General features: G+C 34.2%; 54 protein-coding genes, 3 tRNA genes and 1 pseudogene (2 of these 58 cut by a window edge). 42 read left to right on the plus strand and 16 right to left on the minus strand.

The genetic code is table 11. From position 1 onward, the window contains the following. The 14 genes from SCB73_RS07335 to SCB73_RS07400 all read left to right on the plus strand — a co-directional run. Positions 1–1163, plus strand: partial view of a SusC/RagA family TonB-linked outer membrane protein gene (locus tag SCB73_RS07335; RefSeq protein WP_320569419.1) — the 3' end only. The gene continues 1882 nt to the left of window position 1, outside the view; the window shows 1163 of its 3045 coding nt (coding positions 1883–3045); its start codon lies off the left edge, out of view; it ends in the stop codon at positions 1161–1163. A gap of 29 nt (positions 1164–1192) precedes the next feature. Next, complete coding sequence (locus SCB73_RS07340; RefSeq protein WP_320569420.1) at positions 1193–2755, plus strand: RagB/SusD family nutrient uptake outer membrane protein; 1563 nt, start codon at positions 1193–1195, stop codon at positions 2753–2755. Between the two features lie 187 nt (positions 2756–2942). Then, on the plus strand, positions 2943–3953 hold the full coding sequence (locus SCB73_RS07345) for an arabinan endo-1,5-alpha-L-arabinosidase (protein ID WP_320569421.1): 1011 nt from the start codon (positions 2943–2945) through the stop codon (positions 3951–3953). Between the two features lie 61 nt (positions 3954–4014). Further along, the gene (locus tag SCB73_RS07350) at positions 4015–5562 is read left to right on the plus strand and encodes an alpha-N-arabinofuranosidase (protein ID WP_320569422.1); all 1548 of its coding nucleotides are present in this window, start codon (positions 4015–4017) and stop codon (positions 5560–5562) included. Between the two features lie 12 nt (positions 5563–5574). Next, positions 5575–7200: an arabinan endo-1,5-alpha-L-arabinosidase gene (locus SCB73_RS07355; protein WP_320569423.1), complete on the plus strand. Its 1626-nt coding sequence runs from the start codon at positions 5575–5577 to the stop codon at positions 7198–7200. Between the two features lie 195 nt (positions 7201–7395). Next, the gene (locus tag SCB73_RS07360; RefSeq protein ID WP_320569424.1) at positions 7396–8340 is read left to right on the plus strand and encodes a glycoside hydrolase family 43 protein; all 945 of its coding nucleotides are present in this window, start codon (positions 7396–7398) and stop codon (positions 8338–8340) included. A 163-nt stretch (positions 8341–8503) separates the two neighbouring features. Next, the gene (locus SCB73_RS07365; protein ID WP_320569425.1) at positions 8504–10792 is read left to right on the plus strand and encodes a glycoside hydrolase family 127 protein; all 2289 of its coding nucleotides are present in this window, start codon (positions 8504–8506) and stop codon (positions 10790–10792) included. 9 nt (positions 10793–10801) lie between these two features. Then, the gene (locus SCB73_RS07370) at positions 10802–11785 is read left to right on the plus strand and encodes an arabinan endo-1,5-alpha-L-arabinosidase (RefSeq protein WP_320569426.1); all 984 of its coding nucleotides are present in this window, start codon (positions 10802–10804) and stop codon (positions 11783–11785) included. A 261-nt stretch (positions 11786–12046) separates the two neighbouring features. Further along, a complete protein-coding gene (locus SCB73_RS07375) occupies positions 12047–14032 on the plus strand; it encodes an alpha-L-arabinofuranosidase C-terminal domain-containing protein (RefSeq protein ID WP_320569427.1) in 1986 nt (661 codons plus the stop codon). A gap of 167 nt (positions 14033–14199) precedes the next feature. After that, positions 14200–15891 (plus strand): ribulokinase, encoded by a 1692-nt coding sequence (locus SCB73_RS07380; protein WP_320569428.1) that lies wholly within the window; start codon positions 14200–14202, stop codon positions 15889–15891. Next, complete coding sequence (locus SCB73_RS07385; protein WP_132988145.1) at positions 15875–16576, plus strand: L-ribulose-5-phosphate 4-epimerase; 702 nt, start codon at positions 15875–15877, stop codon at positions 16574–16576. The genes SCB73_RS07380 and SCB73_RS07385 overlap by 17 nt, the downstream gene beginning before the upstream one ends. Positions 16577–16655: 79 nt before the next feature. Then, the gene (gene araA, locus SCB73_RS07390; protein ID WP_320569429.1) at positions 16656–18164 is read left to right on the plus strand and encodes an L-arabinose isomerase; all 1509 of its coding nucleotides are present in this window, start codon (positions 16656–16658) and stop codon (positions 18162–18164) included. Positions 18165–18288: 124 nt separating this feature from the next. Beyond that, positions 18289–19473 (plus strand): aldose epimerase family protein, encoded by a 1185-nt coding sequence (locus tag SCB73_RS07395; RefSeq protein ID WP_320569430.1) that lies wholly within the window; start codon positions 18289–18291, stop codon positions 19471–19473. Between the two features lie 229 nt (positions 19474–19702). Further along, positions 19703–20161, plus strand: coding sequence for an OsmC family protein (locus SCB73_RS07400; RefSeq protein WP_320569431.1), 459 nt, complete (start codon positions 19703–19705; stop codon positions 20159–20161). 45 nt (positions 20162–20206) lie between these two features. On the opposite strand, the gene SCB73_RS07405 is transcribed toward SCB73_RS07400, so the two are convergent. From SCB73_RS07405 to SCB73_RS07430, 6 genes are all read right to left on the minus strand, one after another. Next, on the minus strand, positions 20207–21073 hold the full coding sequence (locus SCB73_RS07405) for an IS3 family transposase (protein ID WP_204251648.1): 867 nt from the start codon (positions 21071–21073) through the stop codon (positions 20207–20209). Then, a complete protein-coding gene (locus SCB73_RS07410; protein WP_204251647.1) occupies positions 21073–21507 on the minus strand; it encodes a hypothetical protein in 435 nt (144 codons plus the stop codon). The genes SCB73_RS07405 and SCB73_RS07410 overlap by 1 nt, the downstream gene beginning before the upstream one ends. 94 nt (positions 21508–21601) lie before the next feature. After that, entirely contained in the window at positions 21602–22021 is a 420-nt protein-coding gene (locus SCB73_RS07415; RefSeq protein WP_320569432.1) for an arsenate reductase ArsC, read from the minus strand. Between the two features lie 131 nt (positions 22022–22152). Next, positions 22153–22623, minus strand: a complete 471-nt coding sequence (locus SCB73_RS07420; RefSeq protein WP_320569433.1) for a DUF6428 family protein — start codon at positions 22621–22623, stop codon at positions 22153–22155. Between the two features lie 56 nt (positions 22624–22679). Further along, complete coding sequence (locus tag SCB73_RS07425) at positions 22680–23006, minus strand: ArsR/SmtB family transcription factor (RefSeq protein ID WP_320569434.1); 327 nt, start codon at positions 23004–23006, stop codon at positions 22680–22682. A gap of 154 nt (positions 23007–23160) precedes the next feature. Next, positions 23161–23240, minus strand: a tRNA-Leu gene (locus SCB73_RS07430). A 287-nt stretch (positions 23241–23527) separates the two neighbouring features. On the opposite strand from SCB73_RS07430, the gene SCB73_RS07435 reads away from it, so the two are divergent. From SCB73_RS07435 to SCB73_RS07450, 4 genes are all read left to right on the plus strand, one after another. Next, positions 23528–24469, plus strand: coding sequence for a ribose-phosphate pyrophosphokinase (locus tag SCB73_RS07435; protein WP_012023211.1), 942 nt, complete (start codon positions 23528–23530; stop codon positions 24467–24469). Between the two features lie 51 nt (positions 24470–24520). Next, entirely contained in the window at positions 24521–25132 is a 612-nt protein-coding gene (locus tag SCB73_RS07440; protein ID WP_026727205.1) for a 50S ribosomal protein L25/general stress protein Ctc, read from the plus strand. Between the two features lie 620 nt (positions 25133–25752). Beyond that, on the plus strand, positions 25753–26382 hold the full coding sequence (gene pth / locus SCB73_RS07445) for an aminoacyl-tRNA hydrolase (protein WP_320569435.1): 630 nt from the start codon (positions 25753–25755) through the stop codon (positions 26380–26382). Between the two features lie 139 nt (positions 26383–26521). After that, positions 26522–27133 carry a superoxide dismutase gene (locus SCB73_RS07450; protein ID WP_012023214.1) on the plus strand — a complete coding sequence of 204 codons (612 nt, stop codon included), beginning with the start codon at positions 26522–26524 and terminating at the stop codon, positions 27131–27133. Between the two features lie 778 nt (positions 27134–27911). Here SCB73_RS07450 and SCB73_RS07455 read toward each other — a convergent pair. The 5 genes from SCB73_RS07455 to SCB73_RS07475 all read right to left on the minus strand — a co-directional run bounded on the left by SCB73_RS07455 (position 27912) and on the right by SCB73_RS07475 (position 33027). Then, positions 27912–29810, minus strand: coding sequence for an amidophosphoribosyltransferase (locus tag SCB73_RS07455; RefSeq protein ID WP_320569436.1), 1899 nt, complete (start codon positions 29808–29810; stop codon positions 27912–27914). Between the two features lie 85 nt (positions 29811–29895). Next, the gene (locus SCB73_RS07460; RefSeq protein ID WP_026727201.1) at positions 29896–30819 is read right to left on the minus strand and encodes a PfkB family carbohydrate kinase; all 924 of its coding nucleotides are present in this window, start codon (positions 30817–30819) and stop codon (positions 29896–29898) included. 322 nt (positions 30820–31141) lie between these two features. Continuing rightward, positions 31142–31984: an alpha/beta hydrolase family protein gene (locus SCB73_RS07465; RefSeq protein ID WP_320569437.1), complete on the minus strand. Its 843-nt coding sequence runs from the start codon at positions 31982–31984 to the stop codon at positions 31142–31144. Positions 31985–32060: 76 nt separating this feature from the next. Beyond that, the gene (locus SCB73_RS07470) at positions 32061–32456 is read right to left on the minus strand and encodes a hypothetical protein (RefSeq protein WP_320569438.1); all 396 of its coding nucleotides are present in this window, start codon (positions 32454–32456) and stop codon (positions 32061–32063) included. Beyond that, entirely contained in the window at positions 32440–33027 is a 588-nt protein-coding gene (locus SCB73_RS07475) for an RNA polymerase sigma factor (protein WP_320569439.1), read from the minus strand. The genes SCB73_RS07470 and SCB73_RS07475 overlap by 17 nt, the downstream gene beginning before the upstream one ends. Positions 33028–33295: 268 nt before the next feature. On the opposite strand from SCB73_RS07475, the gene SCB73_RS07480 reads away from it, so the two are divergent. Continuing rightward, positions 33296–33643, plus strand: coding sequence for a DUF6249 domain-containing protein (locus SCB73_RS07480; protein WP_320569440.1), 348 nt, complete (start codon positions 33296–33298; stop codon positions 33641–33643). A 51-nt stretch (positions 33644–33694) separates the two neighbouring features. On the opposite strand, the gene rnhA is transcribed toward SCB73_RS07480, so the two are convergent. Further along, positions 33695–34171, minus strand: coding sequence for a ribonuclease HI (rnhA, locus tag SCB73_RS07485; protein ID WP_320569441.1), 477 nt, complete (start codon positions 34169–34171; stop codon positions 33695–33697). 75 nt (positions 34172–34246) lie between these two features. Then, positions 34247–34810 carry a phosphoribosylglycinamide formyltransferase gene (gene purN / locus SCB73_RS07490; protein ID WP_320569442.1) on the minus strand — a complete coding sequence of 188 codons (564 nt, stop codon included), beginning with the start codon at positions 34808–34810 and terminating at the stop codon, positions 34247–34249. Between the two features lie 175 nt (positions 34811–34985). Between purN and SCB73_RS07495 the strand changes: the two genes are divergently transcribed. The 15 genes from SCB73_RS07495 (at position 34986) to SCB73_RS07565 (ending at position 52031) form a co-directional block, all read left to right on the plus strand. Beyond that, positions 34986–35222, plus strand: coding sequence for an acyl carrier protein (locus tag SCB73_RS07495; protein WP_007137004.1), 237 nt, complete (start codon positions 34986–34988; stop codon positions 35220–35222). Between the two features lie 238 nt (positions 35223–35460). Then, entirely contained in the window at positions 35461–36714 is a 1254-nt protein-coding gene (gene fabF, locus SCB73_RS07500; protein ID WP_320569443.1) for a beta-ketoacyl-ACP synthase II, read from the plus strand. A 9-nt stretch (positions 36715–36723) separates the two neighbouring features. Further along, a complete protein-coding gene (rnc, locus tag SCB73_RS07505) occupies positions 36724–37464 on the plus strand; it encodes a ribonuclease III (RefSeq protein WP_320569444.1) in 741 nt (246 codons plus the stop codon). A 125-nt stretch (positions 37465–37589) separates the two neighbouring features. Then, a complete protein-coding gene (locus tag SCB73_RS07510) occupies positions 37590–38078 on the plus strand; it encodes an IPExxxVDY family protein (protein WP_026727192.1) in 489 nt (162 codons plus the stop codon). Between the two features lie 5 nt (positions 38079–38083). Next, entirely contained in the window at positions 38084–39517 is a 1434-nt protein-coding gene (gene pyk, locus SCB73_RS07515) for a pyruvate kinase (RefSeq protein WP_320569445.1), read from the plus strand. Between the two features lie 435 nt (positions 39518–39952). Next, the gene (locus SCB73_RS07520; protein WP_320569446.1) at positions 39953–41620 is read left to right on the plus strand and encodes an arylsulfatase; all 1668 of its coding nucleotides are present in this window, start codon (positions 39953–39955) and stop codon (positions 41618–41620) included. 65 nt (positions 41621–41685) lie between these two features. Continuing rightward, the gene (locus SCB73_RS07525; RefSeq protein WP_320569447.1) at positions 41686–42702 is read left to right on the plus strand and encodes an HAD family hydrolase; all 1017 of its coding nucleotides are present in this window, start codon (positions 41686–41688) and stop codon (positions 42700–42702) included. A 52-nt stretch (positions 42703–42754) separates the two neighbouring features. Beyond that, a complete protein-coding gene (locus SCB73_RS07530) occupies positions 42755–43576 on the plus strand; it encodes a hypothetical protein (RefSeq protein WP_320569448.1) in 822 nt (273 codons plus the stop codon). 168 nt (positions 43577–43744) lie between these two features. Next, positions 43745–45145 (plus strand): DUF2252 domain-containing protein, encoded by a 1401-nt coding sequence (locus SCB73_RS07535; RefSeq protein ID WP_320569449.1) that lies wholly within the window; start codon positions 43745–43747, stop codon positions 45143–45145. A gap of 276 nt (positions 45146–45421) precedes the next feature. Next, positions 45422–46003, plus strand: coding sequence for a DUF4136 domain-containing protein (locus SCB73_RS07540; RefSeq protein ID WP_320569450.1), 582 nt, complete (start codon positions 45422–45424; stop codon positions 46001–46003). Positions 46004–46145: 142 nt separating this feature from the next. Further along, entirely contained in the window at positions 46146–47330 is a 1185-nt protein-coding gene (locus SCB73_RS07545) for a helix-turn-helix domain-containing protein (protein WP_320569451.1), read from the plus strand. A gap of 72 nt (positions 47331–47402) precedes the next feature. Next, positions 47403–48380, plus strand: coding sequence for a SphA family protein (locus SCB73_RS07550; protein WP_320569452.1), 978 nt, complete (start codon positions 47403–47405; stop codon positions 48378–48380). Between the two features lie 35 nt (positions 48381–48415). After that, positions 48416–49618, plus strand: a complete 1203-nt coding sequence (locus tag SCB73_RS07555; protein ID WP_320569453.1) for a BamA/TamA family outer membrane protein — start codon at positions 48416–48418, stop codon at positions 49616–49618. A gap of 323 nt (positions 49619–49941) precedes the next feature. Then, positions 49942–51138, plus strand: coding sequence for a C1 family peptidase (locus SCB73_RS07560; protein ID WP_320569454.1), 1197 nt, complete (start codon positions 49942–49944; stop codon positions 51136–51138). A gap of 200 nt (positions 51139–51338) precedes the next feature. Beyond that, a complete protein-coding gene (locus SCB73_RS07565) occupies positions 51339–52031 on the plus strand; it encodes a hypothetical protein (RefSeq protein WP_320569455.1) in 693 nt (230 codons plus the stop codon). A 74-nt stretch (positions 52032–52105) separates the two neighbouring features. On the opposite strand, the gene SCB73_RS07570 is transcribed toward SCB73_RS07565, so the two are convergent. The 3 genes from SCB73_RS07570 to rseP form a co-directional block, all read right to left on the minus strand. Continuing rightward, positions 52106–52179 (minus strand) — tRNA-Asn (locus SCB73_RS07570). Positions 52180–52217: 38 nt separating this feature from the next. After that, a tRNA-Asn gene (locus tag SCB73_RS07575) sits at positions 52218–52291 on the minus strand. Positions 52292–52377: 86 nt separating this feature from the next. Continuing rightward, positions 52378–53718: an RIP metalloprotease RseP gene (rseP, locus tag SCB73_RS07580; protein ID WP_320569456.1), complete on the minus strand. Its 1341-nt coding sequence runs from the start codon at positions 53716–53718 to the stop codon at positions 52378–52380. 326 nt (positions 53719–54044) lie between these two features. Here rseP and SCB73_RS07585 point away from each other — a divergent pair, with 326 nt between their 5' ends. The 8 genes and pseudogenes from SCB73_RS07585 to SCB73_RS07615 form a co-directional block, all read left to right on the plus strand. After that, entirely contained in the window at positions 54045–54338 is a 294-nt protein-coding gene (locus tag SCB73_RS07585; protein ID WP_320569457.1) for a hypothetical protein, read from the plus strand. 66 nt (positions 54339–54404) lie between these two features. Continuing rightward, positions 54405–54533, plus strand: a complete 129-nt coding sequence (locus tag SCB73_RS07590) for a class IIb bacteriocin, lactobin A/cerein 7B family (protein ID WP_320569458.1) — start codon at positions 54405–54407, stop codon at positions 54531–54533. A gap of 10 nt (positions 54534–54543) precedes the next feature. Beyond that, positions 54544–54678, plus strand: a complete 135-nt coding sequence (locus tag SCB73_RS07595; RefSeq protein ID WP_320569459.1) for a hypothetical protein — start codon at positions 54544–54546, stop codon at positions 54676–54678. A gap of 150 nt (positions 54679–54828) precedes the next feature. After that, on the plus strand, positions 54829–56067 hold the full coding sequence (locus SCB73_RS07600) for a hypothetical protein (protein ID WP_320569460.1): 1239 nt from the start codon (positions 54829–54831) through the stop codon (positions 56065–56067). Positions 56068–56506: 439 nt separating this feature from the next. Next, on the plus strand, positions 56507–56629 hold the full coding sequence (locus tag SCB73_RS07605) for a hypothetical protein (RefSeq protein WP_320569461.1): 123 nt from the start codon (positions 56507–56509) through the stop codon (positions 56627–56629). A gap of 76 nt (positions 56630–56705) precedes the next feature. Further along, positions 56706–57296, plus strand: a complete 591-nt coding sequence (locus SCB73_RS07610; RefSeq protein WP_320569462.1) for a hypothetical protein — start codon at positions 56706–56708, stop codon at positions 57294–57296. A 27-nt stretch (positions 57297–57323) separates the two neighbouring features. Then, positions 57324–57404, plus strand: a pseudogene (locus SCB73_RS21230) (bacteriocin); the annotation flags it as partial. After that, positions 57404–57671: the 5' portion of a hypothetical protein gene (locus tag SCB73_RS07615; RefSeq protein WP_320569463.1), read on the plus strand. Its footprint extends 209 nt past the window's final position; 268 of the gene's 477 nt are visible here — the first part of the coding sequence; it begins with the start codon at positions 57404–57406; its stop codon lies off the right edge, out of view. The pseudogene SCB73_RS21230 and the gene SCB73_RS07615, both read left to right, overlap by 1 nt.

Here is a 57671-nt window from a genome sequence, read left to right on the forward strand (position 1 = left end):
ATTGGTTTAACACCATCAAATTAAGAGGAGGTTATGGAGAATTAGGAAACAACACACTTGGTGTTTATGCCTATTCACCAACAATCAATGCTTTTGCAGGATATGATTTTAACAACCAATTAGCACCAGGAACAACAGTTGTAAGCGCTATTGACCCGAATGTTCACTGGGAAAAAACAGCTACTTCAAACGTTGCGATTGAGCTTGGATTTTTAGATAACGATTTACAGATTACAGCTGAGTACTACCAGAAAAAATCAACAGATTTATTGATTGGCGTTCCATTGCCATATTCAACTGGAGCATTCCCAGCAAGTATTACCACAAATGCAGGAGCAGTTAAAAACAGTGGTTTTGAGTTTACAGCAACATACAACAACAATCACCACGAGTTTAAATACAACATTTCGGCAAACTTAGGAACCTTGAAAAATGAGGTTTTACAAATTGGTCTTGACGGAAATCCAATTTATGGAGCCGCTTCAAAAACAGAAGTTGGAAGATCTATCGGAGAACTTTATACCTATCAAGTTGCTGGAATTTTCCAAAGCGCGGCTGATTTAGCTTCTTCACCAACTCAAACAAATGCAGGTGTTGGAGATCTTAAATTCGCTGATTTAAATGGCGATGGACAGATTACAGATGCTGATAGAAAGTTCATGGGAGTTTCAATTCCGAAATACAGCTACGGAATCAACTTTGGTGCAAATTATAAAAATTGGGATTTCTCTATGTTCTGGCAAGGTTCAGGAGGAAACAAAGTATTCAACGGATTGTATCGTAATTTAATGACAGAGCAATATGGAAACCATAGTGTAGATGCATTGAATTACTGGACACCAACAAATACAAATACAAACGTTCCTCGTCCAATTATTGGAGATCCAAACGGAAACGCAAGAGATTCTGATAGATTTATTGAAAGTGGTGATTATATCAAATTGCAGACATTAGAAATTGGATATTCAATTCCGATGCCAAAAGATTTGTTTATTCAGAGAGCGAAAGTATATGTGAATGGTCAAAACTTATGGATCATCAGCAAATACAGAGGTTACGATCCAGATTTTAATTACAATGACGGATTATTTTCTAGAGGATATGATGCTGGATCATTCCCAAATCCAAGAACAATTTCTTTGGGTGTTGAAGTAACTTTTTAATCTATCCTAACCATTAAAAACGAATTAAAATGAAATATAAAGTATTTAATTATATAACGGTTTTCTTTTCATTGGCACTTGTAACCACAAGCTGCGTTGATAATGAAGACTTGAACCAAGTGGACCCTAACGTTGAAACTGCAGGTTCATTTTGGAAAACAGATCAAGACGCAATCGAAGGAGTAAATGCCGCTTACGGAAGTTTACTTACAGATGGAACTTATATGAGAAGCACGCCATTGCTTTTAGATTTAAAAGGTGATGATACACGCAGTAATAGCCCTTGGGGAGCGATGTACAATGTAGGCCGTTTCAACTCAAACCCAACAGACCCTGCAATTTACGGTTGGGCTTTTGAAACGTATTATCAAGGAATTTACCGTGCAAATCAAGTTTTGACAAATGTTCCAGAGATACAATTTGAAGATGCGGCGCTTAAAAACAGAATTTTAGGACAGGCTTATTTTTTAAGAGGTTTATATTTTTTCCACGCAGTAAACATGTTTAAAAATGTTCCGTTGCCAACAGAAATCAAACTTTACACGCCACAAAAAACAGAAGCAGAAGGATGGGCTCAAGTTATTGCTGATTTTAAAGCTGCTGCCGAATTATTACCAACATCATATGACGCAATTACAGGAATAGATAAAGGTCAAAAAGGACGTGCTACAAAAGGTGCCGCTCTTGGATATTTAGGAAAAGCATATTTGTTCACTAAAGATTTTGCAAACGCAAAAACAACGTTTAAACAAGTAATTGATTTGGGAGTTTACTCTTTAGTTTCAAACTATCGTGACAACTTTACTACAGCAAATGAAAACAATTCTGAGTCTCTTTTTGAAGTGCAATTCAGTAGAGATGCTGGAGGAGTTGATTTAGGATGGGGCGGTGCGCCAGCTTCAGGTTGGGGGAAAACATCTGCACGTGCAATTACATATGCGCCAAGAGCTTTTGGATGGACAGACGTTCAACCTTCATGGGCATTGTTTAATGAATATCAGCAAGAAAAAACAAAAACAGGAGCTGTTGATCCTCGTTTAGACGCTACTATTTTTTACAACAAACCAGGTGGCATGCAATTATATGGTAAAGATTTTGCTACTTTTTATGCAACGAGTCCAGCCGATTTAAATGATATCTTCTGCAGAAAATATCAAAATTCTGACGGTCAGTTTGCCGATGAATACGATTGGAGATCGGGAATCAACGAGCGTTTGTTAAGATATGCCGATATTCTTTTGATGTATGCAGAATGCTTAAACGAAACAGGAGATACTCCGGGTGCTTACACTTATATTCAAATGGTAAGAAACAGAGTCAATTTGCCTGATTTAGCAACCGCAAAACCAGGATTGACTCAGGCTCAAATGAGAGATCAAATTGGTCACGAAAGATTCTTGGAATTCCCTCTTGAAGGACACCGTTTTGATGATATCCGTCGTTGGGGCTGGCTTCAGGATGCTACAAAATTGGCTTGGTTGAAAACAAGAGATGCAGAATTCAATTCCTATGCGCCAGGAAGAGAATATTTCCCAATTCCACAATTGGAAATGGATAACAATCCGGGAACAAAACAAAATGATAGTTATTAAAAATAGTTTGCAGTTACAGTTTTCACTGAGACCGAGACTGAAAACTGCGACTAAATAATATTTTGAATTAGTTAGAATACCTAATATCATATGGCAGATTTATAAAGTTTGCCATGTGATATTATCTTTAAAAGAGAATGAGATTATAGAGAGATTAAATTATTAACATTTACTAAAATTATTACAAATGAAAACAATTACAAGTTTGGTTTTATTAGCATTATTATTAGGAAGTTGTCAAAATGAAGATACTATAATCCCTTCGAATGATGAGGCATCTGCAGTTGTAGAAACTCAAAATTCTCAGGTAAAAAATTTAACAGCAAAAACAGTTAGCGGAAATGTTCCTTCGCATGACCCTAGCACAATTGTAAAAAGCGGTGTCAATTATTATGTTTTTACAACAGGTGATAACATTCCGATGACATATTCAACAAATTTAACAAGTTGGACTTGGGGAACATCAGTTTTCTCTTCTACACCAAGTTGGATTTCAGGTTACGTACCAGGTTTCGGCAAAAATTTCTGGGCCCCAGATGTAGCATGGTTTAATAATCGATGGAACATGTATTATTCTTGTTCCTCTTTTGGATCAGCGACTTCAGCCATTGGATTGGTAACTACGCCTGCAATTTCTCAAAGCGCAGGAACAACCTGGACAGACAGAGGCGTTGTAGTTTCTTCTTCTTCAGCTTCAGATGTAAATGCAATCGATCCTTCCATTTTAGTTGACGGAAGCAATGTTTATATGGCTTATGGCTCTTGGCATGCCGGAATTGGAGTTGTTCCAATAAACGTTTCAACAGGAAAACCTAGTGCAACAAGAACAATAGTTGCGGGAGGAAACGGCGCATCATGGGAAGCGCCTTGTTTGATCAAAGAAGGAAGTTACTATTATATGTTTGTAAACAGAGGAACTTGCTGTAACGGTGTTAATAGCACTTATTACATTGTAGTTGGACGCTCAACAAATGTATATGGACCTTATTTGGATAAAAACGGAGTAGCTTTAACAAATGGCGGAGGCACAACTGTTTTAGCAACGCAAGGAAATTATATTGGCCCTGGACATTTGTCAAGAATTTCCGGAACCCAAAAAGGATCTGTTCATTATTATGACGGAGCTGACAGCGGAAATCCAAAACTAGAAATTGTATATTTTACATGGTCATCAGGGTGGCCTACACTTTCTTATTAATTTTAATATTTAGAGGAAAGTTTGTAAAAGCTTTCCTCTTTATAAACTTTAAAAAACCATTATGAAAAAAGCACTTTTAATCACCTTTCTTATTACTCTTTGTAATCAGGTTAGTTTTGCCCAAAATCAAACCACAGTTGTTACCATTAAAAATAATGCTGATGCTCCGGTAATCAACAAAAATATTTACGGGCATTTTGCCGAACATTTAGGACGCTGTATTTACGGCGGATTTTTTGTTGGAGACACTTCAAAAATACCAAACACAAATGGAGTAAGAAATGACATTATTACTGCTTTAAAAGAATTAAAAATTCCGAATTTAAGATGGCCTGGTGGCTGTTTTGCTGACACTTACCACTGGAAAGACGGAATTGGACCAAAAGAACAAAGACCAACTATTGTAAACAAATGGTGGGGTGGTGTAACAGAAGACAACAGTTTTGGAACTCATGATTTCCTAAATATGTGTGAACTTCTTGGAGCGGAACCTTACTTATCAGGAAATGTTGGAAGCGGAACCGTGCAGGAATTGGCGGATTGGGTTCAGTACACCAATTTTGGAGGCAAAAGCCCGATGAGCGATTTACGTGTAAAAAATGGAAGAAAAGAACCTTGGAAGGTTAAATTCTGGGGAATTGGAAATGAAGCTTGGGGATGCGGAGGAAATATGACAGCAGAATATTATGCTGGAGAATACCGAAAATTTGCAACATTCATGTCAGATTGGGAAAATACTGGTGGACTAACACGTATTGCATCAGGTTCAAACGGTGATGACTATAACTGGACAGAGGTCTTGATGAAAAACATTCCAACAAATATGTTAGGCGGACTTGGAGTACATCATTATGCTGTAATTGAATGGGCTAAAAAAGGCGATGACAGAGATTTTACTGAAGAAGGTTATTTCAAAACCATGAAATCGGCTTTAAAAATGGAAGAGTTGGTTACAAAGCATTCGGCTATAATGGACAAATACGATCCTCAGAAAAAAGTAGCCATGATGGTTGACGAATGGGGAGGCTGGTACGAAGTGGAGAAAGGAACAAATCCTGGTTTCTTATATCAGCAAAACACAATGCGTGATGCAGTTTTGGCTGGATCAACTTTGAATATTTTCAACAATCACGCTGACAGAGTTAAAATGGCAAACTTAGCACAATGTGTAAATGTTTTGCAGGCTGTAATCTTAACAGATAAAGCAAAAATGATCACAACGCCAACATATCATGTAATGAAAATGTACAGCGTTCATCAAGATGCAAAATTATTACCTGTAAGTTTCAATTCTCCAAACTATACTTTTAACGGAGAAACACTTCCTGCAGTTTCAGCTTCAGCTTCAAAAGACAAAAACGGTGCGGTTCATATTTCTTTGGTAAATGTGGATGCTAAAAACAAAAACAAAATAGAAATTGATGTAAATGAACTAGGTGTTAAAAACTTCACAGGAACAGTTTTAACATCGGCTAAATTACAAGATTACAATTCATTCGATACACCAAACAAAATTGTTCCGGCAGTTTTTAAAGGTTTCGAAAACAAAAAAGGAAAACTTGAAATCACAATTCCTCCTTTCTCAGTTGTGGTGTTAGAAGGAAAATAAAAAAATATAAAGATGAAAAAATCAAATTCCATTCTAAAAACAACACCGTATATCGGATTGTTTTTAGGTGTGTTATTGGTGTTTGGCTGTTCAAGTGACAGTCCTGACACTCCAGTAACTCCAGATCCGCCTGTGGTGGTTGACCCGCCAGTGGTTACGCCGGCTTTTCCCGGACCGACTTATGCAGATAATTATACTTCAATTTCGAGTTGGGGAAGCAGATCGCAATGGAATTTGGCCAATGTGCACGATCCATCGGTAGAAAAATCTGGAGAATATTATTATATGTACCAAACCGATGCTTCTTATGGAAATGCGCACGAAGGCAACGGGCATTTTTTTTACAGAAGATCAAAAGATTTAATCAATTGGGAATTCATGGGATCATCAATGACTCAGGCTCCGGCTTGGGTAAAAGATTCTTTGAACAATAAAAGAGCAAGAATGAATCCAGCTCTTCCTCCAATCACAAATCCGAGTTACGGATATTGGGCACCATGCGTTCGAAAAGTGGGGAATGTTTTCAGAATGTACTACAGCATTGTAGTTACGAATCCAATTACAGGAACAGATACCAATACATCTTGGTCAGAACGTGCTTTTATCGGTTTGGCTGAAACTACAGATTTGGCTTCAAATAATTGGGTTGATAAAGGAATGGTAGTTTGTTCAGAACCTGACGGCGTGAAAAGCTACGTTCGAAATGGAGCAAACGATTGGGATGCCTATTTTAAATTCAATGCGATCGATCCAAGTTTTATTCAGACTCCAGAAGGCGATCAATATTTAATTTACGGTTCATGGCATTCCGGAATTGCCGCTTTGAAATTAGATCCAGCAACAGGAAAACCAGCAAAATTAAAAACAATTGACGATTACGGAGTTCGAATTGCAGGACGTGGAAACGTAAGTACAAATCGTTGGCAAGCGCTCGAAGGGCCGGAAATTATCTACAATCCAGATACGCAATATTATTATTTGTTTTTGGCTTATGATGAATTATCGGTTGCGTATAACACGCGTGTGGCTCGTTCAAAAAACATTTTAGGACCATACTTGACCATCAGCGGAAGCAGTATTACAACTGGTGCTGAATGTTATCCAATGGTTACGCATCCGTACCAATTCAAAAATCATACGGGCTGGGTTGGATTTTCACATTGTGCGGTTTTCCAAAATCCAGATACGAAGCAATGGTATTATGCTTCTCAAGCGCGTTTGCCGGAAGGCGTTCCAGGAATTGCAGTTTCAAATGCTGTAATGATGGGCCATGTTCGCGCCATTCAATGGACAGAAGATGGCTGGCCAGTTGTCGAAGCAGAACGTTACGCAGGTGTTCCAGCAACAACAATTACAGAGGCAAATTTCATTGGAACTTGGGAACAAATTACAATGAACTATCAATACAAAACCATGCAAAAAGCAGGAACAATTTATTTGACTGCCGATAAAAAAGTGAGTGGAGATGCTACAGGAACTTGGTCATACGACAGCTCTAAAAAAGTTTTAACGGTAAATGGAGTAAAATGTAATGTATCTGATGCCTGGGATTGGGAATTGTCAACCAGAAAAGTAACCCTGAGTTATTCTGGATATACCGGCGCAGGATTGCCAGTTTGGGGTAAAAAGATTAATTAGAAAATTAGAAAATTAGAAAATTAGAAAATTAGAAAATTAGAAAATTAGAAAATTACAATTTTTAAAATTCTAAAATAAAAATCTGCTCAATCTGCCATCCCGATAACTATCGGGAGCGTGAGAAAAAATAAGCCACAGATTTAGAAAAAATCATTTTAATCATTTAATCTGTGGCTAAAAAAAAATAAAACGATAATGAAAAACCTATTTACAAGCCTTTCCATTTTGCTTTTATCGATCGCAGGAATTGCACAATCGGTAAAATTCAATAATCCAATTATTAAGGATCAATACACAGGCGATCCTGCAGCATTGGTTTACAAGGATAAAGTGTATTTGTATGCCGGTCATGATGAAGCACCAAACGATTTTAATTTTTATAAGATGAACGAATGGGTTGTGTATTCTTCTTCTGATATGAAAAAATGGGAATCGCATCTGGTGCCATTAAAAGTTACTGATTTTAAATGGGCCAAAAGCGATGCCTGGGCTTCGCAGGTAATTGAAAGAAATGGAAAATTTTATTGGTATGTAACAGTTGAACATGGCACAATTCCTGGAAAATCAATTGGTGTTGCGGTTTCAGATAGTCCAATCGGACCTTTTAAAGATGCTTTAGGGAAAGCTTTAATTACAAATGACATGACCAAATTTACCGATATAAGCTGGGACGACATCGATCCGACGGTTTACATTGATACTGATGGACAAGCTTATTTGTTTTGGGGAAATACAGCCTGTCATTATGCAAAATTAAAAGAGAACATGACCGAAATAGATGGAGAAATTCATCAAATAAAACTTCCAAATTATACTGAAGCACCATGGATTCACAAACATAAAGATTGGTATTATTTGTCGTACGCTTATGAATTCCCAGAGAAAATTGCCTACGCCATGAGCAAATCAATAAATGGTCCTTGGGAATTTAAAGGAATTTTAAATGAATTGGCAGGAAACAGCAATACAAATCATCAGGCGATTATTGATTTTAAAGGGCAATCGTATTTTATTTATCATAACGGAGCGTCAATTCCGCATGGAGGAAGTTTCAGAAGATCGGTTTGTGTAGATAAATTGTATTATAACAAAGACGGAACAATGAAAAGAGTTGTAATGACATCTGAGGGGATTCAATAATTTTCAGTCACAGTCACGGTTTTCAGTTTTTACAGCTTATATGATCTAATAAGTTTACGCTTAACCAAAACTTAAATTGACTTAAATCACTTACATGGTTTAAAAACGAAGTATTTTAACAATTATATTTTAACACATGGTTTTCTCATACATAAAAGAGCGTTTGAAAAAAACAACAACTAAATCATTTTGTTTAGTTGCCGCTCTTTTAATTACTTTCTCTTCAATTGCCCAAATGCAGGAATTTAAATTGCAAGAGATAAAACTAACTAGTGGTCCTTTCAAAAATGCTCAAAATGTTGATCTTAAATATTTATTAGACTTAAATCCAGACCGATTACTAGCACCTTATTTGATAGCTGCCGGCTTACCTACAAAAGCCGATAGATATGGCAACTGGGAGAACATAGGTCTTGATGGACATATAGGAGGTCATTATTTAGCGGGATTATCTATGATGTATGCTTCTACGGGAAATGAAGAAATTAAAAGCCGATTGGATTATATGATTTCTGAATTGGCTCGTTGTCAGGAAAAGGATGGTACGGGTTATGTTGGAGGTATTCCTGAAGGAAAAGTCTTTTGGGATAGAATTCACAAAGGAGATATAGACGGTAGTGGTTTTGGTTTAAATAATACCTGGGTTCCAATCTACAATATTCATAAACTTTTTGCAGGCTTAATTGATGCGTATAATTATACCGGTAATGAAAAGGCAAAAGAAATTGTAATAAAATTAGGCGATTGGTTTATCGAATTGATCCGACCTCTTTCTGATGAGCAAATTCAAAAAATTTTAAAAACAGAACATGGCGGTATAAATGAATCTTTTGCTGATTTATATACCATCACAAAAAACAAAAAATACCTTGAAACGGCTGAAAAACTTTCGCAAAAAGCCATTCTTGATCCATTAATTAAAAAGGAAGACAAACTAACGGGCTTACATGCTAATACGCAAATACCAAAAGTTATTGGTTTTGAGAAAATTGGAAAGCTATCAAATAATGAACAATGGTCTGATGCTGCGCAGTTTTTTTGGAAAAATGTCACCGAAAAAAGAACTGTCGCTTTTGGAGGAAATAGCGTTGCGGAACATTTCAATCCTATAGATGATTTTAGTGGTATGCTAAAATCAAATCAAGGTCCTGAAACTTGTAATTCCTATAATATGGAACGTTTAAGTAAAGCATTGTTTTTAGACAAAAATGATGTGAGTTACCTTGATTTTTATGAGCGTACACTTTACAATCACATTCTTTCCAGCCAAGAGCCTAATAAAGGTGGGTTTGTGTATTTTACTCCAATTCGACCAAATCATTATCGTGTATATTCCCAACCAGAAACCAGCATGTGGTGTTGCGTCGGCACGGGACTTGAAAATCATTCTAAATATGGAGAATTAATTTATAGCCATTCAGAGCATGATATTTTTGTAAATCTTTTTATTCCATCCACTTTAAATTGGAAGGAAAAAGGAATAGAATTAGAGCAAACCACAAAATTTCCTTATGAAAACAATACTGAGATTGTTCTAAAACTTAAAAATTCTAAATCTTTTGTTTTGAATATTCGTTATCCAAAATGGGCAACGAATTTCGAAATTTTAGTCAACGGAAAATTGCAAAAAACAGATACCAAACCAGCTAACTATGTAAGTCTGGCAAGAAAATGGAAATCAGGAGATAAAATAACTATTGCATTCCAGACTTCAACTCATTTGGAAAAGTTGCCTGATGGCTCTAATTGGGCCGCATTTGTAACTGGTCCTATTGTATTAGCTGCTAAAACCTCTACTGATAATTTAGATGGTTTGTTTGCCGATGATAGTCGAATGGGACATGTTGCTCAAGGAAAATATGTTTCGTTAGACAAAGCCTATGCACTAGTAGGAGAAGAGGGAAGTTTTGTTTCAAAACTTAAAGATTTAGGCAATATGCGCTTTAAGTTAGATTCATTAGAATTACAACCTTTTTTTGAAATACACGATGCCCGTTATCAGATGTATTTTCAAACCTATAAACCAGAAGAGTACAAAGAAAAACAAGCATTGTTAAAACAACAAGAAATCGAAGCTATGGCTATTGAAGCTAATACGGTCGATAAAATAAATTGTGGAGAACAACAGCCCGAAGTAGATCACCATTATAAAGGAGAAAAAAGTGAATCGGGCTATGAGGAAGATGGTTTTTGGAGAAATACCAGCTCTTATATTTCCTATCAAATGATAAATAAAAATCTAGAGGGAAAATATATTGAAATTAGTTTTTTAGGAGATTTTAAAACGGATAACCTTGATGTTTTTATTAATGAAAAACCTGCTGCAATTGTGGCAAAAAAAGACAAGATAATTCAATTCAAATTAGACAATACTCAAATTATTAATTTAAGTATTAAGTCTAAAGATGGCAAAAAAACGTCTAAAATTTCTCAAATAAGAATTGTTAAATAAAAAATAATCATGCAATTGTATACCAAAATAAAATCAGTATTCTCGATCCTATTTATTTTAACGGGATCTGCAGTAATAGCACAAGATATTGTTGTTCACGATCCGGTTGTGATCAAACAAAAAGACACTTATTATTTATATTGTACCGGAAATGGAATCAGCGTTTTTAGTTCAAAAGATTTAAAAAAATGGGACAAACAGCCACAGGTTTTCAAAGACAAACCCGTTTGGGCTGATGGTGTTGCAGCCGATTTCAAGAATCATATTTGGGCACCCGATATTTCATTCCATAATAATATCTATTATCTCTATTATTCGGTTTCGGCTTTCGCCAAAAATACTTCGGCGATTGGCGTTGCGACTAATACAACATTAGATCCATCTGATAAAAATTACAAATGGGTCGATCAAGGAATTGTCATTCAATCACAGCCTAATCGTGACATGTGGAATGCCATTGATCCGAATTTGGTTTTTGATGAAAACAATATACCTTGGCTTTCATTTGGCTCTTTTTGGGAAGGATTGAAAATGGTAAAATTAAATCCCGACCTAAAATCCATTGCCCAGCCTCAAGAATGGCATACGATCTCAAAACGAAAAAGAACTTTTGAACTAGCCGATTCAGATCCTGGCGATGGCGCACTTGAAGCTCCATTTATCTTTAAGAAAAACGGTTATTACTATCAATTTCTTTCTTGGGATTTGTGTTGCCGTGGCGAAAAAAGTACTTATAAAGTTGTGGTTGGAAGATCAAAAAATGCAACCGGACCTTATATCGATAAAGACGGAAAACCATTAAACGAAGGTGGAGGAAGTATTGTAGTTCAAGGTGACGAAAATTATTTTGGTGTTGGACACAACAGCGCTTATACATTTGATGGTAAAGATTACATTTTTTATCACGCTTATGAAAAGAAAACGAACGGAACACCAAGATTAGTAGTAAAAGAAATGAAATGGGATACTGATTTATGGCCTGTCTTAAAATAGAATATAGATTATAGAAAATAGAACAAAGAAGCAAGATTTTAGACTATTTAGATAAAAGATCAAAATAGATCTGCCTAATCTGCGAGAGAAAATTTAAACACAGAGCTATGTTAATTTTAAATAAATGAAAATGCCTTTTTTAAACAAAGCAAACTATGATTCTATGTGTTTAAATTAAAGCCACACTAAAAAAAAAATAAAATTAAAAACCCGTTTTATCCGCGTCATCCGCGTGCCATAGAACACATTAATTATAAAAAAATGAAGTCCAATTTAATTACAAAAATTACCCTTTGTGGTTTATTGCTGAACGGCATTTATGCATCGGCACAAAAAAATAATCTTCAGGTTGATGTTGCAAAAACAGTAACCAAAATCGAACCAACAATGTACGGTGTGTTTTTTGAAGACATCAATTTTGCTGCAGATGGCGGATTGTATGCCGAGATGATCAAAAACAGATCATTCGAATTTCAGTTTCCAATGATGGGATGGAATGAGCCAAACAGTGACCGTCATAAATTAAATACACAATCAGGAATTGCAAATGTGATTCAGTATTCTCAAAAAGGGACAAATCATAATTATTGCCGAGTAACAATTAACGATGCAAACGGTTATGAGTTGATTAATGAAGGCTTTAGAGGAATGGGGCTTAAAAAAGATTTGAAATACAATTTGTCTTTGAAAGCAGCAAAAATTTCTGGAAATATTTCAAAAATCAAATTTCAGTTTATTGACAAAAACAACAAAGTTTTGGGTGAAACTTCAATCGTTCCAAATTCTAAAGATTGGTCAAATTATACGGCTCAATTGACATCTTCTGCAACTGAAGCAAAAGGAAAATTGAAAATTACTTTTGAAGGAAATGGAGTTATCGATTTAGATAATATTTCGCTTTTCCCTGAAGATACCTGGAAAGGAAGAAAAAACGGAATGCGTGCTGATTTAGTACAATTATTATACGATTTAAAACCAGGATTTTTACGTTTCCCTGGCGGATGTATTGTTGAAGGAAGAACTTTGGCAGAACGCTACCAATGGAAAAAATCGGTTGGAAATGTTGAAGACAGAGAAACGGCGGTTAACCGTTGGAATATGGAATTCAAACACAGACCAGCACCAGATTATTTCCAAAGCTTTGGTTTAGGATTTTTTGAATATTTCCAGCTTGCGGAAGATATTGGAGCATCTCCGCTTCCAATTTTGAGCTGTGGAATGGCGTGCCAATTTAATACAGGAGAATTAGTTCCGATGGACCAAATCGATCCTTATGTGCAGGATGCTTTGGACTTGATCGAATTTGCAAATGGCGATGTTGCCACAGCTTGGGGTAAATTAAGATCAGATATGGGACACCCAAAACCATTCAATTTAAAACTTATTGGAGTTGGAAATGAGCAATGGGGACCAGATTATATTGAGCGTTTCAAAGTATTCCAAAAAGCAATAAAAGCAAAATATCCAAATATCACGATTGTGTCTGGAACAGGGCCTTTCCCTGATGGAGATTATTTTGATTATGGTATGAAAGAACTTAAAAGCTTGAATGCTGAAATTGTTGACGAACATTATTACAAAGATCCAGCTTGGTTCCGTAAAAATGTAACGCGTTATGATAATTACGACCGTAAAGGACCAAAAATCTTCGCAGGAGAATATGCAGCGCAAAGTGTGGCAATCGCAAGTCCGGAGAATAAAAACAACTGGGAATGTGCTTTTTCTGAAGCCGCTTTCATGACAGGAATGGAGCGAAATGCTGAAGTGGTTCATTTAACATCTTACGCGCCGTTATTGGCACATGTTGAGGGTTGGCAATGGACTCCAGATATGATTTGGTTCAACAATTTACAGTCGTATGGAACACCAAATTATTATGTACAAAAACTGTTTTCTAATAATAAAGGAACTGATTTAATCACTATTACAAAAGACGGAAAAGCAGTAATTGGACAAAATGATTTGTTTGCATCGGCGGTAAAAGATGTGAATACGAAAGAAGTAATCTTGAAAATTGTTAATGCTTCAAGTTCGGCTCAAAATGTTTCAATTGATTTAAAAGGAGCAAGATTAGACTCAAAAGGAACGGCAGTTACTTTGAAAGGCGATGGCATAAATGATGAAAATTCGTTTGAAGCTCCAACTAAAATTAGTCCAAAAGAAAGCGAATTTAAAGTGAGCGGAAGCAAAGTTCAGTATGATTTTGCACCATACTCAGTTACAGTTTTGAAAATTAAGATGAAATAATCGCAACATAATAAATGTAAATCATACGTTTATTGGTTTTTTAGATTCAAAATACTTGATTTTGATGCATTATTTGTAAAAATTAAGGAGCCTGTTTTTATTAAGTGTTTTTTATACACTTATAAATGAATTATATTTATATTTGTGAACAATAAAACAAATTTAGAATGAAAAATTACGTAATAGGATTGGACTACGGAACAGATTCTGTTCGAGCGGTGCTAATAGACACTGAAAATGGGCAAGAGCTGGCATCGAACGTTTCTCATTATAAAAGATGGAAAAACAAGCAATATTGTGACGCCTCTATAAATCAATTTCGCCAACATCCTTTGGATCATATCGAAGGATTAGAAATCACGATTCAAAATGTTGTAAAAGAAAGCAAAGTGGATCCATCATTGGTTCGCGGAATTTGTATTGATACAACGGGATCTTCTCCGGTTCCAGTTACAAAAGACGGAACGCCATTAGCATTGACAAAAGGTTTTGAAGAAAACCCAAATGCGATGATGGTTTTGTGGAAAGATCACACTTCTATAAACGAAGCCAATGAAATCAACGAACTTGCAGTTAGCTGGGGTGGAGAAGACGTTACAAAATACGTAGGAGGAATTTACTCTTCTGAATGGTTTTGGGCAAAAATTCTTCACATTGCAAGACAAGACGAAGCGGTTCGAAATGCTGCATATACTTGGATGGAGCACTGCGATTTAATGACGTATTTATTAATCGAAGATAAAGATCTAAAAACATTCAAAAGAAGCCGTTGCGCTGCAGGTCACAAAGCCATGTGGCACACAGACTGGAACGGATTGCCGCCAGTTGAATTCTTAGAAAAATTACATCCATATTTAGCGCAACTTCGAGGAAACTTATACGATGAAACTTATACATCCGATTTAGTTGCTGGAAAATTAAGCCAAGAATGGGCAGATCGCTTAGGACTTTCAACAGAAACAGTAATTGCTGTTGGAACTTTCGATGCGCATTCTGGAGCAGTTGGAGCTAAAATTGAAGAAAATACTTTGGTTCGTGTTATGGGAACTTCAACTTGTGATATTCTGGTTGGTTCTTATGATGAGGTTGGAACAAAAACCGTTCGCGGCATCTGCGGACAAGTTGATGGTTCTGTTATTCCAGGATTTATTGGTTTGGAAGCAGGACAATCTGCTTTTGGAGATTTATTGGCTTGGTACAAGGAATTATTGATGTGGCCAACAGAACATTTATTAGGTGCTTCATCTCTTTTAAATGATGCTCAAAAAGAACAACTAAGAGAAGAATTCAGCGATAAATTAATTGTAGAATTGACTAAAGAAGCAGAGAAAATTCCGGTTTCAGAAAGTCTTCCAATTGCATTAGATTGGATTAACGGGCGACGAACTCCAGATGCAAACCAAGAAGTAAAAAGCGCGATTTCAAATCTTTCATTAGGAACAAAGGCGCCACATATTTTTAAAGCTTTAGTAAACGCAATTTGCTTTGGAGCGAAGAAAATTGTAGATCGTTTTGAAGAAGAAGGTGTAAAAATCGACAGCGTTATCGGAATTGGTGGTGTTGCTCGTAAATCTCCTTTCATCATGCAGACTTTGGCGAATGTTTTAAACAAGCCCATTAAAATAGCAGCTTCAGACCAAACTCCGGCTTTAGGAGCAGCAATTTATGCAGCCGTTGCGGCCGGAATTTATCCAAATGTAATCGAAGCAAGCCAGAAAATCGGAAGTGATTTTGACGGAGAATTTTTCCCTCAATTAGATAAAGTAGTTGCTTATAATAAGTTGCTGATTGCTTACGAACAATTAAGTGCTTTTGCAGATCCAACAATTAAAATTTCTCAAAATGAGTTCTCAGTATAAAGATTTAAAACAAGAATGTTACGAAGCTAATATGCAGCTAAATGCATTGAATTTGGTGGTTTATACATTCGGAAATGTAAGCGCTGTTGACAGAAAAAATGGTGTTTTTGCCATTAAGCCAAGCGGTGTTCCTTATGAAGATTTAAAACCTGAAGATATTGTAATTGTCGATTTTGATAATAATGTTATTGAAGGAACGATGCGTCCGTCGTCAGACACCAAAACGCATGCTTATTTATATAAAAACTGGCCAAATATTGGAGGTGTTGCGCATACACACGCAACGTATTCGGTTGCTTGGGCACAGGCACAGCAGGATATTCCAATTTTCGGAACAACACATGCCGATCATTTAACAGCTGATATTCCGTGTGCGCCCCCGATGGCAGATCATTTAATTGAAGGAAACTACGAACACAATACCGGAATTCAGATTTTGGATTGTTTCAAAGAAAAAAATCTTTCGTACGAAGAAGTAGAAATGATTTTGATAGGAAATCACGGCCCATTCGCTTGGGGAAAAAATGCTGCAAAAGCGGTTTACAATAGCAAAGTTCTGGAAGTTGTAGCAGAAATGGCCTACCTGACTTTGCAAATAAATCCAAACGCACCAAGATTAAAAGATTCATTAATTAAGAAACATTACAACCGTAAACACGGAAAAGATTCGTATTACGGACAGTAATGATTTTAGATTTTAGAGTGCAGATTTTAGATTATCTGCAAAACGATTAAACAATTCAACAAATAAACGATTAAACAAAATGATAGATATATCTCAAAAAGAAGTATGGTTTGTAGTAGGAAGCCAAGAATTATACGGTGAAGAAACACTAAGAAAAGTAGCAGAACATTCGCAGATTATTGCAAAAGGATTAGACGCTTCATCTTCAATTCCGGTAAAAGTGGTTTATAAAGATGTGGTAAAATCGCCTTCACAGATTTTAGATGTTTGTTTGGCAGCAAACTCTGAGAAAAACTGTATCGGAATTATTGCTTGGATGCACACTTTTTCACCAGCAAAAATGTGGATTGGAGGTTTGAGTATTTTGAAAAAGCCATTATGCCACTTGCATACACAATACAATGCTGAAATTCCATGGGGAAGCATCGACATGGATTTCATGAACTTAAATCAATCGGCTCACGGAGATCGTGAATTCGGTTTCATTATGTCTCGATTACGCAAAAAACGTAAAGTAGTTGTAGGCCACTGGGAAGATCAGAGAGTTCAAAAACAATTAGGAATCTGGTCAAGAGTCGTTTTAGGTTGGGATGAACTTCAAAACTTAAAAGTAGCTCGTATTGGAGACAATATGCGTGAAGTTGCCGTTACAGAAGGCGATAAAGTGGAGGCTCAAATTCGTTTTGGAATGTCGGTAAACGGATACGATTCTTCAGACGTTACAAAACATATTGAGAAAGTAACAGATAAACAATTGGCTGATTTATTAGCTGTTTATGAGTCTTCTTATAACTTAACAGATTCTTTAAAAGAAGGTGGCGCACAAAGAAGTTCTTTGGTTGAAGCTGCAAAAATCGAATTAGGTTTAAGAGCTTTCCTTGAAGAAGGAGGTTTCGGAGCTTTTACAGATACTTTCGAAAACCTTGGTGTTTGGAAACAATTACCAGGAATCGCAACACAAAGATTAATGGCTGATGGTTATGGTTTTGGTGGAGAAGGAGACTGGAAAACAGCTGCAATGGTTAGAGCTTTAAAAGTAATGTGTGTTGGTTTAGAAGGAGGAACTTCTTTCATGGAAGATTATACGTACCATTTTACACCACAAAAATCATACGTTTTAGGTTCTCACATGTTGGAAATCTGTCCATCTATTGCTGATGGAAAACCTTCTTGCGAAGTGCATCCATTAGGAATCGGAGGAAAAGAAGATCCAGCTCGTTTGGTATTCAATTCGCCTGCAGGTGATGCAATTAATGTTTCATTGGTTGATATGGGAACTCGTTTCCGTTTGATCGTGAACGAAGTGGAAGCCGTTAAACCAATGGCAGAATTGCCGAAACTTCCAGTTGCTCGCGTTCTTTGGGATTGTAAACCAAATTTAGAAGTGGCAGCAACAGCTTGGATTTTGGCAGGTGGAGCGCATCACACGGTTTACAGCCAATCAATTACAACAGAATATATGGAAGATTTTGCAGACATTGCCGGAATCGAATTGTTGGTAATTGACGAGAAAACTACTGTAAGAGAGTTTAAAGATAAAATCAACGCAAACGAAGCGTATTATCATTTGTTTCAACACGGACTATAAATTAGTCATAAAGTCAAAAGTCGAAAGTCTAAAGTGAAAAAGATTTAGTTACTTTGAGGAAAAGACTTTATGACTTTCGACTTTTGACTTTATGACTTTTAACTAACTAAAAAATAAACCATTTATGAATGCATTAAAACGTTGTGTTTTCGGATTGAGCCTTTTGAGTTTGGCTGCAGTTTCTGTTCAATGTAAAGGCGATAAAAAAGCTGACACAGAAAAAGTTGCAACTGATGAAAAAGCATTAGTTACAATCGACAAATCAGAATATGGAACTACTGCCAAAGGCGAAAAAGTAGAAAGCTATAAACTGAAAAACCAAAATGGGATGGAAGTTGATATCATCACTTTTGGTGGAAGAATTACAGATTTGAAAGTGCCAAATAAAGCGGGTGTTTCAGAAAATGTAGTAATCGGATTCAGTTCTTTGGCTCAATATGAAAAAGAGAATCCTTTCTTTGGAGCTTTAATCGGAAGATACGGAAACCGAATTGCAAAAGGTAAATTTTCTTTAGACGGAAAAGACTATCAATTAGCAATCAACAATGCACCAAATGCTTTGCATGGAGGTCCGCAAGGATTTTTTAATGTGGTTTGGAAAGCAGAAGAGGTTAAATCTGGCGAAACTGCTTCTTTAAAATTATCTTATGTAAGTAAAGATATGGAAGAAGGATATCCGGGAACTTTGAAAGTTTTTGTGACTTATACATTGACAAATGATAATCAGTTCGAAGTTTTATACGAAGCAACAACAGACAAGAAAACGGTTGTAAACTTGACACAACATTCTTATTTCAACTTATCTGGAGATTTTACAAAAACAATCTTAGATCACGAATTGACTTTAAATGCAGATAAATTAGTTCCGGTAGATGCGACTTTAATTCCGACAGGAAAATTAGACGATGTTGCAGGAACTCCTTTTGATTTCAGAACGCCAAAATTAATTGGAAAAGACATCAATGCTAAAAATGAGCAGTTAGAAAGAGGAAAAGGCTATGATCACTGTTGGGTATTGAACAATCCTGAAAAAGGAAAAACAATTATTGCAAAAGTATACCACGCAACAAGCGGAAGAGTTATGGAAATGACAACAGACGAACCTGGAATTCAGTTTTACTCAGGAAATTTCCTTGACGGAACGTTGCCAATGCCAAACGGTGGAACTTTTGCACACAGAACAGGATTATGTCTAGAAACAGAACATTATCCAGATTCTCCAAACCAGAAAAATTTCCCAACAACGGTTTTAAACCCGGGAGAAAATTATAAAACTAAAACTACTTTTAAGTTTTCTGTTCAAAAATAATCTTTAGAATTTGTTTAGTTAGTTCTAATTCTCTGAAAAACCTCGAAAGTTAATTGGCTTTCGAGGTTTTTTTATTTGTAGTCTGCAGTTTAATAAAGTAAGTTTTTTTAAATCTCGCAAAGTCGCGAAGGCGCAAAGTTTTTATTTTCTTTGCGACTCTGCGACTTTGCGTGATTAATTGATTCGCAGTTTATAAAATCTTAACTTAGCGTCAGTAAAAACAAGCAAAATGAAACATCTATTCAAAGCAGAGTTAAATTGGAATTCAAAAAAAGAAGAAAATCCATCTTCAAAAATTTCCAGCAAAACCCATCAAGTAAAAATTGAAGGAAAACCAACTTTAGACGTTTCGGCAGCAAAAGCTTTCAAAGGCGATCCGTCATTATATAATCCCGAAGATTTATTGTTAAGCAGTTTGATTTCCTGCCACATGATGTCCTACTTGTATGTCTGCTCTCAAAACGGAATAGAAGTTCTTGAATATTCAGATAATGCCGAAGCAACATTAGAAGTTTCTTCCGACGGAAGCGGACGTTTTGTTGAAGTAAAATTATTTCCGAAAGTAAAAATTTCAAATCCAGATAAAATTGAATTGGCTTTAGAACTGCATCAGAAAGCAAATCAATTGTGTTTTATTGCTAATTCGTGCAATTTTCCTGTTTTGCATGAGGCGAGTTGTGAAATATGACTAGTCCTAAATAATCGATACAGATTATTAGACAAATATATTTAATTAAACACCTGTAAGAACTTTTTTTGCAGGTGTTTTTGTTTTATAAGTTCTCATTTCTACTATGTTTTGTTTGTGCATTTGATTGGGTGTTAGCATATAATTAGAATAATGGGGTCTTTCATTATTATAAACCTCAATTGCATCTTTTATTAAAATCTTCATCACAGCAAGTTGCTGATTAAATTTATCAATATTAAATTCTTGTTTTAAAATTCCATTTATTCTCTCCGCCACTGCATTTTCATAAGGATCAGAGTTTTGTGTCATACTGCATCTTATATTGTTTTTATATAATAGTTTTTGATATTGATCAGAACAATACTGAAGTCCTCTATCTGAATGGTGGATTAATGTTTTTCCTTTGTCTCGGCGCTGTTTTATTGCATTTTTTAAAGCTGTTAAACTGCTTTTAGTATTCATATTATCTGCCACATAAAAACCCATTATTTTTTTAGAGTAAGCATCTGTTATAAGACTTAAATAACATGGATTCTCTCTTTTTCCGACATAAGTTATGTCTGATACCCAGACTTGTTCTGGTCTGCAGATTTTTAAATCCAATATTAGATTCTCATGCTTTCTAAATCTATGATGAGAGTTTGTTGTTATATGATAAGAACGCCTAGGTGTTATTAATAAATGATTAGCTCTAAGTATATCTATAAATTTATCCCTGCCGATTTTGAGTTGATTCAATTGGATTTTTAAAAGATAATACAGTTTTTTTGCCCCTATTCGGGGCATTGTATTTCTAATTTTCAAAACCAGACTAATAACTTCTGAGGCAATAAGCTTTCTGGAACTGGTTCTTTTTATTCTTCGATAATAAACCTGTCTGTCTATCCCGAACAAAGTACAGGCAAACATTATTGTTTGTTGATGTTCTTCTTTAAAATGTTCGATTGTTCGGGTGGTGAGTTTTTTCGAATGTCAATTTGATATTCTTTTTCTGCTATATCAATCATCATATCGAAAATAATAGCTTTTTTATCGGCAACGTAAGCCTGCTGTTCTAAAAATGATTTTTGTTTTTCTAATAATTTCACTTTGGCTTCAAGTTCCATTATTTTTTGTTCAGGAGATTTTGGCATAGCAGAAGGTGTTTGATTGTCCCAATCAAAGTTACCAAATTTTCGAAGCCATTGAACGATTGTAGAACGGGACTGAATGGCATAATCTTTTTTAACCTGGGAAATTGAAATTCTTCCTTGTTCTATTTCCTGAACAATTTGAAGCTTAAAAGACATGCTGTAATCTTTTTGGGTGCGCTTTACATAGCGTAATTCTTGATCTTTTTCCATAATGATACTTTTTGTGTATCGCTATTTCAGGACAAGACAATAGTATAAATGAAAAACCTCTTCCTTAATAAGAAGAGGTTTTTTTATGCCGTAATTAAGTTAAATTTTCTTCAACAAAACTTTTGCAATATTCTTTTATCAGCTGTCTTACATTTCTAAATTGCTCCATTATTTCTAAATCTGTTCCAGATGCTTTTGCAGGATCAGGAAAATTATAGTGAAATTTAAGTGCCATAGTTGGAAAAAACGGACATCGTTCTTTAGCATTATCGCACACCGTTATTACATAATCAAAGTCAATATTGGTGTATTCGTCAATATGGTTAGAGGTATGATTTGAAATGTCTATGCCATCTTCTTGCATTATTGAAATGGCTTTCGGATTAACTCCATGAATTTCTACTCCAGCACTGTAAACTACCGCTTTGTTGCCTGCAAAATATCTCATATAGCCTTCTGCAATTTGGCTTCTGCAGCTATTTCCCGTACAAAGTATTAATATTTTCTTTTCCATAATTTTAAACAAACAGCCAAATGATGTTTATGATGCAGAATTTTGGGTCAAAGCCAAAAATGAGTTGCAACACAACAACAGCTGTGGTGATAATAATTGGTTTTTTGTATTTAATAAGTTTTCCTTTCATGTTAGCAACATCCAGAATTCGGAGTACAGCATGAAGAATCATTATTTAATTCGACTAATTTGATTTTTTGTTTTTCAGCTGGAATTCCGCAAGCGTCTTGTGCTAGACAAGCAGTTTTTTTATTTTGAAGAATAAAAGTTTTTCCGTTAAAAGCAAGATCGTATTTTCCAATCGTGTCGCTTTGGTATTCTACTTCGATTTCAAGATCTTCAATATTTAGCTTGTCTTCTGAAAGCTCAATGATGTGCAATAATTTAGCAGGTTTTAAGCGATGTTCAAAATCGTTTGCATTCCAAAGCTGAAAATTGACAACTTTTTCATTTCTGATAACACCACCACAATCTATGAAATGTTTTGTGATGCTTCCAACTTCAGTTACATGAAAATGTTCAGGTACAAAAGTTCCGTTTTCTAATTGAAATTCAACATTGTCTAATGTTGGTAAAATCTTTTTTATTTCTGATAATTTCATTTTTTATAGTTTATTGTTTTAATGCAATATTGCGATAATAAATGGTAAAAAAATGCCTAACAGCATTTTGATTTCGAAATAGTGGCTGAGATATTTAAAATATAAGCACTCAAAATATCAATTGTTTTTTCGTCAAGACAATAACAAATTGCATTTCCTGAAATGTTTCCTTTGATAATACCAGCATTTTTTAATTCTTTCAAATGTTGAGAAACTGTCGGCTGAGCAAGTGGGAGTTCATTAACAATATCGCCACAAATACATTCGTTGACTTTAAGCAAATATTCTATTATTGCAATTCTTGCAGGATGTCCTAATGCTTTTGCGATCGTTGCGATTTGATTTTGTGCCTCTGTAAAATGTTCTGTTTTTGTGGCTCCCATTTTGTTTAATTTAATATTGCAATATTACGATTAAAATATTAACAGACAAAAATTATTTGTAAAAATAAGATAAACAGTGAATTGTATTGTATGTGGTTTGCTAAAGAAAAGTAGTAAAATGAAAAAACCTCTTCGGTTAAGAAGAGGTTTTTCGTACCCGGAGCCGGAGTCGAACCGGCACGGTTTCCCACAGGTGTTTGAGACCAGCGCGTCTACCAATTCCGCCATCCGGGCTTAGCAGACGAAAAAATAATCAAAAGCGATTATTTTAACGCAATAGAACGAAGTCATAAATGATGTCGTTCCTTTAACACGGTGCAAATGTAAAAAATAAAATTAAACATTCTAATAAAAATACTTAAATTTTTTACTTTCAGTGTCAATAAATTTTATAAATTTGCAGCTCGTTAAAACGACGCACACACAACTAACTACAACCGAGGCAAATACATCTAAAAGGCGAAAACAAAAAAAGTTTAGCTTATTTGATGGAAAGTTTCGGAATAAAACAACAAATTATAATGTCGCACCTAGAACCAGAAGCTAAAATTTTTGCTTGTTCACAAAGTGTTTATCTTGCAGAAAAAATTGCAGAGCAGTACGGAATTCCGTTAGGAAAAGTAACGATGTCAACGTATAGTGATGGAGAATTTCAGCCATCTTACGAAGAATCAATTAGAGGTTTACGAGTATTCATCGTATGTTCAACTTTCCCATCGGCAGATAATTTGATGGAATTGTTATTAATGATTGATGCTGCAAAACGCGCATCAGCAAGACATATTACAGCTGTTATGCCTTATTTTGGTTGGGCAAGACAGGATAGAAAAGACAAACCAAGAGTTCCAATTGGAGCTAAGTTAGTAGCAAACCTATTAACAGCTGCAGGAGCAACAAGAATCATGACAATGGATCTGCATGCAGACCAAATTCAAGGATTCTTTGAAAAACCAGTAGATCATTTATTTGCATCTACAATCTTTTTGCCTTACGTGCAAAGTTTGAATTTAGAAAATTTGACCATTGCATCTCCAGACATGGGAGGATCAAAAAGAGCTTATGCTTATTCTAAGTTTTTAGAATCAGATGTTGTAATCTGTTACAAACAAAGAAAAGCAGCCAACGTTATCGACACTATGGAATTGATTGGTGAAGTAAAAGGTCGTAACGTAATCTTAGTAGACGACATGATCGATACAGGAGGAACTTTGGCGAAAGCAGCCGACCTTATGATCGAAAAAGGAGCGCTGAGTGTAAGAGCAATTTGTACACACGCTATTTTATCAGGCGGAGCGTATGAAAAAATTGAAAATTCAAAATTAACAGAATTGATCGTAACCGATTCAATCCCGTTAAAGAAACATTCAGACAAGATTAGAGTAGTGAGTTGTGCACCTCTTTTCGCAGAAGTTATGCACATGGTGCACCACAACAATTCAATTAGCGGAAAATTCATTATGTAATTTTCGCTAAGACAAATAAGAATATTTATTTAATAACTATATTTTTTTACAATGAAATCGATTACAATTAAAGGATCAGAAAGAGAAAGCGTGGGCAAAGTGTCAACTAAAGCCTTACGTAATGCTGGAGCGGTTCCTTGCGTGTTATACGGAGGAAATCAAGCAGTACACTTCTCAGCAGACGCTGCAGCGTTCAAAAACTTGGTTTACACTCCAAACGCACACACAGTTGTGATTGAGCTTGGAAAAGGAAAATCATTCAATGCAATTTTGCAAGATATCCAAGTTCACCCAGTTACTGACAAAATTTTACACATCGACTTCTTCCAATTGTTTGATGACAAAGAAATCACAATGGAAGTTCCTGTGAAAATCGTTGGTACATCTAAAGGTGTTCTTGCGGGAGGTGTTTTACGTTTGAACCAACGTAAATTAAAAGTGAAAGCTTTACCAGCAAATCTTCCTGATTTCGTTGAAGCTGACATCACTCCACTTGAAATGGGTAACAAATTATACGTTACTAAAGTTGGAAAACCAGAGTACAAAATTATGCACCCAGACAACACTGTTGTTTGTCAAGTGAGAATCTCTCGTGCTGCTATGAAAGCTGCTCAAGAGGCTGCAAAAGCTGCAAAAGCTCCTGCAAAAGGAAAGAAAAAATAATTTTTTTCAAACTATACAAAAAGCCTCAATCTTTCGATTGGGGCTTTTTTTTGGAAGATTCTAAGATGCTAAGGTTCTGAGAAGCTAAGTTTTTTTCATTGCTGTCAGGCTGAGCGAAGTCGAAGCCATTTTAAAATTATCTAATTATCATATTCTCTAATTGTCGCATTAATAATTTTTTGAAGCAGAAAATCTCCGTTTTCAAAAGAAGTAACGTTCCTGCCATCTGCTATATCTTTTCCCTGCTAAAGGAGCAGGAAAAAGGATGCCGCTTCTGTCAGGGCTAACTAGAAAATATCTTTTTCATAAGATTTGAAAGAAACATTAGATATGTCAGGCTGAGCGAAGTCGAAGCCCGCAAAAAGTATGGAATTTAGATTGTCGATCTTCTTTGTGGTCCTTCGACTTCGCTCAGGATGACATAAAAACGGCATAAAATCAGTGCAAAACAGTTTAAATCTGCTTAATCCGTGCGCCATTTCTAGCGTTCTTAGCATGTACCGATAGCTATCGGGATTGCGACCTTTGCAGTTAAATCACGCCAACAGATAATTATCTAATTTTCACATTTTCAAATTATCTAATTGCCACATTCTCTAATTAATCTTACTTTTGCAATCATGATAAAATGGATAACAAAACTGTTTTCATCAATACCAAAGGAAGAGAGCACAGAAGACAATATGAAAAAATACTTAATTGTAGGATTAGGAAATATAGGCGCCGAATACGTAAACACGAGACACAATATCGGATTTAAAGTACTAGACTTTTTAGCTAAAAAAGAAAGTCTTTCATTTGAAACCGTAAAATTGGGCGCTTTGGCAGAATATAAATTTAAAGGAAGAACTTTTTTTCTTTTAAAGCCAAACACTTATATGAACCTGAGCGGAAAAGCAGTGAAATATTGGATGGATAAAGAAAATATTCCGTTAGAGAATGTTTTAGTAATTACAGACGATTTAAATCTTTCATTCGGAACAATCCGAATCAAGCCAAAGGGAAGCGACGGAGGTCATAACGGACTTAAAAACATCAATTTGGTTTTAAATACACAAAACTATACTCGTTTTAGATTCGGAATCAGCGATCAATTCAAAAAAGGCCAACAAGTTGATTATGTTTTAGGAGAATGGAACGATGAAGAAAATTCGAAATTGCCTGAAAGATTAGAAATTTCATCTGAAATCATAAAATCTTTTGGAACTGCCGGTTTAGAAAATACAATGACAGCTTTCAACGGAAAGTAAATATTTTCAGGTGTTTAACGTTTAAAAAAACAATTTATCGATTAATTTAATTGAATTATAACTAAATAGTATTTTCAATTCCAAAGTTAAATGTCTAAATTTGGAATAAATTATTATAAACAATAAAAATCCTAATATCATGGCTTTTGAATTACCACAATTACCTTATGCATATGATGCATTAGAACCACATATTGATGCACGTACAATGGAAATCCATCATACAAAGCACCACAATGCATACACTACAAATCTTAATGCAGCTATCGCTGGAACAGATTTAGAAGGAAAAACAATCGAAAATATCTTGATCAACTTAGATAAATCAAATGCAGCAGTTCGTAACAATGGTGGAGGTTTCTACAACCACAACTTATTCTGGACTGTAATGTCTCCAAACGGAGGAGGATTGCCAACAGGTGATTTGTTAGCTGCAATTGAGTCTTCTTTCGGATCTTTCGAAGAATTTAAAGCAAAATTTGCTAAAGCTGGAGCAACTCAATTTGGTTCTGGATGGGCTTGGTTAACAGTTCAAAAAGGAGGGAAATTAGAAGTTGTAGGTACTCCAAATCAAGATAATCCATTAATGCCAGAAGTTGCTGGTCACGGTGGAACTCCAATCTTAGGAATGGACGTTTGGGAGCACGCTTACTACTTGAACTACCAAAACAGAAGACCAGATTATATCGAAGCTTTCTTTAGCGTAATCAACTGGACAGAAGTTGCAAGAAGATTTGCTTTAGATAAATAAGAAAATAGAGCATAGAAAATAGAAAAAAGACGAGTGCCAAAAGGTGCTCGTCTTTTTTTATGGTCATTTTTTAAAAGTCTTTATTCTATGCTCTATTTTCTTTTCTCTAAAAAAAAAAAAAGAAATAAAAAAGGCGGAATCTCTTCCGCCTTTTTTGCCCCAAATCTACCATAAACTTAACCTACTAATGTTATGGTTCAGTAAATGTATGATGACAATATTTTAAAAAAAACTTTTTTAGACGAATGGCAAATATATCCGATGAAGTAAAAAAGAAGGTAGTATTAAGTATTAAGATTAGAGTATTAAGAAAATTGTGTAGGCTAGAATATTAAAAAAAGAATTGCTTAGTTAATCGTTCGTCTGTTTTTAACTTATCTTCTTAATACTTCAATCTTAATTCTCTTTCTAAAAAAAAGAAAATAAAAAAGGCGGAATCTCTTCCGCCTTTTTTGCCCCAAATCTACCATAAACTTAACCTACTAATGTTATGGTTCAGTAAATGTATGGCGACTATATTTTATAAAAAAACTTTTTAGATGAATGGTCAATATTTTCGACGAAGTGATTCTAATAAGTTGTTTTGTAAATACTTATCCGAATAAAATAAAAAAGGTGGAATTGCTTCCACCCTTTTTGCCCCAAATCTACCATAAACTTAACCTACTAATGTTATGGTATTCCAAAAGTATTGTAGCTTTTCATTTTTACCAAAGAAATAGGATGAACGGCAAAAATAATCGATGAAATGCACAAATTAACTTTTCATTAATAGTTTTTAGTAAGCTCTAGCGTCTTTTCCTTCGTAAAAATTCATGAATGCACGATTCACAACACGGTTTCCTCCAGGAGTTGGATAATCTCCTGTAAAGTACCAATCTCCTAAATTTTTAGGACATGCTTTGTGTAAATCATCTACGGTTTGGAAAATGATTTTTACTTCGGCATTAATTTCTGGAGAGCTTAACATTTCAGCTATTTTTTCTGAAATCTCCTCATCTGTAAATTGATCGTATATTGCGGTAACATAATTAACGACATCTTTATCTGCGAAATTTTCTTGTGCTTTACATTTAGCATAAACTTCATCTACAATATGGTACAAGTTTCTTTCTTTTAATAAAGCAAGAGCGGCTCTAAAAGCAACCAGACCTTCTAGTTTTGCCATATCAATTCCGTAACAATCCGGGTAACGGATTTGTGGTGCCGATGAAACAATTACGATACGTTTTGGTTTCAAACGATCCATCATTTTAATGATACTCATTTTTAATGTAGTACCACGAACAATACTGTCGTCGATAATAACCAAGTTGTCTTCTGGTTTAATTACACCATACGTAACGTCGTAAACGTGAGCGACCAAATCATCACGGCTGCTGTCTTCAGTGATAAAAGTTCTAAGTTTAGCGTCTTTAATCGCTACTTTTTCTGTACGTATTTTGACAGACAAAAGCTCCTGAAGTGTTTCTGCAGTTAATGTATTTCTATTTTCTAGAATATAATTGTTTTTTCTTTGGTTTAAGAAATCCTGAGCAGCTTCAACTAAACCATAAAAAGAAGTTTCGGCTGTATTTGGAATATAAGAGAAAACAGTGTTGTCTGTATCGCTGTCAATCGCTTTAAGAACCGCAGGTAAAATTAATTTTCCTAAATCTTTACGTTCTTGGTAGATTTCAGCATCACTTCCTCTTGAGAAATAGATTCTTTCAAAAGAACAAGCCTTTTTAACGGTTGGTTCCAAGATTTGGTTCATAGAAACTTTTCCGTTTTTCTTGATAATCAACGCGTTTCCTGGATCGATTTCTTGAACGCTTTCAAAAGGAACATTGAATACCGTTTGAATAACTGGTCTTTCAGAAGCTACAACTACTACTTCATCATCTTGATAAAAATAAGCTGGACGAATTCCTGCTGGATCTCTAAAAACAAAAGCGTCACCATGACCTAATAAACCAGCCATTGCATAACCGCCATCTAAGTTTTTAGCTGAACGAGCTAGAATTTTAGCAATATCCAAACGCTCTGCAATTACCGGAGAAGCTTCTCTTTTTGAATAACCTTCAGCTTTACAGTCTTGGTACAATTGCATAACTTCTTTGTCTAAGAAGTGACCAATTTTTTCCATTACTGTTACAGTATCCGCCATTTCTTTTGGATGCTGTCCTAATTCAACAAGATTTTCGAAAAGTTCTTTAACATTTGTCATGTTGAAGTTTCCTGCCAAAATCAAGTTACGGTGCATCCAGTTGCTTTGACGCAAGAATGGGTGCACACTTTCAATGCTGTTTTTTCCGAAAGTTCCATAACGAACGTGACCTAAAAACAATTCTCCTACATAAGGAATGTTTGCTTTTAGTTCTTTCATATTGTCTCCCAATTCAGGATGCGCTTTTAGTTCTTCACTAACGCGCTCATTGATTTGTTTGAAAACATCTTGTATTGGTTGAGCATGATTAGAACGAACTCTGCTGATGTAGCGCTGTCCAGGTTCAACATCCAATTTAATGCTTGCAAAACCAGCTCCGTCTTGTCCGCGGTTGTGCTGTTTTTCCATCATTAAATACATCTTCTGGATTCCGTAGAAAGCAGTTCCGTATTTTTCTTTATAATATTCAAGCGGTTTTAGTAGTCTAACTAAGGCTATACCACATTCGTGTTTTAAAGCGTCGCTCATTGTTTTTTTGTTATTTGTGTGTTGTTGTAAGTTGTGTGTATTAACGTAATAAAAAAAGCCCCGTTTTATCCGAGGCTCTTAGGCATTATATTTCTATGTCAAACTGAGTTAACGACTTAAATTGTTGTAATCGAATCGCTACTTCGGCTTTGCTTAAATTTTCCATCCTTTCAGTTCCAAATTTCTCTACGCAGAACGAAGCTAAATTTGAACCGTAAATAATTGCATTTTTCATGTTTCCAAAAGAAATGTTTTCACTCTGTGCAATAAATCCAGAGAAACCACCTGCAAAAGTGTCTCCTGCTCCTGTTGGGTCAAAAACATCTTCTAATGGTAAAGCTGGTGCAAAGAAAACTTCTCTGTTGTGGAATAAAAGTGCGCCATGTTCTCCTTTTTTGATTACCACATATTTTGGTCCCATGTCTTGGATTTTAGCAGCAGCTTTTACTAATGAATATTCTCCAGAAAGTTGTCTTGCTTCTTCGTCATTGATTGTAATAACATCTACACGTTTGATAACGTCTAATAATTCCGGAAGAGCGCAGTCCATCCAAAAGTTCATAGTGTCTAAAACTACTAATTTTGGTTTTTTCTCCATTTGATCTAAAACACTACTTTGAACCAATGGATGTAAGTTTCCTAACATTACAACATCAGCATCTTTGTAGTTTTGAGGAACTTTTGGCTGAAAATCAGCTAAAACGTTCAACTCCGTTACAAGAGTGTCTCTAGAATTTAAATCGTTGTGGTATAAACCGCTCCAGAAAAAAGTCTTTCCTCCTTTTACAATTTCGATACCAGAGATATCAATATTTTTTGAAGTTAAAAGATCTAAATGTTCTTGAGGGAAATCGTCGCCAACTACAGAAACAATGGCCGATTGCAAGTTAAAAAATGACGCTGATAATCCGATGTAGGTTGCAGCACCACCTAAAATTTTATCTGTTTTTCCGAAAGGAGTTTCAATCGCGTCGAAAGCAACTGTTCCAACAATCAATAGTTTATTCATTTTATGAATTTCGAATTAGGGTGCAAAGATACTTCATAAGTTACAATATTGCAACGGTTTGGGTTCTCAAAATTTTCTTAAAAAAACGACACCAATTTCGGACTGAAAATACTGTAAATGAATCGGTTAAAATCTGTTTTTTATGAGGTTCAAAATAGATTTTTCAGAATTAATCTGCAACTTTTTCGAAAATAACTGCGAATATTTTACAGCTAATTATTTTGTATAAGTTTCTTATATGTGGAAAGTCTTTTTCTCCTCATTTAAAGAGTCAAGAATTGTAGTGGAGTTATTTTTATTTTTTTACTTATTATGCGTCGCCTTATTTTATATTTTTTATCCATCTGATCGCATCCTTCATGGGTTCCTCAGATTTGGAAAATGCTGTATTGTGCCCCAAGTTTGGAAATAATTTATATTCATAAGGTTTTCCTGTAGATTTTAATTTATCTAGATATTCGATTGATAGCTTCACAGGAACTTGAATATCTTTACCACCAAAAATCCACAATCCCGGAATTGACAATTTAGAAAGAACATCTTTAGGATTCGTATCGATAAACTCGTATCTGTCTGGGTCATTGAATATATGTTTTCGGGCATCTTCTTCGGAATGCGCATCCCAAAAATTTTTATCTCCATTGGTGTAAAACTGGAATCTCAATTGTTCTTTAACCGTTATAAGAGCTCCGCTAAATAGGGTCATAAATTTAACTTTCTTATTTTTCTCTGCCGCTAATGGAATGATCCATCCTGCTTGACTTCCGCCTATTAAACCGATTGATATTTTATTATTTGATAAAGATTTAGATAAAGCATTTATGGCAGCGCTTGCATCTAAAGACAAAAGAGTTAGATTGGCGAAATCAACATTGTTTGTTCCTACTTCAGGTCCTGCATACACACCTCCGGATTCTCCAACTCCGCGTTTGTCATACGTCAAAACTGCAATTCCGTTGTTGGCTAGAGTTGTAGCAAATTCGATCATTCTTTTTTCTTGTCCAGATCCATGAACAATCACAACAGCAGCTTGTATGTTGTTAGGCGTAAAAACAGTTCCAGCGAGTGAAATTCCTTCGCTAACAAATTTTATTTCTTTAGTGGTAAAGTTTGATGGAGTTGCTACTGTAGAATTAGTTACAAAAAACAAGAATATTAAAAGCAAAGATGCCTTCGTTTTAAAATTTTGTAGCGATAGACTATTTTTGATTTTACTTCTTTTCATTTCTTTTAAAACGGTGTTACAACTGATACTTCTTATCAAAATAATTTTTTAAAACGCCAATTTGAATCAGCATCATAATAGGAACAATCAAAAAGGCATACAAAATGTTTTTTGAAATATGGATTCCCGAAAAGATTGCTGCGATTTTGTCAGTGTATGTTTTGTCAATTTCTAAATTAGTTTCTGCTCCCGAAAAAAGAAAATTGTAAACAATCAAAAGGACTGTCACAGTTCCAATAAAAATCCACATTGATGTTGAAATCAAAGGTTTGTAAGGTTTTATTTTTGCTTTATCGGCAACAAGAATTTGCGACATCAAGTTTGAAGTAAAGTCGGCTGATGGCGATTGCAAAGTGTTTTCGCTCATCATTTTATCAATAAGATTTTCTAGGTTTTTATCGCTCTCTTTCATAATATTCTACTATTTCGGGTTCCAACTGCGTTTTTAAAATGGTGGCTAATTTTTGTCGGCTTCTAAATAATTTCACTTTGACATTGTTAGCATTTATATTCATGATTTTTCCAATTTCTTCTAAGCTTTGATCTTCAAAATAAAAAAGCGTCAACAAAAAATTATCATCACTTGGTAATAATTTTAAGCATTTTTGAATGGCCTGCTTTCGTTCAATGTCTTCTAAAGCACTCAAAGCATTTTCCATGGTTTTGACTAAATGCGATGAAAATTCATCTATGGAAATGTTTAAATCTTCTTTTTTGTTTTTCTTTAAACGATCTAAGCAGGTATTGTAAGATATTTTATAAATCCAGGTTGAAAATTTAGAATCGCCTTTAAACTTGCTCAACGAATTAAATGCTTTTATAAAAGTATCTTGCGCGGCTTCCTCAGCTTCTTCTCGGTTTTTGACCATTTTGAGCGACAATGTAAAAATCATATCCTTATAACGATCGACAAGCACGGCAAACAAATTTGTTTCGCCCTGCAGGATTCTGTCGATATAATGTTGATCATTTAAAGTGCTCATATTGTATAGGACGACGGTTTGTTTGTTTAGGTTACAAGAAAATTGAAATAATTTTCAATTTTATAAAATTCCAAATTCCAATGTTGGATCAGTTGGAACTTTGTCAAAGTTGGGAATGCAAAAAAAAAAAACATACTCAAAATTAACTGATTATCAGTAAGTTTTGGAATTTGGAATTTGTTTTTTGAAATTTTTTGCAAAAAGCTGTAACCTCGATTTAAAAGGTGTCGTCCTATGGAGTATCAATCAATTAAAAAAACATAAAATCATGGGACCACAAGTATTAGTACCTCTTAGCCTTTTTGCAATGATCTTTGGGATCGTTTATCTAATTTATTCAACAAGAAATAGAGAGCGTTTGGCTCTTATAGAAAAAGGTGTTGATGCCAGTATATTTTTAAAAGGAGCTGAAAAAGGAGCTCCAGCTTGGAAAATATTTGTTATAAATTCTGCTTTTCTTTTAATCGGGATTGGTATAGGAATGTATATTGCTCTGTTCATTACAACTTATACTGATATGAATTCAGATGTTGTTTATCCAGCAACAATCATTACAATGTCTGGAGTTGGTTTGCTTGTTGGATTCAATAGAGCCAAAGATTTGGATAAAGAATAAGTAAGAGTTTAAGTTAGTGCAAAAAACGCATCAATAATTTGATGCGTTTTTTTATTCTTTAGATCCAATGGTTTCATAATATTCATCAACAGAAAGTTTCGGTTGCATTGACGCCATTACAGCCAATTGGTCACAGCGCTCATTTTGCGGATGATTGTTATGGCCTTTTATCCATTTAAAATCTACTTGATGTTTTCGGTAGGATATTAAAAAACGTTTCCATAAATCGGGATTTTTGCGTCCGACAAATTTCTTCTTTTCCCAACCCAAAACCCATTTTTTTTCGACAGAATCAACGACATATTTAGAATCGGAAATTACTAAAACCTTCATATTCGGTTTTTTTAGTTTTTCTAAGCCAACAATTACAGCAAGAAGTTCCATTCTGTTGTTAGTGGTTAAACGAAAACCTTCGTAGAATTCTTTTTTATGTGGAGTTCCAACCAATTCCATCACGACCCCATAACCTCCATTTCCTGGATTTCCTTTTGCGGCGCCATCTGTATATATATGTACTTCGTGATTCATTTAATTTTAGATTTCAGATTTTAGATTTCAGAATGATCTAAAATTGATTTTTGTAATTGATTTTTGAATTTGATTTTATTCTTCTAATATTCTATGAATAATCTCAGGAAAATGTTTTTGTTCCAATTCATGAATTTTTTCTGCTACTGTTTCCGGTGTATCTTCGTCTGTTAATGCTACATTGGCTTGGAAGATAATACCGCCTTCATCATAATTTTCATTTACATAATGAATAGAGATTCCTGTTTCTTTTTCCTTATTGTTAACTATAGCTCTGTGTATGTGCATTCCGTACATTCCTTTGCCTCCATAATTAGGTAAAAGCGCTGGATGAATGTTGATTATTTTATTAGGATATTTCTCGATTATATTTTCAGGGAATTTTAGCAAAAATCCGGCAAGAACTATCAGATCCGGGTCGATTTCTTGTATTTTTTGTAGTACATTTCGCTCTAAAAGTTCGTTTTTTGAGAAGATTTCAACCGGAATTTGATGATTTTTTGCTCTTTCAATCACTTTTGCCGAAGCATTATTTGTAAAGACCGAAACGACCTTTGCAATTTGAGTGTTCGAAAAATATTTTATAATGTTCTCTGCGTTAGTTCCTGATCCTGAGGCGAAAACGATAATTTTTTTCATAAAGTTGTGTGTTTTGAGAATGCAAAAAACGGAATAAAAAACGAAAATAAATAGCTTTAAAACGGCTTTCTTGAAATTAATTTTATAAATTAGTGTTACATTTATTAACTAAATCGTGGTTTTAAAATAAAGTTTTTTATTTTTGCCAACAAATTAAATTCTAAAATTAAAGATTATGTCAGACATTGCATCAAGAGTAAAAGCGATTATCGTAGACAAATTAGGTGTTGACGAAAACGAAGTTGTAACAGAAGCAAGCTTCACTAATGATTTAGGAGCTGACTCATTAGACACTGTTGAGCTTATTATGGAATTCGAAAAAGAATTTGATATTCAAATTCCAGACGATCAAGCAGAAAACATTGCTACTGTAGGTCAAGCTATTTCTTATATCGAGGAAGCAAAAAAATAATAATACCACACCCGATTTTTAAAAATTCCAAATTTAAATTTCCAAATCCCAAAGTTGGAATTTGTTTTTTGAAAAATTGGAATTTTTAAAAATCGGGTGTTATTATTTTTTTTAAAATTAAAATTCGATTGATTTTCAATCAATAAGATATATTTATATTGTAATGCCCATGGCTCTTAAGTAACATTATGTTAAGAAAGCGTGGGTTTTATTTGTTTAAAGTACAAAATACAAATTTATGGCATTAAGGCGAGTTGTTGTAACAGGATTAGGTGCACTTACTCCTATAGGGAATAATATCCAAGAATATTGGAATGCACTTGTGAATGGAGTAAGCGGAGCCGCTCCTATCACATATTATGATACAGAGAAGCATAAAACGAAATTTGCCTGCGAAGTAAAAAACTTCAATATTGAAGATTACATGGATCGCAAGGAATCTCGAAGACTAGATAAATTTGCTCAATATGCAATTGCTGCCAGTGATGAAGCTATTAAAGATGCTGGAATCACAAATGATAACGTAAACAAACAAAGAGTTGGTGTTATCTGGGGAGCAGGTATTGGCGGTTTAGAGACTTTTCAAGAAGAAGTAATGTATTATGCGAAAGGCGATGGAACCCCAAAATTCAATCCGTTTTTTATTCCAAAAATGATCGCTGATATCGCTCCTGCACATATTTCTATGCGTAATGGCTATATGGGACCAAATTATACGACAGTTTCTGCATGTGCATCATCAGCAAATGCGCTAATTGATGCTTTCAACTACATTCGTTTAGGAATGTGTGATGTTATCGTATCTGGAGGTTCTGAAGCTGCTGTTACCATTGCAGGTATGGGAGGTTTTAGCTCAATGCACGCTTTATCTACAAGAAATGAAAGTCCAGAAACAGCTTCAAGACCTTTTGACGCAACTAGAGATGGTTTCGTTTTAGGAGAAGGAGCAGGAGCTTTGGTTCTTGAAGATTATGAGCATGCAAAAGCAAGAGGTGCAAAAATCTATTGCGAAATTGGTGGTGGCGGAATGTCATCTGATGCGTACCACTTAACAGCGCCACATCCAGAAGGAATTGGAGTTATTGCCGTAATGGAAAATACTTTAAGAGATGCTGGAATGAAGCCTGAAGATGTTGATCATATCAATACTCACGGAACTTCGACTCCATTAGGAGACGTTGCGGAGTTAAAAGCAATTAGTGCAGTTTTTGGTGATCATGCTAAAAATATCAATATCAATTCAACAAAATCAATGACAGGACACTTGCTTGGTGCTGCTGGAGCTATTGAGGCAATTGCTTCAATTTTGGCAATGCAACACGGAATTGTTCCTCCAACGATTAATCATAGTGTTGTGGATGAAAAAATCGATCCATCTTTGAATCTTACCTTAAACAAACCTCAAAAAAGAGAGGTAAATGTTGCGATGAGCAACACGTTTGGATTTGGTGGACACAATGCTTGTGTATTGTTTAAAAAATTCGTTGACTAATTTTCGTATATGAATATTATCAAAAAAATATTTTCTAAATCCCGTTCTCTAGAAGACGGGATTTTTTTTGACACTATTCAGAAAATTCTTGGTTTTCCGCCTGTCAATATTGATTTTTATAGAAAAGCCTTTACACATCGTTCATCAAATAAGTTAGATGAACATGGACAACCCATAAATTACGAACGATTGGAATTTTTAGGTGATGCCATGTTAAGTGCTGTAATTGCTGCACATTTATTTAATAAAGCACCAAACGGAGACGAAGGGTATTTGACAAAAATGCGATCTAAAATAGTGAGCCGCGAACATTTGAATGAACTCGGAAAAGATTTGAATTTGGTTCGCTTTGTGGAGAGCAAAGTACCAATTCAGCATTTTGGAGAAAACATACACGGTAATATTTTCGAGTCATTAGTTGGTGCAATTTATTTAGACAAAGGATATTCTTTCTGCGAGCGTTTTATTCAAAAAAGAGTAATTACGCCTTATGTTGATATCGCCCGTTTGGAAGGAAAAGTTATCAGTTATAAAAGTTTGGTTATCGAATGGTGTCAGAAAGAAAAAAGAGTTTTTCATTACGACATTTTTGAGGATAACGGTATTGACGGTCAGCGCTTATTTGGCGTAAAACTGAGCATTGACAATAAAGTAATCGCTAGAGCGCGTGCAACTTCAAAAAAGAAGGCAGAAGAGAAAGCATCACAAAGAGCTTATTTTGCATTTCAGGAGAAAATAGACAAGAAATAGCTACAAATTTGCTGTAACTATCTTAAAGCTATAACGTTTTCGTTTATAAATTAACAAAAACAACCACGTCATAACTATTGATGCTCCGTTAGAAATAGTATATTTACAACTTGATTTTTCATGACATGGCTATTCATAGATTGGATTTAGACGAATTTGACGAAATTGATTATTATTTAATGGCAATTCATACTTCATTAGAAGATTATAGATTGGCCTATTTTATCAATAAAATCCTTCCGATAAACTTAAGTAAGAGCAAAAACGAGATTCATGCTCAGACTAAAGAAGGAGAGGCAAATTTTTCTAGATTTTATTATTATGATTCCGAAAAAGCAGTTTCATGGAATTTAATTCAGAATAAAAATGAAATCATTTCAGTGAGTACAAATGATTTCCAGAATTTGTTTTCTAATGAAACAAGCGAGGTTTCAACAACAATTCATTTACTTCCTGAATTCAAAAAAGTAGATTTTTTCCTGAAAATAGAGAATAGCGAGGAAACTCTAAATTTTTCAGAAATTCAACAACAATTAAATACCATAGAGAGTGTTGCGGCTATTTATGCCGTCGATACAAATAAAATAAAATCAAAAAACAATCTAATTTTTTAAAAAAAATGTTAACAAACAAGAAAACCAAAATTGTTGCTACACTTGGTCCCGCATGTAGTACAAGAGAGATTATCAAGGATATGATCGAGGCAGGGGTTAATGTGTTTAGAATCAATTTTTCGCATGCAGATTACGAAGGAGTAAAAGAAAAAATCGATATCATTAGAGGCTTAAATGAAGAGTTTGGTTATACAACAGCAATCCTTGGAGATTTGCAAGGACCAAAACTTAGAGTTGGAGTAATGGAAGAAGGAACAGTAGTACACGATGGAGACGAAATCACTTTTACTACTGCTGAAGATATTATCGGAACATCAAAAAGAGTGTTCATGAAATATCAAAATTTCCCAAATGATGTGAATCCGGGAGAGCGTATTTTGCTTGATGATGGTAAACTTATTTTCGAAATTGTTTCTACAGATAAAAAGACAGAAGTTGTTGCTAAAGTTATTCAAGGTGGAGAATTAAAATCTAAAAAAGGAGTTAATCTTCCAAACACAAAAATTTCTTTACCAGCTTTAACAGAAAAAGATATTGCAGATGCTATTTTTGCAATCGAACAAAAAGTAGACTGGATCGCACTTTCATTCGTGAAAACTCCACGCGATTTACAAGATTTGCAAGAGTTAATTGCAAAACATTCAGAAGTAAAAATCCCAATTATTGCTAAAATTGAAATGCCAGAAGCTCTTGAGAACATGGACAAAATTGTAGCGTATTGCGATGGTTTAATGGTTGCTCGTGGAGATCTTGGTGTTGAGCTTCCTGCTCACGAAGTTCCTTTGGTACAAAAAGATTTGATCAGAAGAGCTAAAACAGCTAGAATTCCGGTTATCGTTGCGACACAAATGATGGAAACAATGATTACAAGTTTGACTCCAACAAGAGCAGAAGTAAACGACGTTGCAAACTCTGTAATGGATGGTGCTGATGCTGTAATGTTGTCTGGAGAAACTGCAACAGGAAATTATCCAGTTCAAGTAATTCAAAAAATGGCGCAAATTTGTGAAGCTGTAGAAAACTCTCCGCTTATTCAAGTGCCTCAAAATACACCACAAATTAAAACGAAACGTTTTGTTACTAAAACAGTTTGCCACCAAGCAGCTTTATTAGCAAATGAAATCAATGCAAAAGCGATTTGTACTTTGACAAACAGCGGTTATACAGCATTCCAAATTTCAGCTTGGAGACCATCATCAGCTCACATTTTGGTATTTACTTCAAACAGAAGAATCTTAACACAATTGAATTTATTATGGGGAGTTAAATCTTTCTACTATGATAATGAAGAAAGTACAGATGATACTGTAACTGATGTAAACAAAATTGCAGTTGATAAAGGATATGCAACAAAAGGTGATTATTTGATCAACCTTGCTGCGATGCCAATTAAAGATAAAGGAATGGTGAATACCATGAGAGTTTCTGAAATAGAATAGTCATCTTTTTTAAGATATACTAAAAGCCATTCGAGAGAATGGCTTTTTTTTGTTCCTTTTTGAACATTTAATTGCATTTGTTTAATGAAAAAAATGGTATGTTTTCGAACACAAAATAATATTAGCCTTTTTTGTTCAATAAATTTTGTTAAATGCTATAACAAATAGTTGAATTTTTCTTTTTTAACGTTTCATTTTATAAAATGAAACCATCTCATGGCTTTAAAATGCAACGGACAGTTTTTTTATTAGTTAATTTTGAGTTGCTTAAATAAAAATTAAGAAAATTCTTGTTTTCAAATTCCATAAATCTTTAATTAAAGTAAAATTTGAAAACAAGGATTTTTGTTAATGGTTTTTATTGGAAAAAGCTCAAGCACTTTGTTATTTGTAAATGCGACTATTAAAACAATTATATAAATAAACTTTATTGCCATGAAACAAAGTAAACTTAGAAATGCCATAATGCTTTTTGCATTAGTATGCTTCACGGTTGTTCAGGTGAATGCTCAAAAAAAACCTAATATTTTAATACTATGGGGTGATGATATTGGAACTACCAATATTAGTGCTTACAGTGATGGAGTAATGGGTTATACAACCCCAAATATTGATCGTTTAGCTAATGAAGGACTTCGTTTTCTTCATTATTATGGGGAGCAGAGCTGTACCGCAGGACGTGCCGCTTTTTTAACAGGACAACATGGTCTTAGAACCGGACTTACAAAAGTAGGTTATCCAGGAGCGCCGATGGGAATTAGTCAGTTAGATCCTTCTATTGGAGGAATTATGAAAAGCCTTGGTTATGCTACAGGTCAGTTTGGTAAAAATCACGTTGGAGATCGCAATGAAAATCTGCCAACAGTGAATGGTTTTGATGAATTCTTTGGAAATCTGTATCACTTAAATGCAGAAGAAGAACCAGAATTGCCAGATTATCCTAAAGATCCAGAATATTTGAAAAAATTTGGACCAAGAGGAGTTTTAAAATGTACTGCAACAAATGTTGATGATGCAACAACTGACCCACGTTTTGGAAGAGTTGGAAAACAAAAAATCGAAGATACAGGAGCGCTTACTAAAAAAAGAATGGAAACCATAGATGACGAAACTTCTGCAGCAGCAATTGATTACATCAAAAGGCAAGTTGCAGCTGGAAAACCATTTTTCTGCTGGTTTAATGCTACTCGTATGCACCTTCGAACACACGTTAGAGCAGAACACAGGGGCAGATATACACATGGAGACAGTGAATATATTGACGGTATGATTGAACATGACGAAACGATCGGAAGTATTTTAAAAGCATTAGATGATCTAGGAATTGCTGACAACACTATTGTGGTTTATTCGACAGATAATGGTCCTCATATGAATACATGGCCTGATGCGGCAATGACACCATTCCGTTCAGAAAAAAACACGAACTGGGAAGGAGCTTTCCGTGTGCCTTGTATTGTGCGATGGCCAGGTGTTATTAAACCAGGAACCCTTACTAACGAATTAATGAGTCATAACGACTGGATGCCAACTCTGGCTTCAATTGCCGGTGAACCAGATTTAGTTAATAAACTTTTAAAGGGCTATTCTGCAAACGGAAAATCATACAAAGTACATTTAGATGGTTTTGATCAAAGTAATTTTTTAAGAGGCAAAACGCAAAAAAGTGCCAGAGATAAATTCTTCTATACAGATGATGATGGTCTTTTGGTTGGTCTAAGAGAAGGAGATTATAAATATGTTTTTGCAGAACAGCGCATGCAGGGAACATTGGGAGTTTGGGGTGAGCCTTTTACTAAATTGCGTTTGCAGAAAATATTCAATCTATATCAAGACCCATTTGAGAGAGCCGATATAACCTCAAATACGTACTGGGATTGGGTAATGAATCATGTTCAGATGGTGTATGGTGCTATATATGATGTTGGTGTATTTGCCCAAACATTTAAAGATTATCCACCAAGATCAATACCGCCAAGTTTCTCTGCTTATACTATTATGGAAGAAGCAATGAAAGATATCAAGGCGCAAAAGTATATTGAGCAAAACGTTCTTCCTAAGTTAAAAGAAGAAGCACAAGACGCTCCAAAAAAGAAAAAATAAAATAGAAATAATTAAAAGAAACAGGACATAAAAAGTCCTGTTTCTTTTCACTAATAATATTTGTTATGTATAAAAAAATAGTACTAATCTCAATGCTTCTTTTTTTATTTGTATCCTGCAAAAAATCAGAAGAGAACACTGCTGTAACTCCAAAAGACAGTACGTCCACGGTTGCAACAAGTGGCGACCCATTGCCAAGCTGGAACGACGGCCCTTTAAAAAAAGACATTATTGCTTACGTTGAAAAAGTAACTAAAGAAGGAAGTCCAGATTTTATTCCAGTAGAAAATAGAATTGCCACTTTTGATAATGATGGAACACTTTGGGCCGAAAAACCTCTTGCTCAAGAATTATTTGCTTTTTACCGAGTTAAAAAAATGGTCGAAGCAAATCCTGAATTAGCAAAAAAGCAACCTTTTAAAGCGGTTATCGAAAAAGACAAAACCTATTTTGAAAAAGGAGGAGACAAAGCACTTGTTGAGCTAGTTGCGGCAACACACACCGGAATGACAGAAGATGAATTTGAAACTTCGGCCAAAGACTTTTATGCTGGTGCAACATATCCTGGAAAAAATGTTCCATTAAAACAAATCAGATACCAGCCACAATTAGAGCTTTTAAATTATTTGCGTGCAAATGGTTTCAAAACTTTTATTGTAACTGGAGGAACGGTTGAATTTGTACGTGCTATAGCTCCGGATTTTTACGGAATTCCAAAAGATCAGGTTGTTGGAACTTCTTTCAAATACAAATTTGACGATGCTAAAAATGCAGTGGTAAGAGAACCGGCTTTAAATCATTTTAATGATAAAGAAGGAAAACCTGTTGCAATACAATTAGAAATTGGACAACGTCCTATTTTTGCCTGCGGAAACGAAGGCGGGGCAGGAGATCTTGCCATGTTGAGATATTCTTCGGGAAGCAAATATCCATCTTTTCAGTTAATTGTAAACCATAACGATTCTATAAGAGAATACAATTATCAGGAAAAAGATAATCTTTCGTTAAACACTGCTGCAAAATACAAATATCATGTTGTAAGCATGAAGGACGACTGGAAAAAAGTTTTTGCCGATAAATAATTGGAGTTTCATCAGAAATCAAAGCCTATTATAAATCTTTAAAAGAATTATTATGAACCGCACTAGAATATATTTCGCAGCAAAATTTTTATTCAGTATATTTTTAATTCTTTTAAATTTTTCAGCTTTCGCACAAGAAGAGAAAGCAGGAGCGAGTGCTCAGGAACTTGCTGACAAAATGGCAAATCCTGTGGCAAGTTTAATTAGTGTTCCGTTGCAAAATAATCTTACTTATGGAATTGGTGCTTATAACGGATCAAAATATCAGATTAATATACAGCCCGTTGTTCCTTTTAAATTAAGTGAAAATCTGAATTTAATTACGCGTTATATACTTCCAGTCGTAGATCAGCAGGATGTGACAGGAGAAAACACACATGAGTTTGGATTGAGCGATGCAACCGTAACCGCTTTTTTTGCTCCTAAAACTAAAGGAATTATCCTCGGAGCTGGTCCTGCTTTTTTAGTGCCAACTGCGACAGAAAAACTTTTAGGAACAGAAAAATTCGGAATTGGACCCAGCGTTTTGGTCATGCATCAAGGAAAAGGACTTTCTATAGGTTTTTTGGCCAATCAAATTTGGTCTGTTGCAGGAAATGCTGATCGTGCTGATTTTAATCAGTTTTACACGCAAATATTCTTAACGCATAGTTATAAAAGCGGTGCAAGTTTAGGGATTACTTCAGAAATTACTCAGAATTGGCAAGGAAATACAACACTAATTACTGTTAGTCCAAATGTTGGTGCAATTACAAAATTAGGAGGTCAGACGATGCAATTTGCAGTTATGCCTTTAATTCCTGTTGTTGGCCATTCAAACATAAGACCAGATTGGGGCTTAAGAGCAGTGGTAGCGTTTATATTTCCGCAATAACTTTAGCTTAGCTTAAATATCTCTCGCAAAAAAAAATACTTATGGCTCTGTAGCTATTTATTTTGGTGGAATAGCTCCAGCTGAAAAAGAATCAAATTGGGTTCCGACAGCTCCAAAAGGAAAACTTGGAAAATGGGAGATTTAACAGAAGTAAAATAAATCACTCGAATGGCAGAAAATGAAACAGATAGTGCCGAAAGTTTTTTTGATCGATTAGCATCAAAAGCAGAACGCTATGACAATGGTGCGGCGATCAGGAAAGAAGTGCCTCGTTCTTCACATCAGGAATGGACACCTCCTGACGATCGTGAAGATCCAGTAACTATTTTATTAAAAACCAGTATTGGAAGAATTGAAGATTTACTTCCTATTCGATATAGAAGAATGATTGAATCGCCTTTTGCTTTTTTTAGAGGTGCTGCGGCAATAATGGCGGCAGATTTAGTCAATACACCAAATACAGGAGTGAATTTACAGCTTTGCGGCGATTGTCATTTAATGAATTTTGGCGGTTTTGCAACTCCAGAACGCAAGTTGGTTTTTGATATTAACGATTTTGATGAAACATTTCAAGGACCTTGGGAATGGGATGTAAAAAGACTGGCAACAAGTTTTGCAATAGCCGGAAAATGGCGAAAATTTTCAACAAAAGACTGCAAAGCATTCGCATGGCATGTTGCCGATAGTTATAAAAGACATATGCTGGATTATAGTAAATTATCGGCACTTCAAATCTGGTATGCTGATATTGACTTAACGGAGCTTATTGATCTTGGAAAAGATGAAGAATTGAAAGAATTTCAGCAGAAACGAATAAAAAAGGCAGCCGAATCTATCGCTCATGAAAAAGAATTTGCAAAAATGACGTATTTAGATGGAACTCGTGCCAAAATAAAAGATGATCCGCCCTTGATTTATCATCCATCTAGAGATGAAGTTAGTTATGCAATGCGAGAAGCCAAACAGGTTCACAAAAGATATGTCGAATCATTGCCAGAAGACAAACAGATATTATTGAGCCGATATACAATGCATGATTTTGCCATAAAAGTTGTAGGTGTAGGAAGCGTAGGAACGCTTTGTGGTATCAGTTTATTAATGTCGGCAACAGGAGAGCCTATTTTTTTGCAATTTAAAGAAGCTAGAAAAAGCGTGTTAGAATCAAATGTAAAAATCAAGGCTAAATATTCGCATCAAGGCGAGCGAATTGTAATGGGACAAAAATTAATGCAATCAGCCCCAGATATGTTTTTAGGCTGGACTAATGATGATAAAGGAAAGTATTTTTATATCCGTCAGCTTCGCGATGCTAAAATAAAACCGGTCATTGAAATTATGAAATCTGAAAACATGGAAGATTACGCAAAAGCCTGCGGATGGGCACTCGCAAGGGCACATGCACGATCTGGCGACCCGTCGATTTTATCAGGTTACATTGGAAATAACAATGAGTTTGCCAATGCAATTGCTAAATTTTCGATGTTATACGCACATCAAAATGAATTGGATTACAATAAAATGGTCGAAGCTGTTAAAGATGGCCGATTGCCAATTTCAGCAGAAGTATAATTGACGAAACTTACAGGTTCAAATTAAATAAAAGAGATTTTAAAAAATCAAAACTTCAGAGATGAAATTCATTAGACATCATAAGTAAGATTTTTTGCAATAAACTATGTTAATTAAAGAAAATAATATACCTTTAGGTTATATTAAAGTGTTGTTTAATAGTACTTTGTGTTAATTTAACACTGAATTTACATTGCTTTAATGCCCCAAAGATTTATTTTGATTTTAATACATTCAAGTTAAACTAATTTAATTATTAATTTAAATACCACAACAATGAATATTAAAAGAACAAATCTTCACCTAATTCCGTTAGTTTTATTGGGATTATTTTACAGTTGTTCTCCTACTGTAAAAGTCACCACTGATTATGATCACGCAGCCAATTTCAGTCAATACAAAACTTTTACAGTATATGATTTGAAAGCTCAAGAAGGTCAAGTAAATCAATTAAATGTGGATCGTGTTGCAAAAGCCATTCGTGCTGAAATGACTGCCAAAGGATTTGTCGAATCTTCTGATAATCCAGATTTAAAAGTAAATGCAGTTTCTATATTAAAAAACAAAACTCAAGTTACAGCCGATACTAATTTTTATGGCTATGGCGGAATGTATCGCCCATACGGATATTGGGGCGGTGGCGCTATGATGGGCGGTGGTACTACAACATTTAATTCATACGATTATGTTGATGGTTCGCTTGTAATTGATATTGTTTCTACTAAAACACAAAAATTGGTTTGGCAAGGAATTGGAAATGCTCAAATTGACAGCAAACCAGACAATCCAGAAGAATTTATTGCTGGTGCAATTAAGAAAATCTTAGAAGGCTTTCCCCCAGGTCTCGCTAAAAAATAACTTATAAATTTATTTCTATAAAAAGCCAAAATACTTATCTGGTCGTTTCCAGATAAGTATTGCTTTATCGGTTATGGTACATTACTTTCTTTTAAATTTTTAAGAGAAAGGGCAATTATTAATTTATTAAAACAACTAATATATGCTTGATATAGTACTCTCTCTTTTCTTTTTTATGGCTACAATGATAGGTCTTGCAACATCATTCATGGTGTTGTTTTCTAAAAAAAATTATTCCAAGAGTTTCTTTTTAGGACTGTTTTTGTTTAGCCTAGCTGTTGTCAGTGTATATAATTTTTATTTGTCGGCAAACGTGCTTAGTTTTTTCCCCGATTTCTTTATGATCACGAAATCTTTTATGTTTTTGGTAGCGCCTTGTGCTTTTCTGTATATCCGAAATTTATTGTTTACAGAACGTATCTTTCAAAAATATGATTGGCTTCATTTTGTGCCTTTCCTTGTTTATTTTGGATTGACATTTTGCGTTTGGATTGGAAATTTTGCTGATTTTCCATTGGCACAAAGCATTTCAGATAAAATCAAAAGCCCATTTTCAATGTTAAGCTTGTCGATTTGGCTTATTTATGCATTTTGCCAAACCATGATGGTTTTAAATTATGATTTAGAAAAATTCAAAAAAAATCATTTAAACCGAACAAAAATTTTAAACTGGATACGAGTTTATAATTTGATGATATTGTTTATGTTTTCAGCACTTTTTGTGCATTATTTTTTAGTAAGCAGCGTTTATACCGTTGATTTGTCTTGTTATGTTTTAATTTCATTTGTGCTGATCTTCACAGTGGGTTGGCTTTACTTTAATCCTAATATATTTTATGATTCAGGCACAAATGAGATTAACGATAACCTTGAAATTATCGAAGAAAAATTATTGCTAATACAAGAAAATGAAGCAAAAAATGTGTTGCCGATTGTAAAAGATCTAACAATCGAAAAAAAACAACAATACGTGCAACAATTGGAAGAAATTTTTGCATCAAAAGAACTTTTCCTTAAAAAAGATTTGGTCATCAGAGATATTGCTGACGAAACAGGAATATCGGTGCACCATCTTTCGAATTTAATAAATTCTGAATTTGGACTTCATTTTCAAGACTACGTAAACTTGAAAAGAATTGAATATTTCAAAGAAAAAATTAACGATCCAGAATGGAAAGACCTTTCTCTTGAAGGAATGGCTTGGGGATCTGGCTTTAAATCGAGAACAACTTGCTTTAGAGCTTTTATCAAACACACCGGAAAATCACCTTCAGAATATTTTAAAGTGACCAGAATGAATCCAGAAAAACGCATACAAATTATCTGAAATCCTATTCAAACTGATTGAATTAGTTTATAGACATAATGTCAAGCCTAATTAATTTAAAATATTAAAACAATGAAAACGAAATTAGATCAGTATAGAAAAATCCAGAAATCAGGTATTGTATTTTCAATCTTAATGATGTGTTTTTCGGGAAATGCACAACTTAAAGGAGGGCACATCCTTGGTTCTTCTGGATTGCAGTCAGGAACGCAGGCTCCAGAAAATATGCTGACCGTATATGTGCCTGGATATTTTTATGAAGCAGGTTCTTTAAGGAATGCTGATGGAGACAAATCTATCGCAAATCCAGATATTAATATGTTTTTAACTGGTGTGGGTGCAAATTATGTGACTGATTTTAAGATTCTTGGAGCAAATTATGGGGCGACTCTTTTGGTAGCTTTTGCATCAAATACGATTCAAGGAAGTTATGTAGATTCAAAAAGTTCTTTTGCTTTTACTGACATGCTTGTACAGCCCATTCAATTAGGCTGGCATCATAAAAGAGCAGATTTTGTTTTTAGTTATCAATTGTATCTTCCTACCGGAAAATATGAGTTCGGAGGCAGTGACAACAGCGGATTGGGAATGTTCATGAACGAATTTTCAGGAGGAACGACTTTGTTTTTTAATGACAAAAAAACAACTCATTTCTCGATTTTGGCCGCTTATGAAATCAATGGCAAAAAGAAAGATACTAACATAAAAACGGGAGATATTTTAAGTATCGAAGGAGGTTTAGGCAAAACTTTTTATACGATGAACGCCGAGAAAACTGCGCCAACTGGAATTTTTAATGCGGGATTAATATATTATCTACAGTATAAAGTATCAAATGATGAAATACCGGCAGGCACGTTGCTTTTGGAGCCGCATAAAGACAGAGTTGGAGCTTTGGGCGCTGAGGTAAATTATTTTCATATTGGGTGTAAAACGACAGCAGGACTGCGCTGGGTTTCAGAGATTGGAGCTGTTAACAGATTTCAGGGAAATACTTTTTTTGTAACACTTGCGCATGTATTTAGTTTTCAAAAAGAACAACCGAAATAATTAATTTTCTATTTACAGGTAAAACATATTTTGCAATGAAGAAAAAGGCTCTTTTTGATCGAATTAGTATTTGGAAAACGAGATTAATTATCGCTGTGTTTCTCTTGTCCTATACCGGAATGTTTTCGCAGACAACAACAGCAACAACAGCACAAACGCCCAAAAATATGCGTTTTAAAGATTCTCTTGATGGCGCTGTCGATTTAAGTAATTTCCTGATCTACGCAAATGGATTTCTTGTAGTTCCTGCTATTATTTCTGAACCGGCTTTAGGAGGATTTGGAGGAGCTTTGGCACCTATTTTTCTTAAGAAACATGCTCCAGTAATAGATGAAGACGGAAAAAAACGTTTTATAAATCCAGATATAACGGGAGGACTCGGAATGTACACGGCCAATAATAGCTGGATGGCAGGGGCTTTTCGTTCGGCAACATTAATAAAACCAAAAATATTATATCGTGTCGCAGCGGCTTACGGAGACATTAATTTGTCTTTCTATGCTAATAATTTGCCTTCTGGAAATGATCAGGAATTCAAACTAAATTTTAGGTCTAGCATTTTTTATACACAATGGTTAAAGCAATTTAAAAATGCAAAATGGAGTGCTGGCCCGCAATATTTGTTTTTAAATTCTAAAATAAATTTGCCAGACTTTAATCTTCCGCCTCCGTTTGTTAAACCTGGCGACATTAACAGTACGGTAAGTCAGTTAGGAGGAGCGCTTCAATTTGACGGTCGCGACAATATATTTACACCAGATAAGGGAATACGCATTCAATCAGATTTCTTTTGGTCAGACAAAGGAATCGGAAGTGATTATAATTCTTGGCGTGTCAATTTATCAGCAATAGGTTATTATCCAATAACAGACAAATTAATAGGTGGGCTCAGGATTGAAGGAGAGCAGGCGTTTGGGAGTCCGCCTTTTTATTTAAGACCCGGAATTAATTTACGAGGAATTCCAACGGCTCGTTATCAAGGAAAAACCAGTATTGTAAACGAACTGGAGTTTCGCTGGGATTTGTATCGAAGATGGAGTTTAATGGGATTTGGCGGTCTTGCAAGTGCTTTTGATGATTGGGATCAAGCTTTTGCCAAACCTGTCGTTTATAGTTACGGAACAGGTTTTAGATATTTAATAGCCCGAAAGTTTAAACTGAGAATGGGAGTAGATGTTGCAAAAGGAAATGAAGATTGGGCTTATTATATTGTTTTTGGAAGCAATTGGATGAGGTAAAATTTTTTGATAAAAGTAACAAAGTAACAAAGTAAATAGTGAAACTCCCGACAGTTATTGTCGGGAGTTTGTTGTTTATTTCTTCCAGTTATAAAGCATTTAAAAAAAAGTGATATTTTAAGAAAAAATTACCTAATTACCTGAATTGAAAAATTATCTAATTAGAAAAACAGATTACATTATTTGTAAGGTTTTAATGCTTAATAAAAATATTGTATAAAAATTAACGAAAAAATAATAGTTTTTTTAACTGATATTTAATTGATTTGTAACAAAAATAAAATTAGACGACTGATAAGTCAACTTATTTAAATCTTTTGATTATGTATAAAAATACAATGAAATCAGTTTTTGCTGCATCTGCATTTTTGATTGGAGTAGGCGGCTGTTTTGCGCAAGACATTTTAGTAAATTCATTAAAGTTGAATGCAAGTGATAAAAGTAAAGAGAACTTTAAATTCACTGAAGTGGTTAACTTAGGGACAACATCAGTAAAAGCACAGGGATCTTCGGGAACTTGCTGGAGTTATTCGACAAACTCATTTTTAGAGTCAGAAATGATTCGTTTAGGAAAACAGCCAGTAGAGTTGTCTCAAATTTACTCAGCGCGAAATGTGTATGTTGAAAAAGGAATCAATTATGTTCGTATGCATGGTGCGATCACGCTTGGCGATGGTGGTGCATTGCACGATGTAATCAATATGTATAAAAAATACGGAACTGTTCCAAGAGAAGTTTACACAGGATTAAACTACGGAACAGACAAAAATAAGTTTGCTGAAATGGCCGCGCTTATCGAAGGAGTGCTTTCAGCAGTAGTTAAAAACCCAAATGGTGAATTGACGCCAAACTGGCAAAAAGCATACGCTGCAGTTATTGATTCTTATTTAGGAAAAGTGCCGGAAAACTTTAACTACAAAGGAAAAAACTATACACCGCAATCTTTTGCTAAAGAAGTTGTGGGAATTAATCCAGATGATTATGTAGAAATGTCATCGTTTACAAATACGCCGTACTACCAAAAAACGACGATGATGGTGCCAGACAATTGGTCATTGGATCAAGTTTACAATGTAAAATTGAATGATATGACAGATGTTATTGATAATGCTTTGAAAAAAGGATATACAGTAGCTTGGGCAACAGATGTTAGTGAAAAAAGCTTTAGCTGGAAAAATGGTGTAGCTTATGTTCCAACGAAAAAATTCGATGACATGACCGCTGAAGAAAAAGCAGACATGTTCAACGGACCAAAACCAGAACCAGAAATTACTCCAGAAATGCGTCAAGCAGCGTTTGATAACTACACTACAACAGACGACCACGGAATGCATATTATTGGTATTGCAAAAGACCAAACTGGAAAAGAATATTATATCGTGAAAAATTCTTGGGGAGAAACCAACGACTACAAAGGTTTCTTGTTTGTAACTAAGAATTTCGTAAAATATAAAACTACAGCATTATTAGTAAACAAAGGCGGAATTCCTGCTGAGATTGCAAAGAAATTAGGGGTTTAATTTTATTCCGATTTTAAAAATAGAAAAAGCGCTACAAGTAATTGTGGCGCTTTTTTTTATGCATTTTTTGGCTTAAAATGTTTAAAAACCGTATTTAAACGTCTTTTAAGGTTGTTTGTGGGTTAAATAAATATAAAAAGCGAACTATAACTACCTTTGTACTAGATTTTTATAATTGACAACAACTTAATCCAGTTATCATGAAAAATTATACAGAAATTTTTGTGACGATTATTTGTGTTGTTCCTTTTAGTTGCTTCGCGCAGCTTACAGCCTCAAAAACTCCTGTTATTGCGGCGGCTGGAAAAGCACAAGTACAAACAGACAAGAAAGCAGATGATGGTCTTGTTATAGAAGCTTACTATGTTGAAGAAACAATTAATATGACTTTTGGCAGAAGAGTTACAAAATATGAAGTTTCAAAACTAGATATGGTTAACACATACGATCTGGGCCCAAATAACACTAGAACTGTAACTCCAATTTACAGAAAGCCTAAATTAAAACAAACAGAAGTGCCATTGATGTCAAAAGTGGTAATCGACATTCCTGACGAAAAAGTAGAGCCGGTAAAAGTTGCAGTAGCGCGCCCAGCAGAAACTGCAAAATACATTGATATAGATATTTCAAAAACGTATGGTAAAGTGATCGATAAAGGCTATAAAAACGCTGATATGCTCAAAAAAGTAGCCGACAAATCCTATTTTGAAGATGACATGGAATCGGCGGCGAAATATTATGCTGAATTGATTGAAGTAACCAAAAATCTAGATCCAATCTATTATTATCGTTACGCCGAATCATTAAAAGCAATCAATCAGCCAGAAAAAGCAAATGAGATGATGGTTTTGTTTGAAAGTAAAAACTTAAACAATAAAGTAGCTAAGCAATAAAAAGAAGCATGAAAAAATAACTTTACATTATAAGCAAAAAAAAGACGATCATTTGATCGTCTTTTTTTTTTAAGCTCCCCCTCTTGGGCTCGAACCAAGGACCCTCTGATTAACAGTCAGATGCTCTAACCAACTGAGCTAAGGAGGAATCACCTTAAAGGTAAATATGTTTGCTAAAAAAAGTTGCTCCCCCTCTTGGGCTCGAACCAAGGACCCTCTGATTAACAGTCAGATGCTCTAACCAACTGAGCTAAGGAGGAAAGTGTTGCTCTTTTTAGCGAGTGCAAATATAATCGATTTTTTAGTTTCTCAAAAATATTTTCACTCTTTTTCTTAATTTTTTTTTCTACTTCGTAATTGCCTTATAAATATCGTTTCCGTTTGCGAACAAAAGCAATGCTATAAGTAGTACAAACCCAACCATTTGGGCGTTTTCAAGGAATTTATCGCTTGGTTTTTTGCCACTAATAATTTCGTATAATAAAAACATCACATGACCGCCATCAAGAGCCGGAATTGGCAATAAATTCATTACTCCAAGCATAATTGACAATAAAGCGGTGATTGACCAGAAAGTTTCCCAGCTCCAAGTATCAGGAAAAACATTGTAAATCGCGGCAAAACCACCTACTTGTTTGTAAGCTTTTGTTTCTGGATTAAAAATCATTTTTAATTGTTTTCCATAACCTACCAAACGATCTTTACCTTTCGCAAGTCCAACAGGAATAGATTCCAGAAAAGTATATTCTTTAGTACTTACTTTGTAGTATCCTAGTTTTTCTAATGATTTGATGTCTAAACCACCAGCAACAACACCTAATGTTCCTTTTGCAGAAACCTTAACTGTGATTGGAGTTTGTTTTAAATCACGCAAAACAACAGCAGGAATTGTTTTTCCTTTATTTGCACTTAAAATTGATTTAACCTGATCATAATATTTAGCTTCTTGTCCATTTAATGTAACAAGTAAATCTTTTGGTTTAAGCGAAGTGTTTTGCGAATCATCTTGAATGCTTCCAATGACAAAAGGCATTCGGGTATCGATTAGAAGACCTTTTTCGTGTTTAGATAACTGATCCACAAAATCAGTTGGCATTTTGATGGTTTTCTGTTGTCCGTTTCTTTCAATTAAAATTTCTTTCGCTACAATAACCTTCGAATTGATATCATTGTCAAAATTTTCAATCTTTTGTCCATCAATAGAAATAATTTTATCTCCTGTATGTATTCCAATTTTTTCAATTGCAGGATTAGTTACCCACACACCATCTTTCAAGTCAGTGTTTGCAATGTATGTATCGCCATAAACAAAAGCCATTCCTATATAAATAATAAAAGCCAAGATAAAGTTTACGGTAACACCGCCAAGCATAATAATCAAACGCTGCCAAGCCGGTTTAGAACGAAATTCCCATGGCTGAGGAGGCAAAGCCATTTGTTCTTTGTCCATACTTTCATCGATCATTCCAGAGATTTTCACATAACCACCAAGCGGAAGCCATCCAATCCCGTATTCTGTTTCGCCGATTTTCTTTTTTAATAGAGAATATTTAACATCAAAAAACAAGTAAAATTTTTCGACTCTGGTTTTGAATAATTTAGCAGGGATAAAATGCCCTAATTCATGAAGAATAATAAGTAAAGATAAACTCAATAGAAATTGAGAGAGTTTGATAACTATATCCATTTTATAATTTTAGTTCGTATTTAACGCACAAAAGTAACGTTTTAAAATTTAATTTAAGACCGCAATATAATACTTAAGGTTTTAAATGTTTGTTAATAATTAGGCTTAGTTTTTTTTAAAGTAAAGCTGGGCTTGTTTTGTACTCTTAGTATTAGTAATCTATTCAGTCTGAATGTTACAAATGTCTTATTCTGATACTTCTAAAACTTATAAAAAGCATTTTTTGAAAAAATCTATTTTAAATTCCATTTTTTAAAAGGGAATTACCAAACTGATTGTTTAATTGATTTTTAAGTGACATGAATTTTATCAAGCAAATCGAAAGAATGAAAAAGATTCACAAACTAATTTGTGGAGAAAAAACAGGTGCGCCAATTGCTTTTGCTCGAAAACTTCATTTAAGCAGAAGCCAACTCTATAATGAATTAGAGGTAATAAAAGAACTTGACGCTCCCATTAAATACTGCAAAAAACGAGAAACTTTTTATTACGAAACTCCATTTGAATTAGTGTTAAGTTATTCGTTCAAAATAATTAAAAATGATGAATCTAAAGAGATTTTTGGTGGCACAAACCTCCGTCCAATTTTATTAGACGGAAGTATGATAGGTTTGCTATAACAAAATACTTGTCTACAAAATGATTTTGTTGAAATTTATTAATTAACCATTTAAATTTTTAATGTTATGAATTTGGAAAAAATGAATTTAGTTGAGCTAAATGCTCAGGAAGTTGAAGAAATTGAAGGAGGTTTTCTTTTAGAAATTCTTGCAGGAATTATCATCGGTGCGCTTGCTTATTTATTAACGACGTAAAAGAAATATTATGATAGATTTAAAAAAATTTGAGGTTGTTGAAATACCCCTAGAACAACAAAAAGAAATTTCAGGAGGATTTATGTGGGGATTAGCTTTTTTAGTGGCTTTAGGTGTAAGACTCCTTTTAGACGTGCTTGACTAGCAATTATAATTGCATAATAGTTAAACTCTCCTTGGTCATTTATTTTAACTATTAAATAAAAACTATCCAGTATTTGAATAAAATTTAGTTGCAAAATTTTTCAAAGCTTTATTTTAAATATTGGATAGGATTTTTAAAAATTATTTATAAATGAAATATATTTTTAGTATCATATTTTTTTCATTGTTGTTTATAAGTAATGCACAATCAAAATACTATAATTACAACATTTATGATGGAAAAGATTATCTATTTACGATGTCTCAAAGCAACGATTTAATGTTGAATTCAATACGATATATTGGGCAGGAAATAAATAATTCAGAAATTACAAAAAAAGAAGAAAAATTATATTCAGCGAGTTTGTTGATTTTTACTTCTTTAATTGGACAGGCACTTACACACGAAGCAGGTCATAAATCAGTGCTTTCCGAACTTGGAATTGGAAGCGTCAGCAAACCATTTTTTGATAAAAATTTAGTTGCAAAAGTAACAGGAGTAACTGATGAGAGTCTGATTAATTTAAGGGATAATAATTTGCCAAATTATATAAGACTTCATACAGCGGGATTAGAGTCGGATTATGCTTATTTAAGAAAATCAGATATGTATTTTAATTTTAATGAAGAAAGTTACAAAGTTCTTTATCCAGACTATTTGATGAGAAAATTAGGAGCTCAATTATATTATTTTAGTTCTTTTTACAATTCGACAACAAGAATTAAGGAAACAGATAGTAAAGAACTTAATCGAGATGTCGTCGGAAATGATGTATATGGGATGATCCGTCATTTACATAGACCCTCAATGGAGTTTTATCGTTATACTCAAAGAAAGGATTTAACTGATGAAGAAAAATCGTACGCTAAGAGGATTGGATATTTTTCATTGATTAATTTTTTAAATCCAAATATTTGGAAGTTGGGAAATTATAAATTGTCAAAAGATGTAGTAGGCAATTTTTCAGTTAATTACTCTTTAGCTCCATTTGGATATTTTACAGAACAAAATGCATATTTACAAATTAAAGATAAATATAAAATAAATCCTTATTTCCGTCAATATTTTAATAAAAGCTACACTTTTTTTGCAGGCGGACTTGCTCTGCATAATTATTCTTTTAATGATGAAAAATATTTATTGAATTCTTCTTTGGATTTTTGGGAGCAGCCAAAAAAATTAGAATTTAGAGCAAAGGAAGCAGAGTTTGGTGTTGGTATAAAATCGGAATTTGCAATTAGATTTTCAAAAGGAAAAGATGATTCGAAACCAACAACATATTTTAATTTAGGAATGTCATATAAAACAGCGGGTTTTATTCCTGAAGCACCTTCTCTTTCAGAAGATTTTCAAGTCCATCTAGGAATTATACTATCTGTCAAAAAATAAGTTATAGAAGATTTCTGGGAAATTTGAAACTATTAAATAAGTAAAAATGAAAGAAATTTCTATTGACTCAAAAAAAGTACTTCAGGTATTTTTTGATAAGGAATAATTATTACGTATTTCAGAAATATTTTTAGTGAAAAATAGATAAAAAAAGAAAAGGCTTTACTCCGTCCAATTTTATTAGACAAAACTCTGATAAGGTTGCTCTAAAAAAATAGTTCTCGAGAAAATGGTTTTGTTGAAAATTTATTAATTAATCTTTTAAATTTTAAATTATGAGTTTACAAGAATTGAATTTAGTTGAGCTTAATTCATAGGAACAAAAGGAATTTGAAGGAGGCTTTTTACCTCTTTTAGCGGTAGGAGCACTATTGTTATTTACAAGTTGTGTTCCGTGTCCAGCAGATAAATAAATTAATAATCTTAAAAAAATAATAAAATGAATTTAGAAAATTTAAATATTGTAGAGCTTAATTTTTCAGAGATAGAAGAAATTGAAGGTGGATTTATACCTCCTTTTGTTAGGAGCATGCTTACTTTTAGGTGGTTGCGTTGCTTATAAACCAGCGGTTGATCCGGCAAGAGATCGTTAGTAATTTTGAGGGATTTAAACATCCCTCAATTTATACAATTCTATTATGAATGCAAAAACAATATTAATTTGTATTCTGATTTTTATTTCTAGAGTAGCTGACTTGTATACAACACTGCTGGCGGCACAATTTTCGACGAAAAATTTTCATAAAGAAGAACAAAATTTAATTGTAAAAATAACTTCAATGAGTATGAAAACATTTTTTATTATGGAAATAATTTTAGCAGGTTTAGTAATAGGATGCTATTTGTTGTATTTAAAAAACAGGAATTTATTTGAAATAAAAACTTTCAATTTAAAGCAATACATAAACATGTATTTTTTTAATAAAACCACTACTGAAATAAAAGATTGGCTTACTTATATTAACTTAAAAAAAATACTTGTTTTGTTTGGTTCTTGTGTGCCAGTTTACATAATAACAACAAGTATTTTGTTTTCATTGAATAACTATTGGGTAAGTTTATATAAAGAGAATAATCAGACAGCAATCAAATATTATTTGTCATTAAATAAATATTATTTTTTTGACTTTATAATTTTTGTTTTCCCTATAATATTAATAATTCTTTTGTTGATACATAAGTTGGATAATGAATTTGAGAATAACAAAATATCAAAAATGGTCTATTGAAGTTAAGACTTATAATTTCGAAAATAAAAAAAATGTAATGAAAGTGAGTTAAACCAAATAGAAGGAGGGTTTGGGAATTATTCTATGCAATTAAAAAATAAATATTAATGTCAATTACTATGGCGTCATATACAACAATAATAAAGCTAATTGTATTTTCTTTTGTAATTCTTTTATTGTCTTCGTGCGCCTTAAAAGCAATTCCTTCTCAATATACTCCTGTTAAGGATGGTTTTGAAAATGTTGAATTAGATAAACTTGGCAATGGGAAAGTCTTGATTTATAATGGAGCAGATATTTTACATAAAATGGATAATACAGCTAGATTGAACATTTGGATAGATAATAATTCTTTAGGGCAATTAAAAGCAAGTG

Source organism: Flavobacterium sp. KACC 22761 (genome assembly GCF_034058155.1).
GTDB lineage: Bacteria > Bacteroidota > Bacteroidia > Flavobacteriales > Flavobacteriaceae > Flavobacterium.

Excerpts from the sequence above, each read along its gene's own strand:
- SCB73_RS07340 (WP_320569420.1), top strand. The coding sequence starts at position 1,193 with ATGAAATATAAAGTATTTAATTATATAACGGTTTTCTTTTCATTGGCA.
- SCB73_RS07475 (WP_320569439.1), bottom strand. The coding sequence starts at position 33,027 with ATGAGCACTTTAAATGATCAACATTATATCGACAGAATCCTGCAGGGC.
- SCB73_RS07350 (WP_320569422.1), top strand. The coding sequence starts at position 4,015 with ATGAAAAAAGCACTTTTAATCACCTTTCTTATTACTCTTTGTAATCAG.
- SCB73_RS07395 (WP_320569430.1), top strand. The coding sequence starts at position 18,289 with ATGAATGCATTAAAACGTTGTGTTTTCGGATTGAGCCTTTTGAGTTTG.
- pyk (WP_320569445.1), top strand. The coding sequence starts at position 38,084 with ATGTTAACAAACAAGAAAACCAAAATTGTTGCTACACTTGGTCCCGCA.
- SCB73_RS07535 (WP_320569449.1), top strand. The coding sequence starts at position 43,745 with ATGGCAGAAAATGAAACAGATAGTGCCGAAAGTTTTTTTGATCGATTA.
- SCB73_RS07550 (WP_320569452.1), top strand. The coding sequence starts at position 47,403 with ATGAAAACGAAATTAGATCAGTATAGAAAAATCCAGAAATCAGGTATT.
- SCB73_RS07425 (WP_320569434.1), bottom strand. The coding sequence starts at position 23,006 with ATGGGAGCCACAAAAACAGAACATTTTACAGAGGCACAAAATCAAATC.
- SCB73_RS07400 (WP_320569431.1), top strand. The coding sequence starts at position 19,703 with ATGAAACATCTATTCAAAGCAGAGTTAAATTGGAATTCAAAAAAAGAA.
- SCB73_RS07480 (WP_320569440.1), top strand. The coding sequence starts at position 33,296 with ATGGGACCACAAGTATTAGTACCTCTTAGCCTTTTTGCAATGATCTTT.
- SCB73_RS07420 (WP_320569433.1), bottom strand. The coding sequence starts at position 22,623 with ATGAAATTATCAGAAATAAAAAAGATTTTACCAACATTAGACAATGTT.
- SCB73_RS07585 (WP_320569457.1), top strand. The coding sequence starts at position 54,045 with ATGAAAAAGATTCACAAACTAATTTGTGGAGAAAAAACAGGTGCGCCA.
- SCB73_RS07600 (WP_320569460.1), top strand. The coding sequence starts at position 54,829 with ATGAAATATATTTTTAGTATCATATTTTTTTCATTGTTGTTTATAAGT.
- rseP (WP_320569456.1), bottom strand. The coding sequence starts at position 53,718 with ATGGATATAGTTATCAAACTCTCTCAATTTCTATTGAGTTTATCTTTA.
- SCB73_RS07405 (WP_204251648.1), bottom strand. The coding sequence starts at position 21,073 with ATGTTTGCCTGTACTTTGTTCGGGATAGACAGACAGGTTTATTATCGA.
- rnhA (WP_320569441.1), bottom strand. The coding sequence starts at position 34,171 with ATGAATCACGAAGTACATATATATACAGATGGCGCCGCAAAAGGAAAT.
- SCB73_RS07470 (WP_320569438.1), bottom strand. The coding sequence starts at position 32,456 with ATGAAAGAGAGCGATAAAAACCTAGAAAATCTTATTGATAAAATGATG.
- SCB73_RS07540 (WP_320569450.1), top strand. The coding sequence starts at position 45,422 with ATGAATATTAAAAGAACAAATCTTCACCTAATTCCGTTAGTTTTATTG.
- SCB73_RS07605 (WP_320569461.1), top strand. The coding sequence starts at position 56,507 with ATGAATTTAGAAAATTTAAATATTGTAGAGCTTAATTTTTCAGAGATA.
- SCB73_RS07345 (WP_320569421.1), top strand. The coding sequence starts at position 2,943 with ATGAAAACAATTACAAGTTTGGTTTTATTAGCATTATTATTAGGAAGT.
- SCB73_RS07410 (WP_204251647.1), bottom strand. The coding sequence starts at position 21,507 with ATGGAAAAAGATCAAGAATTACGCTATGTAAAGCGCACCCAAAAAGAT.
- SCB73_RS07495 (WP_007137004.1), top strand. The coding sequence starts at position 34,986 with ATGTCAGACATTGCATCAAGAGTAAAAGCGATTATCGTAGACAAATTA.
- SCB73_RS07435 (WP_012023211.1), top strand. The coding sequence starts at position 23,528 with ATGTCGCACCTAGAACCAGAAGCTAAAATTTTTGCTTGTTCACAAAGT.
- SCB73_RS07590 (WP_320569458.1), top strand. The coding sequence starts at position 54,405 with ATGAATTTGGAAAAAATGAATTTAGTTGAGCTAAATGCTCAGGAAGTT.
- fabF (WP_320569443.1), top strand. The coding sequence starts at position 35,461 with ATGGCATTAAGGCGAGTTGTTGTAACAGGATTAGGTGCACTTACTCCT.
- rnc (WP_320569444.1), top strand. The coding sequence starts at position 36,724 with ATGAATATTATCAAAAAAATATTTTCTAAATCCCGTTCTCTAGAAGAC.
- araA (WP_320569429.1), top strand. The coding sequence starts at position 16,656 with ATGATAGATATATCTCAAAAAGAAGTATGGTTTGTAGTAGGAAGCCAA.
- SCB73_RS07610 (WP_320569462.1), top strand. The coding sequence starts at position 56,706 with ATGAATGCAAAAACAATATTAATTTGTATTCTGATTTTTATTTCTAGA.
- SCB73_RS07375 (WP_320569427.1), top strand. The coding sequence starts at position 12,047 with ATGAAGTCCAATTTAATTACAAAAATTACCCTTTGTGGTTTATTGCTG.
- SCB73_RS07450 (WP_012023214.1), top strand. The coding sequence starts at position 26,522 with ATGGCTTTTGAATTACCACAATTACCTTATGCATATGATGCATTAGAA.
- SCB73_RS07440 (WP_026727205.1), top strand. The coding sequence starts at position 24,521 with ATGAAATCGATTACAATTAAAGGATCAGAAAGAGAAAGCGTGGGCAAA.
- pth (WP_320569435.1), top strand. The coding sequence starts at position 25,753 with ATGATAAAATGGATAACAAAACTGTTTTCATCAATACCAAAGGAAGAG.
- SCB73_RS07415 (WP_320569432.1), bottom strand. The coding sequence starts at position 22,021 with ATGGAAAAGAAAATATTAATACTTTGTACGGGAAATAGCTGCAGAAGC.
- SCB73_RS07460 (WP_026727201.1), bottom strand. The coding sequence starts at position 30,819 with ATGAATAAACTATTGATTGTTGGAACAGTTGCTTTCGACGCGATTGAA.
- SCB73_RS07510 (WP_026727192.1), top strand. The coding sequence starts at position 37,590 with ATGGCTATTCATAGATTGGATTTAGACGAATTTGACGAAATTGATTAT.
- SCB73_RS07545 (WP_320569451.1), top strand. The coding sequence starts at position 46,146 with ATGCTTGATATAGTACTCTCTCTTTTCTTTTTTATGGCTACAATGATA.
- SCB73_RS07385 (WP_132988145.1), top strand. The coding sequence starts at position 15,875 with ATGAGTTCTCAGTATAAAGATTTAAAACAAGAATGTTACGAAGCTAAT.
- SCB73_RS07555 (WP_320569453.1), top strand. The coding sequence starts at position 48,416 with ATGAAGAAAAAGGCTCTTTTTGATCGAATTAGTATTTGGAAAACGAGA.
- SCB73_RS07595 (WP_320569459.1), top strand. The coding sequence starts at position 54,544 with ATGATAGATTTAAAAAAATTTGAGGTTGTTGAAATACCCCTAGAACAA.
- SCB73_RS07530 (WP_320569448.1), top strand. The coding sequence starts at position 42,755 with ATGAACCGCACTAGAATATATTTCGCAGCAAAATTTTTATTCAGTATA.
- SCB73_RS07560 (WP_320569454.1), top strand. The coding sequence starts at position 49,942 with ATGTATAAAAATACAATGAAATCAGTTTTTGCTGCATCTGCATTTTTG.
- purN (WP_320569442.1), bottom strand. The coding sequence starts at position 34,810 with ATGAAAAAAATTATCGTTTTCGCCTCAGGATCAGGAACTAACGCAGAG.
- SCB73_RS07370 (WP_320569426.1), top strand. The coding sequence starts at position 10,802 with ATGCAATTGTATACCAAAATAAAATCAGTATTCTCGATCCTATTTATT.
- SCB73_RS07355 (WP_320569423.1), top strand. The coding sequence starts at position 5,575 with ATGAAAAAATCAAATTCCATTCTAAAAACAACACCGTATATCGGATTG.
- SCB73_RS07455 (WP_320569436.1), bottom strand. The coding sequence starts at position 29,810 with ATGAGCGACGCTTTAAAACACGAATGTGGTATAGCCTTAGTTAGACTA.
- SCB73_RS07525 (WP_320569447.1), top strand. The coding sequence starts at position 41,686 with ATGTATAAAAAAATAGTACTAATCTCAATGCTTCTTTTTTTATTTGTA.
- SCB73_RS07380 (WP_320569428.1), top strand. The coding sequence starts at position 14,200 with ATGAAAAATTACGTAATAGGATTGGACTACGGAACAGATTCTGTTCGA.
- SCB73_RS07565 (WP_320569455.1), top strand. The coding sequence starts at position 51,339 with ATGAAAAATTATACAGAAATTTTTGTGACGATTATTTGTGTTGTTCCT.
- SCB73_RS07520 (WP_320569446.1), top strand. The coding sequence starts at position 39,953 with ATGAAACAAAGTAAACTTAGAAATGCCATAATGCTTTTTGCATTAGTA.
- SCB73_RS07360 (WP_320569424.1), top strand. The coding sequence starts at position 7,396 with ATGAAAAACCTATTTACAAGCCTTTCCATTTTGCTTTTATCGATCGCA.